Source organism: Hypericibacter sp., from assembly GCF_050729195.1.
Classification (GTDB): domain Bacteria; phylum Pseudomonadota; class Alphaproteobacteria; order Dongiales; family Dongiaceae; genus Hypericibacter.
On record NZ_JBOHKS010000065.1, the window covers coordinates 1 to 41,124 of the forward strand.

Consider the following 41,124-nt stretch of genomic DNA (forward strand, 5'->3'; position numbering starts at 1 on the left):
CAGCTATACCGACCGCTATATCAAGATGATCGAGCAGCTCTGGGACAGCGTGCCCGAGAAGGAAGCCTATTTCACCGTGACCGGCTTCCCGGTGGTGAACCAGGGCATCGGCTTCATGAGCTTCGTCGACTGGTCGAAGCGCACGCGCTCGGCTTTCGAGATCGTGCAGAGCCTGTCGGGCCCGATGTTCGCCAATCCGGGCCTGCTCGCCTTCCCGATCATGTTCCCGCCGCTGGGCCAGGAGTTCGACCAGACGCCGGTGCAATTCGTGGTGCAGACCACCGGCACCTATGAAGAGCTGCAGAGCCTGGTCAACAAGATCATGGCCGAAGCCGCCAAGAATCCGGGCCTCGCCAATCTCGACTCCGATCTCAAGCTCAACAAGCCCGAGCTGCGGATCGATGTCGATCGCGACAAGGCGGCCGACCTGGGCGTCTCGGTCGAGGCGCTGGGCCGCACGCTCGAGACCCTGCTGGGCAGCCGGCAGATCACGCGCTTCAAGCTCGAGGGCGAGCAATATGACGTGATCCTGCGCATGGAGGAGACCGAGCGGAGCCGGCCGGGCGACATCGCCGCGATCTATGTGCGCGGCAAATCGGGCGAGATGATCCCGCTCGCCAACCTGGTCAAACTCGACGAAACCGTGGCCCCGCGCGAGCTCAACCATTTCAACAAGCTGCGTGCCGCGCGCATCACCGCCTCGATCGCGCCCGGTTACAGCCTGGGCCAGGCGCTCCAGTTCCTGCGCCAGACAGTGAGCCAGGTCGCGACCACGCCGGTCTCGATCGACTATGCCGGCCAGTCGCGCGAGTTCCTGCAGGCCTCGAGCAGCCTCTATGTCGTCTTTGCGCTGGCCCTGGTTTTCATCTTCCTGGTGCTGGCGGCGCAGTTCGAAAGCTTCCGCGACCCGCTCATCATCATGCTGACCGTGCCGATCGCCATGACCGGCGCGCTGGTGGCGCTGCATTTCAGCCATGGCACGCTCAATGTCTACAGCCAGATCGGCCTGGTCACGCTGGTGGGGCTGATCACCAAGCATGGCATCCTGATCGTCGAGTTCGCGAACCAACTGCGCGCGCAGGGGCGCGACAAGATCCAGGCCGTGATCGAGGCCGCGACCTTGCGGCTGCGGCCGATCCTCATGACGACCGGCGCGATGGTGCTGGGCGCCATTCCGCTGGCGCTGGCGACCGGGGCCGGTGCGGAAAGCCGCCAGCAGATCGGCTGGGTCATCGTCGGCGGCATGTCGCTCGGCACCTTGCTGACGCTCTTCGTCGTGCCGGTCGCCTATTCGCTGCTGGCGCCGAAGACGCTGCCCGACGCGATCCTCGAATCGGCACGCGAGCATGCCGCGATCGAGGCCCGCGAGGATGAGGCACGACGGCTGCGCAGCGAAGCGCCGGCGGAATAGCCGAGGCTCAGCGCCCGCTGCATTTCCCGTCGCTCTGCAGCAGGCCCCAGCCGAAATCGGGGTCATGCCCGGCTGGCCCCAGATCGCGCGCGGTGGCCGCGATGGCGCGATGCATCGCGGCGGCATCGGCGGGACCGCCTTCGGCGATCCTGGCCGCGACCCAGGCGGTGACGAAGGGCGCCGCGAAAGAGGTGCCCGTCTCCGGCCCTGCTGCCGGCGAGACCACGCGCACGCCGGGTGCCGCCACATCGACATAGTCGCCGCGATTGGCCTGCTCGTAGCGGCGGCCATCGACATCGACCGCCGTCACCGCGATCACGCCGTCGAGGGCCGCCGGAAAAGCGGGCGGCGCATCGGGTCCGCCATTGCCGGCGGCAGCGACCAGCACGGCGCCGCGCTCGGCCGCGCGCGCGACCGCGAGATCGATCAGGAGATTCTCGTCGCCGGCGAGACTGACATTGATCGCCTGGATGCCGGCGCCGACCATCCAGTCGAGCGCCCGGGCGAATCCCACCGCCGTGGCCCGGGCCTCGCCCTTGCCGTCGAGCGCGAAGATCGAGGCCACATAGAGCTCGGCCTGCGGCATCAGGCCCTCGGGCTGCGATGCCGCTGCTGAGGCGCTGTCGAGACTGATGATCCCGGATGACGACCCGCCGCCCACCAGGATGCTGGCGACCGCCGTACCGTGATCGCGGGGCGCCGGATCCTCGCCGGCATCGATGAAGCTCTGCTGGCGGATCCGATGGCCGCCGAAGCCGGGCGCTTGCGGATCGACGCCGGTGTCGATCATGCCGAGCCGCAGGCCCGCGCCACAGCCCGAGGCGGGGCTGGGCCAGCCGATGAGCCGCGCCGGATCGCCGGGTGCGGGCAACGTCAGGCTCGCCATCGGCGCATAGAGCGCGTTCACATCGATCTGCAGGGCCGGCAGGCGCGCCTTCAGCAGCGCTTCTCCCGTCGCCAGCGACATCTGCGGCGGCAGGCCGATGCGCACCGCCGTCAGATCGAGCGCCGTGAAGGGCGTTTCCTCGATGACGCGCATGCCGAGCTGCGCCAGCGTGCCTCTCAGACCCTCGGTCGGACCGACCGCCACCAGCTCATGGGCGACCGCACGGCCGGCATGGTCGCTGCTCTTGCCCGTGCCGCCGCCATCGTCGCTGCCGCCATCGTCGCCGCCTTCGCCGCCACCATCGTCACTGCCTTCGCTGCCCGAGCTGCCGGAGCCGCTGGAACTGCCGGAGCCGCCGCCCTCACCACCGCCGCCGCCCTCGCCACCACCGCCACCCCCGCCGTCATCGGCAAGCGCCGCCTGCATTCCAAGATCGAGATCGAGAGAAGAGACGACGCGCAAGCTCGGCGCCGCGCTAATGACCAAGGCCATCAGCAAGGGACCGGCGATGCGATAGCGCAGATGGGTCCGGCGCGAAGCCGCTGGCGCGCGCGTTGGAAACAGAGAGTGACGATCGGGTCTCATCGCAACCATGAATTCGGTTCGAAGCGCCGGGCCTCAGCCACCGACGGCGGCCGGCATGGAGAAGACTTCCCACCCGCCGCCAATCCGCCGGCAGGCGAAACCGGATTCCGCCGAGGGCGCACCGCCGCTCACGGTGCGGTCATGGCGGAACTCGCGACAGGCGAAGCCGCCATGGGCAACGAAATCGCCCAGGAGCGTGACCCGTCCGGCGATGCCGTGAGCGGCATCGGCATAGGTCTCGCTCTCGCCCGTCGCGCCCTGATCCAGCAGCTTGGTGAGGCTCGTCTCATAGAGCGCCGCGGCCGGATCGTTGGCGGCGCCCGCGAGCTTGAGACCGGCGTTCAGGCTCATTTCTTTCCAGGCCATGCCGCCGACAAAGCCCAAACCCAGCAGCAGCAGGCTGGCCGCGAGCGGCATCAGCCGCCAGCCGGTCTTTCGGCGCGCGGGCGGCGCGGGATGGCGGCGCAGGCTGGCGAGCTTCTCGCGCGAGGACTGGCGCCCGTCTTCGCCATCGCCGCCGCGAAGGAGGGCCGCCAGCCCTGCGGGCAGGGGCTCCTGGATCGCCGCGTCATAGGCCGTTTTGACCGCCTCGGCGCTCCGGCGCATCAGCGCCACCTTGTTGCGGGCCTCCGCGTCCTGCGCCAGCAGCGCCTCGACGCGGCGCGAGCCGGCCGCGTCGAGCTCGCCATCGACATAGGCGACCAGCGTGGCTTCGTCCCAGAAACGGCTGCCGCCGGTCCCTTCGCCCGAGGCCGCACCCTCTCGGCCGGAACCCCGATCCCCCGAACCCCGATCCATCGTCATGATCTCGCCCTCGTGGCATCGCTGGAAGCCGGGCTTTCTGCCGACAGAGCCTGGCCCAAAGTCAATCGCGCGCGCGACAAGCGGCTCATCACCGTGCCGATCGGAATCTCCAGGATCTCGGCGGCCTCCTTGTAGGAGGCGCCTTCGACCGAGACCAGCAGCAGCACGGCGCGCTGCTCGGCCGGCAGCTTGGCGACCTCGCGCCGCGCCTCGGCGAGGCCGAGCTTCGCCTCCATCTCGCGCGCCTGGTCGCCACCGGGAAAGCTCGCCATCACATCCTCATCGACCGCGATCTCGCGCCGCCGTCGCGACCGGATCTGGTCGATCCACAGATTCTGCAGAATCCGATAGACCCAGCTGTCGAGGCGCGTGCCGGGCCGCCATTGATCCGCCCGGTCGAGGGCCCGCAGGCAGGCGCTCTGCAGCAGATCGTCGCCGTCCGCCATATTGCCGGCGAGGCCATAGGCGAACCGCCGCAGCCGCGGCAGCAGCGTCACCAGTTCCTCGCGCATCGTCTGGTTCACGCCGTCAGATCCGCCTTCCTCGGGCTCTCATTGCCACGACAACGGCCAGCCCCGGGATTTATTCCCGGGGCTCTCGGCAGACACCGGAAAAAACCCGTGGGAAGGCTCCCTCCGATCGCGAGCTCATCCTACCATGACCGGCACCCGGGGATGCCTATTGGGCCCGACCCGTCGCTCTGGCCCGATGCGGCGCGGTCCGGCTAAACTCCGGAACCCGAGTGACATTCGCCGAACCGTAAAACCCCGAGGTTCGATGCAGGCAATCAGGCAGTACGCAACCGGGATGGCGGCCCTGCTGGCGATCCTGGCGCTCACTGTCGGTGCCCCGATGCAGCCTGCCCGTGCTGGCATGGACGAGGCCGCCGAGGCCCTCGCCCACGGCGATTGGGCAATCGCCTTCCGCGAGATGAAACCGCTGGCGGAGGCGGGCAATCCCGACGCCCAGTACAAGCTTGGATGGATGTACCACCGCGGCGACGGCATTCCGGTGGATTACTCGTCGGCGCGATTCTGGTTTGAAAAGGCGGCAGCCCAGGGTCAGCCCGATGCGGAGCTGGAGCTGGGCGATCTCTATGCGCATGGCCAGGGTGTGATGAAGAACCTCACCACGGCTGCCGACTGGTATGGCAAGGCGGCGGCGCACGGCAATGCCGAGGCGATGAACAATCTGGGAGCGATGGCTGCCGGCGGCGAAGGCCGGCCGGCCGATCCGGGCGAAGCCCTGCGCTGGTTCACAGGCGCCGCGAACAAGGGCTTTGCCGGCGCGCAATATAATCTGGGGCTGATCTATGCGCGCGGCGAAGGCGTGCCGGTCGATATGAAAGCCGCCTATATGTGGTTCCGCCTCGCGGCCGATGATGGCAACGAGGATGCGCCGCAAGCGCTCCAGGCCGTCGCCCCGACCTTGACGAAACAAGAGATCGAGGCCGCCGAGACGGCGGCCGATAACTGGCAAGCCCAGCCCTGACGGCGGAATGAATCTCCGGGGCTCACGCAGACGTCGAATCGCGAGGGGAAGGATGGTGCCGCAGGAGGGAATTGAACCCCCGACCCACGCATTACGAATGCGTTGCTCTACCCCTGAGCTACTGCGGCAACCGGGGTATCCATAAGGCGGCGCACGCTAGAGCAGGCGCCCCGGTTCCGTCAACCATGGTAAATTGCACCCAAGCGCCTGGGAAACAAGGCCAGGAGCCCCACGGAACCGCCCTCAAACCTAGGCCGAAATGGTCAATAGAGCCTTAGGAGAGCCGGTTTGGCGGTCTCGCCTGAGACGCGGGGAAGCTGCGGCATTCGATCCCCGCGGCCCAATTTGACGCCATTGCAACCGCTCCGTCACACGCCCGCCCCGGATGACCCTTAGGGTCCGCCCTGAGGCCCAGCGATCCAACCGACTTGGGAGAGCCACGGATGCGCGCCAAACGGACCCGACCCGCCACCCCTTCGACCCCCACCGACTCGCTCTGGCCTGCCTTCTCGCGCCGCTGGCTGCTGCGCACCGGCTCGGCCGGCCTCGGCGCCGCCCTCCTGTCGGGCGGCACCTCGCTCCTGATGCCGCGCCCGGCCCTGGCGACAGCCAGCCGGCCCCTGATCACCCATGGGCTCCAGAGCGGCGACGTCGCCAGCGACGGCGCCATCGTCTGGGCACGCACCGACCGCCCGGCCCGCATGATCGTCGATTACTCGCTGAGCGACAGCTTCACCGAGTCGAGTCGCGCGATCGGCCCGGCCGCGCTCGAGGAAGGCGATTTCACCGCCCGGCTTCAGCTGACGGGCCTGCCCGCCGGCCAGGATGTGTTCTATCGCGTGAGCTTCGAGGATCTGAGCGATCTCACCTCGCTGAGCGAGCCGCTGACCGGTCATTTCCGGACCGCCCCCGCCGACAAGCGCGATGTCAATTTCGTTTGGGGCGGCGACGTGGTGGGCCAGGGCTGGGGCATCAATTCCGATCTCGGCGGCATGACGATCTTCAAGGCCATGGCGGGATTGACGCCGGACTTCTTCATCCATTCCGGCGATTCGATCTATGCCGACGGACCGCTCAAGGCCGAGGCCGATCTGCCGGACGGCTCCAAATGGAAGAATGTGGTGATCGAGGAGAAGTCCAAAGTCGCCGAGACGCTGGCCGAGTATCGCGGCAACTACAAATACAATCTGATGGACGAGAATCTGCGCGCCTTCAACGCCGGCGTGCCGATCCTCGCGCAATGGGACGATCACGAGACGCGCAACAACTGGTATCCGCGCCAGATCATCGGCAATGACGACCGCTATCAGGTGAAGAGCCTGGCGCTGCTTTCCGCCTATGCCGGCCGCGCCTTCCACGACTACATGCCGATGCGCATCGACCCGCAGAACCGCGACCGCGTGAACCGGGTGATCCATTACGGACCGCTGCTCGACGTGTTCATGCTCGATATGCGCAATTATCGCGGCGACAATTCCAAGAATCTCCAGCCGGTCGCCGGGCCCGACACCGCGTTCCTCGGTGTCGAGCAGGTGAACTGGCTGAAGCAGGAAATGAAGGCGAGCAAGGCCGTGTGGAAGGCGATCGCGGCCGACATGCCGATCGGCCTGGTCGTCCCCGACGGCGACAATTTCGAGGCCATCGCCAACAAGAATGACGGTCCGCCCCTGGGCCGCGAGCTCGAGATCGCCGATCTCCTGCGCTTCATCAAGCAGAGCGGCATCACCAACACGGTCTGGTTCACCGCCGACGTGCATTACACGGCGGCGCATTTCTACGACCCGAACCAGGCGAAGTTTCAGGATTTCGAGCCGTTCTGGGAGTTCGTCTCGGGGCCGCTCAATGCCGGCACTTTCGGGCCCAACCAGCTCGACCCGACCTTCGGACCGCAGCTCAAATACATCAAGGCGCCCGAGACCGGGCAATCCAACCTGGCTCCCAGCGCCGGCTATCAGTTCTTCGGCCATGTCCATATCGACGGCGCCAGCACCGCCATGACCGTCACGCTCAAGGACATGAAGAACCAGGATCTCTATCGAGTCGAGCTGACGCCGGCCGTTTGAACTTTCTTGGCTTTCCTCTCCCCCGCCACGCGGGCGGAGAGGAAAGATCTTTCCTGCTTCGACTCGACTCGGCGGCGTGTGCGTCCCCTCTTTTGCGAAGTCTCCCAGCGTTCTAGATTGGCGTTCGTGTCGGCGTCACCGGGGCGCTTGGCGATCGGCCTTCCCTCGGAAGGCCGATTGGAGAGAAGGGAGTTTCGACAATGGGCATTCTTTCGTGGATCCTGCTCGGCCTCGTGGCCGGCGCCTTGGCAAAATTCATCATGCCCGGCAACGATCCGGGCGGCATCATCGTCACCATCATCATCGGCATCGTGGGCGCCGTGATCGGCGGCTTCATCGGAACCCAGCTCGGCTTCGGCGATGTGAGCGGCTTCAATCTCCACAGCCTGCTCGTCGCCATCCTGGGATCGCTGATCCTGCTGGTCGGCTTCCGGATGATCCGGCGCGCCTCCTGAAACGCCTTTCCGAATCATGGGACGACGGCCGGCGGAGTTCACGCCGGCCGTTTTCTTTTGGACCGCCGGAACGTCTCAGGTGATGAGGCGCGCGGCGTCGATCGGCGCGGCGCCGGTCTCCGCCTTGGGACCGCCGGCGGCAGCCGGCGCCGGCGCGACCGGCGTCGGGCTCGCCGGCAGATAGCGCGCCTCGTTGCTGCGCGTATCGGCGGCAGCGCCGCCCAAGGCCAGCACCACGCGGGCTCCTTCCTTCCAGGCAAGGCTGTCGAACTCACCGCAATGGCCGCAGCGCGCGGTCCAGTCGCCGGCCGTGGCGCCGCAATGATTGCAGACCCAGGCGGGATCGGGCGGCGCATCGGCCGCGGCCATCAGCCAGCGCCGCGCCGCGGCCAGATCGCCATGCTCACCCTCTTCCAACCGGGCCATCAGGCGGCAGAGCCGCAATGAAGGCGACGACCGCTCGGCCGCGGCCACCGCCTCGAGATTGCGGCGCGCCGGTCCCCAGAGCCCCGCGGCGATCGCGGTTTCGGCCAGCGTCAGCCGGCTCTCGGTCGCGTCGGGGCGTCCATGGGTCAGCTTCTCGAACCGCCGCGCCCGGTCGAGCGCGCTTTCATTGGGCCTTATGGCGGCATAGGCGCTGGCAATGGTCGGATGGCCGAGCCCGCGGTTCCAGGCCTTCTCCAGGATCTTCTCGGCCTCGCGCTCACGGCCGGCGCGCGCCAGCAGGCGCGCCTCGATCGCCAGCGCCGGCACGAAATCCGGCAGCAGCCGCACCGCATCGCGCGCCAGCGCCGTGGCCCGCACCGATTCGGCCTCGAGCCGGGCCTGCTCGAGATAGGAGATGCCTTCGATGCGGCGATGGCGCTCGCGATCGATGACCTTGAGCTTCTCGGCGGCCTTGGCCGTCCGGCGCGCGGAGATCCATTCGCCCTGCTTCAATTCGAGATCGAGCAGCGCCTTCGCGGCCCAGCCGGCCTGCGGCCGTTCCTCATGCGCCTTGGCCGCGAGCTTCAAGGCTTCGCCGGTGTCGCCCTTGGCCAGCGCCTGGTTGAGCAGGCCGCGCATGCCGAGAAAGGCCGTCTCCGGCCGCTCCAGCATGGCGGTGAAATAGCGCCGCGCCGCCGTCTCGTCGCCGGAGAGCTGCGCCGCCTGGGCCGCCAGCAGCAGCGTCAGCGGCGGTTCCTTCAACAGCCCATGTGCGATGCGCGCCTGGCGCTTGGCTTCCTCCGCATCGCCGGCCGCGACCGCGACCATGCCTTGCGTCAGGGCGCGATAGCCCTTGAGCCGCTGGCGTTCGCCGCGACGCTCCGAAAGGCGCCGCGGGCCCCGCACGATCACATGCCAGAGCCGATAGAGCACGGCCGCGAGCGCCATCATCAGCAGCAGGGCTGCCAGCAGCACACCGACGCTGGTATCGACGCGCCAGCCGAGCCAGTCGAAGCTGACATGGCCGGGCCGGTCCGCGATCCAGATCGCCGCCGCGATCAGGATCGCAAGCTTGAGGAGAAACCAGAGCGTGCTGCGCATGGGCCTTGCGCGTCCTCCTGCTCTCAGCCGCCGCCGGTCGCAGGCGGCGCCGCCACGCGCGCCAATGCGGCCTGCTCGAGCCCATCGAGCGCGGAATCGGCCGCGAGACGGGCCGCGGCGTTCTCGCGCCAGCTCTTGACGACATCGGCCGCAGGTCCGGTCAGTCCGTCCAGCGCCGCGTTGGTGGCCGCGAGATCGCCGGCCGCTGCGGCACCTTCGGCGCGCGCCAGCCGGTCGGAGTTGCTGTCGCCGGTCGCAGCGCCATCGCTGGGCCTGACCTTGACCAGCTTCGAGAGGCCGGACAGCAGCCGGTCGAGCCAGCCCTTGCCGGAGGAAGTCTCGGCCAGGGCACCGCCGGAAGCCTCCAGCGCCATGTCCACCAGACCCGGCACCTGCTGCAGCAGCGCCGAGGCGGTCGGCAATCCTTGCGGCGCAAAGTTCCCCAGCGTCAGATGCGCCTTGGTCAGCACATCGGCCAACCCGTCATCGCCGGCCGCGAGCCCGTCGACCGCCTGCAGCTCGGCATTGAAGGGACGGCCCGCCGCGATGGCGCTCTTGAGCTGCGCCGTCGCCAGCAGCAGCGCCGCATTCCTGGCCTCGCCCTTGGCAGGATCAGGACGCGCCTCGAGCGCCATCAGGCGCTGCGCGGTCTGGTCCAGCGTCGCCTTCAGCGCCGCATTTTCCTGCTGCAGCTGATCGAGCGCACTCAAGCGCTGTGTCGCCTGGTCGAGCGTCGATTTGAGCGACGCGTTCTCGTTCGACAATTGATCGAGCGAAGCCTGCAGATTGGCCAGGGCCGCACTGTCGGCACCGCTGTCGCTGGATGCCGGGGCTGGAGCCGGCGTCGCGGCGGCAGTCGCGGCGAGGCTCTCGAGCTTGGCGCGCAAGTCCGCGACCTCGCCCGGCAGGGCCGCGATATCGTCGGGCAACGCCGGCGCCGCACCCGTCGCCGCCGAGGCCTGTTGCCCGATCTTGTCCTGCAGCTCGGCCTGCGCCTTGACCAGCGCCTCGAGCTTCGGGGTGAGCTCGCCCACCTGTTTCTCGAGCGCGCCGATGCGCTCCCATTGCGCCTGACGCTCGGTCGCCGCGCGTTCCATCGCGGCCTGCATCAGCGCGAGATCGCTTTCGAGCTGGGCCGCCTCCGCCTTCACGGCCGCGAGGTTCGTATCGGTCGAAACAGCGCTGCCCGTTGCTGTCGAAGCCGTGCCGGTCGAGCCGGGCACCACCGTTTCCGAGGTCGCCGTCAAGCGATCGAGGAAAGGCTGCCAGAGCGGCCGCGAGGCCACGACCGCCACCACCAGGATCAGAAGCGCGGCCACCAGCGCGAAGCGCCGCGCCGGCGGGGGACGGCGCGCCATGCGTTTCAAGGCGGCCTCGATATCGGCCGGCGCCGGCGTATCGGCAGCGCTCGCGGTGTCGCGCGTGGCGGCACTGCTGGCGGCCGGTCGCGCGGCTTCGGCCGCCTGATCGACCAGCCGCAGCATCGAAGGCAGATCGGCTTTCTCCGCCGTCAGGAGCGAGCGCCAGGGCAGGCCCTGCGCCGCCTTCTCGACCGCCGGGCTGAGGCAGAGCGCGGTCGCCTGCTCGATCCCATGCAATGCCGCATCGCCCGCGTCATGCACCAGCGAGACGAAGGTCTCGGCCGTGCGCGGCGAAAACAACAGCACCAGACCGATCTCGCCGCGTTCCAGACGCGCCTTGGCATCGTCGGTCAGGGCCGCCGCCTGATCGGCGGAATAAAGCATGACGCGCCGGAGCTCGAAGCCTTTTTCGCTCAACAGGCTCGCGAGATCGCCGGCAACCGCCGAGCCCGCCGCGTGGAACAAGGCGCCGCGCTTGGGATCGAGACGGCGCGCGACCAGCCGCGCCAGATCGTCGACCGCACCGGCCGCGCTCTCGACATTGTCGAAGCCCGTCGCCCGCGCCGTGCGCGCGGTGTTGTCGCCGACCGCAAAGACCGGCAGGTCGCGGCGCCGGGAAAGATTGGCGAAGGCGCGCACGCCGTTGGCACTGGTGAAGAGCAGCGCCTGCACGCCCTCGAGATCGACCACGGCATCGGCGACGGGTTTGACCGCGAGCAGAGGCTCGCGCACCGCCGTGATGCCGCGCGCGATCAGCGCGGCGGCCAACGGTTCGGCATCGTCATCGGGTCGGGTGATGAGAGCGGTCAGCGCCATGGTGGTTTCCCTGGGTTCGCCTCTCAGGCTCCTTGCAGCCGGGCGAAGAATCCGGCACCGGCCTTGCTGCGCAGCGCCTCGCCGGCCTTGCGTCCCAATTGCGCGGCTTGCGCGACGGGTCCTTCGACGGTTTCGCGGTGATGCTGGCTGCCATCGGGCAACGCGATCAAGGCCCGCAAGGAAAGCCGGTCGTTCGTGATTTCGGCCAGGGCCGCGATCGGCGTGCGGCAGGAACCGTCGAGCGTGGCCAGCAAGGCGCGTTCCGCCGTGACGGCGATATGGGTCGCGGCATGATCGAGCGGCGCCAGCCAGCGCCTCGCCTCGTCATCGTCGGACCGGATCTCGATGCCGATGGCGCCCTGGCCGGGCGCCGGCAGCATCTCGTCGGTCGAGAGCAGCGCCGTCACCTTGTCTTCCATCCCCAGCCGCCGCAGACCCGCGAGCGCCAGCAGCGTGGCATCGATCTTTCCGTCGGCGAGCTTCTGCAGCCGCGTTCCGACATTGCCGCGCAGATTGACCACGGGCAGGTCGGGACGATGCAGCAGGATCTGCGCCTTGCGTCGCAAGGAGGCGGAGCCGACCACCGTGCCCTTCGGCAGGCTGGCGAGGCTGTTGCCTGCGCGCGCGATCAGGGCATCGCGCGGATCCTCGCGCTCCAGCAGAGTGGGGATTTCGAGACCTTCCGGCAGATGCGTCTCCACATCCTTCATCGAATGAACCGCCATGTCGATCTGCCGATCGATCAGCGCCTCCTCGATCTCTTTGGTGAAAAGCCCCTTGCCCCCGATCTCGGTCAAGGGCCGATCCTGAATCTTGTCGCCGGTGGTCTTGATGATTCGAATCTCGATCGCATCGGCGGCGCGCAACGCATCATGCGCGGCCCTGAGCCGGTCGCGCAACTCATGCGCCTGGGCCAGTGCCAGAGGGCTGCCGCGGGTGCCGATTCGGACGCGTGCGCCTGTCATTGCCTGCGACTCGATTTCATCGGCCGTCCTGGGCGAAATGCTTGTTGGAGCCCAGCTTTAGGGCTTTGGCCGGCCTCTGGCAAGCGGCCGCGCCGAGGCGGTTTTTGGGCCGCCAATGTCATTTTGCGGGCTGAATCAAGGCGTCCATCGGCCGCGACTCGCATGGCTGGCGGCGACACCGCGTCGCGATTAGGATCGCGCCCGCCATTGCCGTTCTCCTTCTCCGTGATTTCCGCCGAATTGTGGCAGACCCGTTCCGATTCGCCCGCCCTTCCCTCCGCCCCCGAGTCGCGTCATGCGTGTTCTAGGTATCGAATCCAGTTGCGACGAGACCGCGGTCGCGATCGTGAGCGAAAAGCGCGAACGGATCGTCGAGCTCGTGCTGTCGCAGCTGAAAGAGCATCGGCCCTTCGGCGGAGTCGTGCCCGAGATCGCCGCGCGCAGCCACCTGACCCAGCTCGACCGGATGATCGGCCAGGCGCTCGAGCAATCGGGCATCGCGGCCCGGGATATCGACGCCATCGCCGCCACCGCGGGGCCCGGCCTCATCGGCAGCGTGCTGGTCGGCGTGACGATGGGCAAGGCCATGGCGCTGGCGCTCGATCGCCCCTTCCTCGCCATCAATCATCTCGAAGGCCATGCGCTCTCCGCGCGGCTCGATCCCGGCGTCGAGTTTCCGTTCCTGCTGCTGCTGGTCTCGGGCGGCCATTGCCAATTGCTGCGGGTCGAGGGCGTCGGGCGCTATCGGCGCCTCGGCACCACGGTCGACGATGCGGCCGGCGAGGCCTTCGACAAGGGCGCGAAGCTGCTGGGGCTGGGCTATCCGGGCGGGCCCGCGATCGAGCAGGCGGCGCGGCGCGCAACCGAAGCCGGCCTCGATCCCAAGCGCTACGGTTTGCCGCGCCCGATGCTGGGCCGGCCCGGCTGCGATTTCTCCTTCTCCGGTCTCAAGACCGCCTTGCGCCAGCGCGCCGAGGAGCTCGCGGTCGGCGGCCGCCTGCCCGAGCGGGAGCGCGACGGGCTGGCGCTGGCACTGCAGGAGGCGATCGCAGCCGTGCTGGCGGATCGCACCGCCAACGCGCTCGATATTTGCAGCGCTATCGGCGGCGGGCTGACGGCCCTGGTCGTCGCCGGCGGCGTCGCCGCCAATGGTCGCATCCGCCAGGCGCTGGATCGGGTCGCGCGGGCGAAGGGCCTGACGCTGGTGGCACCCCCTCTCGCGCTTTGCACCGACAATGCCGCGATGATCGCCTGGGCCGGAATCGAACGGCTCCAGGGCGGGCCTGCTCTTGCCCAGGGCGACGGGCTCGATTTCGCCGCGCGGCCGCGCTGGCCGCTCGATCCGAGCGCGCCGCGCGCGGCCGGAGCCGGCGTCAAGGCATGACGATGACCCTGCAGCGATGGGGCATCCTCGGCGCCGGGGCCTGGGGCACGGCCCTGGTGGTCGCGGCACAGCGCGCCGGCCGCGAGGCCCGGCTCTGGACCCATCGCCCCGAGATCGCGGCCCTGATCGCGGCGCGTCGCGAGAACCCGGATTATCTTCCGGGCATCGCCCTCGATCCGCGCATCGGCGCCAGCGCCGATCTCGCCTCGATCCGCGATTGCGACGCGTTGCTGCTGGCCGTTCCCGCCCAGCATCTGCGCGAGGTCAGCGAAAGGCTCGCGCCGCTTTGGCCGCAAGGCCGGCCGGTGGTGATCTGCGCCAAGGGCATCGAGCAGAGCAGCGGGCTCACCATGACGGAACTTCTCGCCCAGACCCTGCCCGGCGCGCCGGCCGCGGTCCTGAGCGGGCCCACCTTTGCCGGCGAGGTCGCGGCCGATCTGCCGAGTGCTGCCACCGTCGCCGCGGCCGATGCGGCGCTGGGACAGGCGATCGTCGAGGCGCTGGCCACCCCGCGTTTCCGACTCTACTGGTCGGGCGATGTGACGGGCGTCGAGCTCGGCGGCGCCATCAAGAACGTGCTGGCCATCGCCTGCGGCATCGTGATCGGCCGCAGGCTCGGCGACAATGCGCGCGCCGCCCTGATCGCGCGCGGGCTGGCCGAGATGATGCGCTTCGCCGTGCCGCGCGGCGCCAAACCGGAAACGCTCATGGGCCTTTCGGGGCTGGGCGATCTGGTCCTCACCTGCAGCGGCCGCCAGTCGCGCAACCTCTCGCTCGGCATCGCGCTCGGCGAAGGCAAGAGCCTCGCCGAATATCAGGCGGGACGGCGCAGCGTGGCGGAAGGGATCTGGACCGCCTCGGCCTTGCGCGCCCAGGCGGAGGCCGCGGGCATCGACATGCCGATCGCGGCGGCGGTGGACGATATCTTGAACCGCAGTGCGGCCATCGATGCGGCGGTCGAGACGCTGCTCTCTCGCCCCTATCGCGCCGAGGATTAGAACTTCCCGCTCAAACTGAACCCGGAAGCGCTCCAGGTCGTTTACTCATAAATCGAGATCGGCGGGCAGTCGTTGGTCGATGTCGGATTTGGAGCTCTTAGCGGACAGAAGTCAGACGCAGCACCACTTCCGAGATGTGCCATGAGCTGACGTCAGCCCTGTGTGACAACGAACGGTTTTCGCGCACGGCCGGCCGACGCTTCGCAAGACTCTCATCCGCCGCGTGTCTCTTCCTTGCCATCGACCTGATCATCCCGGATCAAAGCCATACTTCAGGGAGGAGCATTTCACGGCGGCAGATCACTTTCGCTGCTGGCAGCGCAGTCCGTTCATATTTGTGATTGAAAGGCGATCCCCTGCCTGGATGCCGATCGTCGTAGGGAAGCCGGATCAGCTCACATGACAATGATCCGTGGCCTCGCCGCGCAATCGATCCACAAACAGCAAGAACGTGCAATCTTACCGGCTAGTCGGGTCGTAGTTGTCGTTCGGCGGCAGTTGACGGAAGGTTGCGAGCTAGCCGCATCTGGGAGAACGCCGACGCGGGTGCCAAGATCGAGCATCTCGCGAACGAGCCTAGACACGCCCCTGGTAAACGGAGCCGCAGCGCGGGCTTGCAGGGGTGGCTTCAAGCCGACAACTCCACAGTTGGATCATCAGTGTTGGCAGCCGCATGGACTCATGCGCTGCCAACCCGTCGTCTATGCCGCGACAAGAACAGTGCTAGCAGAAGCCAACGGCTGCCCCACGGCGACGGCAAAGGCCGACCCCTAAGTTCATCAGGAATTGATTGCGCGACCTGGTGCTCGCATCCCGAGACAAGTTCTAAGCTAATTTCTCATTCTGGAAGGATAAGTCTCATGGGCAAGAAAGTGCTGATTACAGGTGCAACGGGAGATACAGGCCGCGCCGCAGTCAAGGAATCGATCGCCCTTGGACTGGTTGTTCGGGCGATGGTGCACAGCAAGGACGCTCGCGCGGAAGCCTTGGAGAAGCTCGGTTCCGAAATCGTGGTTGGCGATCTCCTGGAAATCAACACCGTCCGCGCGGCGATGGAGGGTGTCGAGGCGGCCTACTTTGTATGGCCCGTCCAGCCCGGCCTTATCCATGCGACCGTGAATTTCGCACAAGCCGCGAAGGAGGCGGGTGTATCGACCGTTATCAACCTGTCGCAGCGTTCGGCAAACCGCCATTCCAATAGTAACTCGTGCCGGGACAGCTTCATCGCCGAGGAGGTGCTGAACTGGTCGGGGCTTCCTGTCATCCATCTCCGTCCGACCTACTTCCTCGAGTGGCTCCTTTACCCGTGGCAGCTGCCCTATCTGCAGAAGGGCGTCCTGCGCATGCCAGTCGGGAAGGGACGGCATTCGCCCATCGCTGCGGATGATCAGGGCCGTGCCATTGCAGCGCTTTTGAAAAACCCTGAAGGGCATATCGGAAAGACCATTCCTCTCTCCGGCCCGGTCGAGATGAACCATGAGCAGATGGCGGCGGAGCTGTCCGAGGCGCTCGGTCGCAAGATCGTCTTTCAGGACCTTCCGATCGACGAATACTGCGCGTCGATCAGTAAGATGGGCGTCCCCGCATACATCGTCCAACATCTGGGCGGTGCAATGGCGGACTATCAGAATGGCCGGATGTCCGGAGCGGACAACAATGTCGAGAAACTGACGGGACGCAGATCCATGACCGTTGGTGAATTTGCTCACGCCCATGCGGACGTCCTCAACGCCAAATGAGCTCGTCGGCAGCCAGCAAATCCGACACAAACATCCGGATCTGGCGCAGTTTGAAACCGACAATGAGATTGACGGCCGACGTCGCAATCGATGTTCCGAGGCGGCTATCCAGCGCCATCTCCCGATGGGGTTGAATTGATGAAGCCTCCATTCGTCCCGACCGACCGACTCTGTTTGCTGCTATCTCGGCCAACAAAAGCAATCCGCCTGCGGCAACGACCTAAGGCGACAGGAGATACAAATGTCTGAAGTAAAGAATCCACGCGTGCATGCTGAAATTCTGCCCGCACTCGCCGCCGTGGCCACCAAGACCAACAAGATCCTGGCCATTGGTTCGGTAACCGCCAAGGGCACGCCAGACGCGATCGCTCCCGTCCTGCCCTTCGAGGTGCGCGCTACGGTTCGCAACTATCTCGCCGGAAAAATCGACCAATGGTTCTTTCAGACCGAGGGTTACGGCATTGTCTTCATTATGAATGCGACAAGCCGTGCGGAAGCGCACGAGATATTGGAGAAGCTTCCGCTGGGCGTCGCCGGCATGATGGAATTCGAGCTGATCGCTCTCGGGCCCCTGGCGCCGCTCGCAATGCTCATCGGCGCTCAGGATAGGTCCTGAGACAAAAGAACGAATGGCGGGTTTCGAGCAGCTTCCCAACGTCGGGAATGTCTGGCTCGGGTCATCTGCGGTAGTGACAGAAATCCGCAACTGACGGCCGCTTAGAGACCGAAAGCGGACACAGGGTTAAGCATGCGAGCAGAACCCCTTGGTGCCAATAGTCGCGATCGGCGGGATCAGGCGGCCGAAACAAACGAAGCGCGATCGAATTTGAGAGGGTGGGCGTCGAAAAATGCTCTGGGGCGCCATAGGCAAGATCGAAGGCGCCGGCTCCTAACCGGCGGCCGCCTCGCGCGGCGGGTCGATCTGGCTGATGATGCGCTCGGGCGGAATGCGCAAGGTCACGGTGGTGCCGACATCGAGCGCGCTCTCGAGCAGCAGCTTGCCGCCATTGAGCTCGATCAGCGACTTGGCCAGGGGCAGCCCCAGCCCCGTCCCTTCATAGGTCCGCGAGAGCGAGCTGCTCACCTGCACGAAAGGCGTGAGGGCCGAAGGGATATCCTCGGGGTTCATGCCGATGCCGGTGTCCACGACCAGGAGGTCGAGCCAGCCATCGGCAGCAAGATCGGTGCGGATCGTGATGCTGCCGCCGCGCTTGTTGAACTTGATCGCGTTGGTCAGGAGGTTCAGCAGGGCCTGCTTGACCGAACGCATGTCGCAACGCACCGAGAGCGGCAGGCAGCGCAGATCGGTCACGATGCCGACCTCGCGCTCCTCGGCGCGCACGCTGACCATGCGCAGACAGGCGGAGATCAGCTCGCCGATATCGACCTCGAGGTCGGAGAGCTCCATGCGGCCGGCCTCGATGCGCGACAGGTCGAGGATGTCGTTGACGACGGCGAGCAGATGCTCGCCGCTCTGGCGGATGTCGCGCGCATAGTCGGCATAGGTCGCGACACCGAGCGGCCCGAACATCTCCTTCTCCAGGATCTCGGAGAAGCCGATGATGGCGTTGAGCGGCGTGCGCAGCTCATGGCTCATATTGGCGAGGAACTGCGATTTGGCGCGGTTGGCGGCGACCGCGTCCTCCTTGGCGAGGCGCAGGGTGCTGTCGGCCTCGCGCCGGGCGGAGATGTCGCGCAGCGTGCCGATCATCAATTGCCGGTCGCCCAGCCGCACCCGGCCCACCGCCAGCTCGACCGGGAACTGCGAGCCGTCCTTGCGACGCGCCGTCATCTCGTTGAGCTGGATGTTCTGAGGCTCGCCCTCGGGGCCGGCGAGACGGCGCAAGAGCTGCATGCCGCCGGCACCGCCGGGGCTGTCGGGCAACAGCATGGAGACGTCCGAGCCCGTGACCTCGGCCGCCGAATAGCCGAAGCCGCTCTCGGCTGCCGGATTGAAGGATTCGATCCGGCCCCAGCCATCGACCGTGATCACCATGTCGGCGACATTCTCGAGGATGCCGCGGATACGGGCGTCGGTTTCGCGCAAGGCCGATTCCGAATGAACCAGCTCGCGGGCGCGCGCCTCGGCGATGGCCGTGCGTTCGGCGACGCGGCGCTCGAGCGTCGTGTTCAGATCCTCGAGCGCGCCCATATGTTCGCGCAAGGAGCGCAGCATCGGCCGGAACACCAGGAGCGCGATCGCCAGCACCACGCCGGCGAACAGGATGAGCTCGAGGATCTGCATCCGGCCCAGCTCGCGATGGAGCCGTTCCTCGTAATGCTGCCAGGCTTGCGTCTCGGCATCGAGGGCCGCCAGCAGGCGCGGATAGCTGTCGGCGATGGCCTGCATCTCGATCCGGCCCGGCTTCAGCAGGGTCGGCGGCAGCATCGAGAGCGTATGCGCCTGGGTGATGAAGCGCTGCAGGGTGAATTCGAGCGCGACCTCGTCGGTATTGTAGAAGGCGACCAACTCCTGCGCGGCGGGCCCGAGGCTCTGCACGCGCTCGACCAGCCGCTGATGGATCTCGGAAAGCCGGTCGGCCGCGATCCGCATGCGGGCCTGGTCCTGGCTGTCGGCCTTGCGGGCGATGTCCTGCGCCAGGAGCGCGATCTGCAGCGCGAGCCGGCTCTGCTGGGCGCTGCCATTGACGGTGGCGATCTGCTCCTCCGCCTTGCGGCGCTGCAGCTCGGCCACGGTCGTGGCGGCCGCCGCCACGCCCAGAAGCAGGGCGAGCGCCAAGCCAAGAAGGAGGAACCAACGGCGGATGACGGGGTGCGAGGCAGACATGGATGCTTGCGGGCTCCGCTCCTCCCCCCGTGATGGTGGCCCCAGGAAAAAATTCGCGCCCGTTCCTGAGGGCCTCAGGACGGTCGGACGGGCGAAGGCAGGTCGCCCCGATTCATTCTCCCTTCCAATTCGTTAATAATTTGTCGCTTTTTCGCAGCAGGTTTATCGGCGGTTACCGGCCCCTGCCGGTCTTCCCTCCGGACATGGCCAGAGGCCTCGATCCGGGTTAGGCTCCCCGGCCATTCACCTGTTGTTTTCCGTGATTTGCAAGGAACCGCCATGCTTTACGTCGCCCACTGCCTGGACAAGCCCGGCCATGCCGCGGTTCGCGCGGAGAACCGGCCGGCCCATCTCGAATTCCTGAAGAAGCACACGGGCCAGATCGTCATCGCCGGGCCGCTCCTCAGCGACGATGGGCAGCAGATGGTCGGCAGCCTCTTCATCCTGGAGTTCGACAACCGGGCCGCCGTGGACGGGTTTCTCAAGAGCGACCCCTATGCCAAGGCCGGCCTGTTCGCTTCGGTCGATCTGCGCCCCTGGCGCAAGGTCATCGAGCGCGACTGATCATCGAAGGACAAGGAGACGGTCGATGGCCTATTGGCTGGTGAAGTCGGAGCCCTCGAGCTACGCGTGGGAGCGCCTGGTGAAGGAGGGCAAGGCCCATTGGGACGGTGTGCGAAATCATCAGGCCGCCGCTAATCTCAGGGCGATGAAGATCGGTGACCGGGCCTTCTTCTATCATTCCAACGAGGGCCTGGCGGTGGTGGGCATCGCCGAGATCGCCAAGGCGGCCTATCCCGACCCCTCGGACAAGACCGGCAAGTTCGTGATGGTCGATCTGAAGCCGGTCATGCCGATGAAAGAGCCCGTGACCTTGGCCGCCATCAAGGCCGAGCCGAAGCTCAAGGATATCGCGCTCGTCCGTCTGTCGCGGCTTTCGGTCCAGCCGGTCGATGCCGTCGCCTGGAAGCTCATCTGCAAGATGGGCGGCGTGAGGCCCGAGTGAATGATGGCCATCGCTTCCACGACCCCGGTCCGCCAGGCGACGACGCGGGATGCCGATCTGGTCGGCGATTTTGTGGCCGAGCTGTTCGAGGAGCTCTACGGGCCGGAGTTCGGCCTTGCGCGCCGGTCGATCTACCGGGCTGCGGCTGCGGAGCTGCTGCCGGCCCATGACATCTATGCGGCGTTCCTCGCGCAAGCGCCGACGGGTGAGTCGGTCGGTCTGCTGACCGTGTCGCAATGCGTCGCGGTCTATGCGGGCGGCCGCTTCGGCGAGATCAACGAGTTCTATGTGAAGCCCTCTGCCCGCAAGCTGGGCCTGGGACGTGCCTTGATCGCGGCCGCCACGGCCGAGGCCAAACGGCGCGGCTGGCCCGTGCTGGAAGTGGGCGCACCCGATATGCCCCGCTCTCAGCCGACCTATGATTTCTATCGAAGCTGCGGCTTCACCGAGGTCGGCCCGCGGCTCGAACTCTACATCGCCGCCAGACCGGCGTGACGCGAAGGAGCCTTCCATCCCTGCCGAATCCCCCCGCGACGGACTCCGAAGCCATGCGTCTGTGCCGGATCGATGAGATCCCGGACGGGACGGCGCGCGGATTCCTGATCGGCGAGGGCCCGGCGCGGCTCGATTTCTTCGTCTATCGCCGCGGCGATCGGGTCTTCGCCTATCGCAATGCCTGCCCGCATCAGGGCACGCCGCTCGAGCTGTTTCCCGATCGATTCCTGACCAGCGACCGCCAGCGCTTCCTCTGCAGCACCCATGGGGCGCAGTTCCGCACCGATGACGGTTATTGCGTCAGAGGTCCTTGCAAGGGCAAGTCGCTGCAGCCCTTCGCGGTCGCGACCGAGGCCGGCTGGCTGTTGCTGCCGGCCGATCCCGCCGCTGCGCGCTGAGACGGGACTCAGGCCGCGCGCACATCCTCGAGGAAGCGGCTGACCGCCTGCCCCAGCGCCTGGGCACGGCCGGCGAGCTGCTCGATCGAGCCCAACATCTGCTGCGCCGAATTGCCGGTCTGCTGCGCCGCGGCCGAGACCGCGCTGATATTGCCCGTCACCTGCTGCGTGCCATTGGCCGCCGCCTGGACATTGCGTGCGATCTCCTTGGTGGCGATCGTTTGCTGCTCCACCGCCGCGGAAATCTCGGTCGCGATCTCGGAGATCTTGCCGATGGTGGAACCGATGCCGCCGATGGCGGCCACGGCGTCGCCCGAGACCTTCTGGATGTCGGCGATCTGGGCGCCGATATCCTCGGTCGCCTTCGCCGTCTGGTTGGCAAGGTTCTTCACTTCGGACGCCACCACTGCGAAGCCCTTGCCGGCTTCGCCCGCGCGCGCCGCCTCGATCGTGGCGTTGAGCGCCAGCAGGTTGGTCTGCGAGGCGATGTCGTTGATGAGGTTCACGACCTCACCGATCTTCTGCGCCGCGGCGGCGAGGCCCTGGACGGTGCTGTTGGTATGGCCCGCTTCCTGCACCGCCTTATGCGCGATCTCGGTCGAGCGCTGCACCCGCGTGCCGATCTCGCCGACGGAAGCGGCAAGCTCCTCGGTGGCGCTGGCGACGGTGTTGACGTTGCTCGAGGCCGATTGCGCGGCTTCGGTCACGGTGCCCGACTTTGACGAGGTCTCGGTCGCGGCCTGCGTCATGGTGCGGGCCATCTCCTTCATGCCCGACATCGCCGCCTCGACTTCCTGCAGCAGGCTCGACACGCTCTGGTCGAACTGGCTGGAGAGCTGGTCGAGGCGTTTGGCGCGGGCCTCTTTCGCCTGCTGCTCCTGATGCGTCGCGTCGGCGAGCTCAGCCGCTTTGAGGGCGTTGTCCTTGAAGACCTGAACGGCAGCGGCCATGCGACCGATCTCGTCCTGGCGTTCGCGCGCCGGGATATCAACCGCCATGTCGCCCTGCGCGAGCTTGCTCATGGCGTTGGTCATGGCGACGGTCGGACGCACGATCGAGCGCACCAGGGCCGCCGCGCAGAACAACAGGATCAGCACGCCGGTCGCGGCCGCGATCAGGATCGAGATCGTGGCGACGCGCCCCATGGCATCCGCCTGGTCTTGCGCTTGGCCGACAGCGGCTTCGATCTTCTCGCTGACATCGCCCATCGCGATCTCGAGCGCCTTGAACTCCTCGATGAAGGTCGGGAAGTCGGCATTGGCCGTGGTCGGATTATCGAAGGCTTCCTTGGTGATCTTCTGCGCGCCGGCGATATAGGCTTCGAGCTTGGGCGCCAGCTCGGCCAGCGCGGATTTCACGTCGGCGCCCAGCGTCAGCTTCGAGTTGGCATCGAGGGCGTCGTGGAAGTTCGCCACATGCTCCTTGAGATCGCCCTCGACCTCCTGGCGCGCGGCGGCGGCGCCGTTCATGCCGTCGCGCAGGGCCGAAATCACATCGGCGCGCAGCGCGTCATGCATCATGTCGGCTTCCATGTGATTGCGAAGCGCGGTCGAGGTCACCACCACATCGGCGAGCTGGGCTTCCTGCTCGCCCGCGACCCACAGGCCGACGCCGGCCGTGACGGCGAGCAACAGCGCGCTCAAACCGCTCACGACATAGAAGCGAGTTCCGACGGAAAGCCGAATAGCCATTTGAGCCAGTCCCCTTGATCGAAAGATGTATGGCGTGATGTCGCGAAATTAGGGGGCGGCTGTTAACGGAGGCCTAACCAGCTCTGTATGCGGAAGTATAAAAGCCCCCGCCATCGGCCGGCCGCGACCTGGCGACGGGAAAACTCTCCGCTCCGGACAGGCGCTTGTTCGCGCCGGCCGCTTCCGTCAATATTCCTCTCCTTCAAGCCCTTGGCGGGGCACGGGAAACCGCCCCGCCGCCCGGCTGGAACGCGGGGATGATCCGACCCATCCCCGAGGCCAGGGCCGGGAGCCAAAGGGCAGGCTTTTCCAGGGAGTTGTCCGCCGTCATGACCAGCCCGACCTTGTTCCCCGTGACCGAAGAATTGGCCCGGACCGCCTGGATCGATGAGGCGAAGTACGAGAGCCTCTATCACCTTTCGATGATGGATCCGGAGGGCTTCTGGGGCGAGCAGGGGAAGCTCGTCGACTGGATCAAGCCCTTCACCAAGGTGAAGGATGTCGATTACACGGGCGAGGTCCGGATCCGCTGGTATTACGACGGCAGCCTCAATGTCTCGGCCAACTGCCTCGACCGCCATCTGCCCCAGCGCGCCGACCAGACGGCGATCCTGTGGGAAGGCGACGATCCCAAGGAGCAGAAGCATGTCACCTATGGCGAGATGCATGAGGGCGTCTGCCGGCTCGCCAATGTCCTGAAGAGCCACGGCATCAAGAAGGGCGACCGGGTCACGATCTACATGCCGATGATCCCGGAGGCGGCCTACGCGATGCTGGCCTGCGCGCGCATCGGCGCGATCCATTCGGTGGTGTTCGGCGGCTTCTCGCCCGAGAGCCTGGTGGGCCGCATCCAGGATTGCGATTCCAACTGCATCGTCACCGCCGACGAAGGCTTGCGCGGCGGCCGCAAGATCCCGCTCAAGGCCAATGTCGACGAGGCGCTCGCGCGCTGCCCGTCTGTGAAGACTTGTATCGTGGTGAAGCGCACCGGCGGCGCCATCACATGGGTCGAGGGCCGCGACCACTGGTATCACGACGAAATTGCGAAGGTCTCGGCCGACTGCGCGCCGGTCGAGATGGGGGCGGAGGATCCTCTCTTCATCCTCTACACCTCGGGCTCCACGGGTAAACCCAAGGGCGTGCTGCACACGACCGGCGGCTATCTCGTCTTTGCCGCCATGACCCATCGCTATGTGTTCGATTATCACGACGGCGATATCTATTGGTGCACGGCGGATGTGGGCTGGGTCACCGGCCACAGCTATATCGTCTATGGCCCGCTCGCCAACGGCGCCACCTCCCTGATGTTCGAGGGCGTGCCGAACTATCCCGACGCCTCGCGCTTCTGGCAGGTGATCGACAAGCATCAGGTCAACATCTTCTACACGGCCCCGACCGCGATCCGCGCGCTGATGCGCGAGGGCGAGGAGCCGGTGAAGACGACCAGCCGCAAATCGCTGCGGCTCCTGGGATCGGTCGGCGAGCCGATCAATCCCGAGGCCTGGCTCTGGTACCACCGCGTGGTGGGCGACGATCGCTGCCCGATCGTCGATACCTGGTGGCAGACCGAGACCGGCGGCATCCTGATCTCGCCGCTGCCCGGCGCCACGGCGCTCAAGCCCGGCTCGGCGACCAAGCCGCTCTTCGGCATCAAGCCCGAGATCGTCGATGCCAATGGCGCCGTGCTCGAGGGTGCGGTCGAGGGCAATCTCTGCATCGCCGATTCCTGGCCGGGTCAGGCGCGCACGCTCTATGGCGATCATGCGCGTTTCGCCGCGACCTATTTCTCCGCCTATAAGGGGAAATACTTCACCGGCGATGGTTGCCGGCGCGATGCCGACGGCTATTACTGGATCACGGGCCGCGTCGACGACGTGATCAATGTCTCGGGCCATCGCCTCGGCACGGCCGAGGTCGAGAGCGCGCTGGTCGCCTATCCGAAAGTTGCCGAGGCCGCGGTCGTGGGCTATCCGCACGACATCAAGGGCCAGGGCATCTACGCCTATGTCACGCTCAATCTCGGCGAGCAGCCGAGCGAGGCCTTGCGCAAGGAACTGATCGCCTGGGTGCGCAAGGAGATCGGTCCGATCGCGCAACCCGACCTGCTCCAATTCGCGCCGGGCCTGCCCAAGACGCGCTCGGGGAAAATCATGCGCCGCATCCTGCGCAAGATCGCCGAGAACGAGTATGGCAATCTCGGCGACATCTCGACCCTCGCCGATCCCGCGGTGGTGAAGGACCTGATCGACCACCGGATGAATCGGGGCTGACGCGCGGAAAGGCCTCAGGCGCGCAGCCCGGCCGCCAGCCTGATCACCGCGGGCTCGATCGCGTCTTCCGGCACGCCGGCATAGCCCATCAGCAATCCCTGGCGGCGGGGGTTGGTCATGTGGAAAGCCGAGAGCGGCGCCACGGTGATGCCTTGCGCCGCGGCGCGCGCGGTGGCGGCGCGGTCGTCCATGCGCGCGGCGAGCCCCGGCGCCAATCCTGCGAGCAGATGCATGCCGGCCGAGGCCGGCGCCAGATCGAGCAGGCCCTGCAGATGACGCTCGGCGGCGCTCAACAACGCCGCCTGGCGCGCCGCATAGAGCTTGCGGGTGCGCCGGATATGGGCCGCGAAATGTCCTTCGGCGATGAAGGCGGCGAGCGCCGGCTGGGCCGTCATGGCCGCGTGATCGTCGAGCGTCGAGCGTGCCGCCGTGAAGCTCTCGACCAGCGCCGGGGGCGCCACCAGATAGCCCAGCCGCAGCGACGAGAAGAGCACTTTCGAGAAGCTGCCGACATAGATGACGCGGCCATCCTCGTCGAGGCCCTGGAGCGCCGCGAGCGGCCGGCCCGCATAGCGGAACTCGCTGTCGTAATCGTCCTCGATGATCCAGGCACCCGCACGACGCGCCCAGGCCAGCAGCTCGAGCCGCCGGCCCAGCGTCATCACCGTGCCCAGCGGATATTGATGCGAGGGCGCCACGCAGACGAGCCGGGCGCCCGGCGCCTTCCTGGCACCCGTCTTCACGGAGAGGCCCTCGTCATCGATCGGCACCGGCACGAGCCGGGCGCCCGCCGCGCGCAGCACCTCGCGCACGCCGGCATAGCCGGGCTCCTCGATCCAGACAGGATCGCCAGCATCGAGCAGCAGCCGCACCGCGAGATCGACCGCCTGGCGAATGCCGGAGAGGACGATGACCTGCTCGGGCTCGCAGCGCACCGCGCGCACGCGGCGCAGATAATCGGCGATGGCGGCGCGCAAGGGGAGATGACCCGCGGCGTCGCGACCCGATGCCATGGCGAGGGTTGGTCGGCGCCAGCTCTTCGCCAGCAGCCGCGACCAGAGCTCGAAAGGAAAGACGTCGAGATCGGGGATGGCGGGTGCGAAGGCGCCGTCGCCGCGCGTGGCCCGCGCCGAGGTCGCGGCCGAGAGCGCCGTGCCGCGCATGGAAAGCCGCGCGCTGCCGACAGGCGCCGCTGTCTTGGCACCCGAAGAGACACGCCGCGACGCGGCGACGCGTGACGCCGTCAGGGGTAGCGGATCGGGCAACATCGCCGCGACCCGGCTGCCCGAGCCCTGCCGGGCCTCGAGATAGCCCTCGCTCGCCAATTGCTCGAACGCCGTGAGGATGGTGTTGCGCGAGAGGCCCAGCTCGAGCGCGAGCGCGCGGCTCGAGGGCAATCGGCCATGCGGCGGCAGACGCCCGGCCAGGATCGCCTTGCGCAAGCCTTCATAGAGCTGGCGGTGAAGCGGCGTCGGCGCGCCCTCGTCGATGTCGAGATCGAGCAAGGGCATGCGGTCGGCGCGGCGCGGCATGATCCGTTCCTCTTCGGCCCTAAGTGGTACCATAAGATATACGAAACCGGACCTTTTGAAGAGACCAGTTAGGGCGCATGAAAAGGCTTAGGATCGATGGAACTCAGCCTCAGGAGAAGTGAGCGATGACCAGCCCCGGCAGCTATGGCAGGAAGACCTCGGAACCGCCCGAGGGCAGCTTCGAGCCGACCGAAGTTTCGCGCGTGAAGCGGCTGCACAAGCGCGGCCATTACGACCGCGAGACGGTCTTCAAGGTGCTCGATGCCGGGCTCATCGCCCATATCGGCTATGTGATCGACGGCCAGCCTTTCGTGACGCCCACCGCCTATTGGCGCGAGGGCGACATGCTCTATTGGCACGGCTCGGCCGCGAGCCGGATGCTCGAGCATGTGGGCGAAGGCATTCCCTGCTCGGTGACAGTGACGCATCTCGACGGGCTGGTGCTGGCCCGCTCGGGCTTCCATCACTCGATCAATTACCGCTCGGTGATGGCCTTCGGCCGCGCTTTCTTCGTCGAGGATCCCGCCGGCAAGATGGCGGCCTTCGAGGCCTTCGTCGAACGCATCTTCCCCGGCCGCTGGGTCGAGCTGCGGCCGGCGACGAAACAGGAGGTCAAAGGCACCACAGTCATCGGCATGAAGATCGAGGAAGCCTCGGCCAAGATCCGCACCGGCGGCCCGGTCGATGACGACGAGGATTACGCGCTGCCGATCTGGGCGGGCGTGCTGCCGATCCGCACCGTGGTCGGCGCAGCCGTGCCGGACGAGAAGATGACGCCGGGAATCCACCAGCCGGCGCATCTCTCGATCTTCCAGCCGGAAACGGAGTTCGACGCGCTGATGACGCGGACAGCGGCGCTGCCGAAAGCGGCGGAGTGAATCGCTGATCCCGCTTTCCTCCCTCTCACGGAGTGAGGGGGAGGGTTGCGCAGGCTTAGCCTGCGGGCGAAAGCCCGCTGTTTCGTTTGATTGCCGATGAAGCCGGCGCGCGGAGCGGAGACTTAGCGGGAGCTGGGAGAGGGTGCGTGCGCAAGAAGAGGCCACCTCTCCCAGCTTCGGCTAAGGCTCGACCCTCGGTCTCACCTAAGCCTGCGCAACCCTCTCCTCCCGCTCCGCGGGCGGACAGGAAAGAAATCGACCCTTCCTCACTTATATCGCTTGAAGCAATCCTCGACGGCGCCAATCGCGGCACCCGTGCCGTGGAGCGTGTAGAAATGGTCATATTCCTCGAGGACCAGCTTCTCGCCCTTGCGCAGCGCGTTGACGGCCTTGCGGTCGTCGCCGAAATCGAGCTCGAGCTCGTCGGTCTCGTAGGAGAAGGCCGTGACCTTCCCCTTATAGAGCTTGTCGATGCTCACCAGGACTTCGAGATCGGCGTATTCCTCGAGCTTCAAGGTGTTGGGATCGGTGATCAGCAGATAGAAGCCGTACCTGTCCCAGCCGACCAGCAGCGAGGTGTTGCTGCCATAGTCGTCATAGAGCTCGCAATAAACCTCGCCGCTGGAATTGCGATAGGCGCCGCCGTCCCAGCCCTGCACCGATATCGGCTCGAACGGGCCGTTGGTGGGGGTGCTGCCGGTGCCCCCGCCTGACGAGCCGCTGCCGGACGAGGTGCCGGAGTCACCGGTTCCCGACGACGAGCTGCCCTGCCCGCCTTTTCCATCCGCATAGACGACGCCCGTGCCGCACAGCGCGACGACGACCGCGATGAGAATCGCGGCGACCTGAACCCGCATGACCCACCCCCTTCGCCAAACCCCCGCTCAATTATGGAACGGGAACGGGTCGGTTTGTCCATCGGAGAAAGGAGTTTTGTCCTGGCGGCTGGCCGGGGTTCAGAAGTCGCTGCAGCGGCCGCCGACTTCCCAGTCGCCATAGCGGGTGGGCTCGGGGCCCTTGGGGCCGCCGATCTCGCGGGTTTTGGGCGCCGCCGGCTTGGGTTTCTCGGCCGCCGGCATGGGCCCGACGGCAGGCTCGCCCGGAGCCTGGGTGGAGGACGTTTGGGTCATGGCCTCAAACCTAAGCAGCCAGGCCCGAAGCGGCAAGATCGGCCGCCATCGTCCGGGCCAGATGCTTGAATCGCGGGACATAATCCATAGTTGAAGAAGGGTCGGAAGGCTGGCAACCGCCAGCTTTGGCCGACACCCGAAACCGGAGTGACACCCAGCCTATGCCCTACTTCCGCACCGCCTTGCTTCTCGCCGTCATGACCGCGCTGTTCGTGGCCGTGGGCTGGGTGATCGGCGGCGCCCAGGGCATGGCGGTCGCCTTCCTCCTCGCGCTGGGCATGAATCTGTTCGCGCTCTGGAACAGCGACCGCATGGTGTTGAGCCTCTATCGCGCGCGCGAGGTCGATGAGCAGTCGGCGCCCGAATTCGTCGGCATCGTGCGCCAGCTGGCGGAGCGCGCCGGCCTGCCGATGCCGCGCACTTACATCGTCGAGAATGCGCAGCCCAACGCCTTCGCGACCGGCCGCAGCCCGAGCAAGGCCGCGGTCTGCGCCACCACCGGCCTGTTGCAGCTGCTCGACCGGCGCGAGCTCGCGGGCGTCATCGCCCATGAGCTCTCCCATGTCGAGCATCGCGACACCCTGATCATGACCGTGACCGCAACGCTCGCGGGCGCCATCGGCATGCTCGCCAACTTCGCCTTTTTCATGGGCCGCGGCCGCGACAATCCGCTGGGCATGCTGGGCACGATCGTGGTGATGGTCGTGGCGCCCCTGGCCGCCACGCTGGTCCAGCTCGGCATCAGCCGTTCGCGCGAATATGAGGCCGACCGGCGCGGCGCCGAGATCTGCGGCCAGCCGCTCTGGCTCGCGAGCGCCTTGGGCAAGCTGGGCATGGCGAGCGGGCGCATTCCCAATCCGGAAGCCGAAGCCCATCCGGCGACGGCGCCACTTTTCATCGTCAACCCGCTGCATATGAAGGCGGTGGACAATCTGTTCGCCACCCATCCGAGCCTGGAGAACCGCATCGCGCGCCTCCAGGAGATGGCGCAGCGCATGGGCAGCGGCGCAGCAGACATTGCTCCCTCGCTGCGCAACCCCGCCGGCCCCTGGTCTGCGCCCGCGGCGGCGACTGCCCCTGACGAGCCCCGCCGGAGCGGCCGCGGTTCCGTGCCCTCGGCCGGCTCGGTGCCGCCGGGCTCACGCGGGCCCTGGGGGTGAGCGCCCGGCCGATTTGTCGCGGGCGCTTTCGGCATTGCAGGGCTGACGTTCCGGTCAGCTTTGGGCATTCTAAAGGTTAATGCCCATACGCCCCCAATTCGCCAAGGACAGGCCGGCCGCAAAACCGCGGGCGGCCGCCGCGCGCGGCAGCGCCGCCCAGGTCCGGGCGCCGAACGTCTCCGCCCGGCGCGTGGCGCTCGATCTGCTCTACTCGGTCCTGCGCCGCCACCACCCCTTCGACGAAACCCTCGCCACTCATTCGACCTGGCCCGGCCTTTCCCCCCGCGATCGCGCCTTCGCCCGGCTGCTGGTGGCGACGACGCTCCGCCGCCTCGGCCAGATCGATGCGGTCCTGGCGCAATGTCTCGACAAGCCGCTGACGCCCAAGGCCGGCGCGGCCGAGGGCGCCCTGCGGCTCGGCGTCTGCCAGCTGCTGTTCCTGGAGACTCCGGCCCATGCGGCCGTGACCGAGACCATCGATGCCCTGCCGCGGACCGCGGCCGCCTATCGCGGCCTGGTCAATGCGGTGCTGCGCCGGGTGGCGCAGGAAGGACCCGTCCTCCTCAAGGACGCGCCCGAGATTCCGACCAACCTGCCGGACTGGCTCTGGCAGGGCTGGAACGGGGCCTATGGCGAGGAGACCGCGCGGGCCGTCGCCGCCCAGCATCTGCGCGAACCGCCGCTGGACCTGACCGTGAAGGACCCGGCCGAGCAGTCGCTCTGGGCCGAGCGGCTGGGCGCCCTGCTCCTGCCGAGTGGCAGTCTGCGATTGCAGGACGCCGGCGCCGTCGAGAATCTGCCGGGCTTCGCCGAGGGTGCCTGGTGGGTCCAGGACGCGGCGGCGGCCCTGCCGGCCCGCCTCCTGCGCGGCATCGCCGGCATGAAGGTGCTCGATCTCTGCGCCGCTCCCGGCGGCAAGACCCTGCAGCTGGCGGCGGCTGGCGCGCAGGTGACGGCCGTCGACCGTTCCGCCGACCGGCTCGCCCGCGTCACACAGAACCTGGCGCGCACCGGGCTGACGGCGACCTGCATCGCGGCCGATGCCTTCAATTGGCGCCCGCCCGAGCCGGTCGATGCCGTGCTGCTCGACGCACCCTGCTCCGCCACCGGCACGATCCGTCGCCATCCCGATCTGCCCTGGATCAAGCGGCCGGCCGAGATGGCCGAGCTGCCCCTGCTGCAGCGCCGCCTGTTGAACGCGGCGATCCAGATGACGCGTCAGGGCGGGGTTATCGTCTATGCGGTCTGCTCGCTCGAGCCCGCCGAGGGCGAAGATCTGATCGCCCAGGCGATCGAGGATGCGGCCCCGATCGAGCGGATCCGAATCGGCGAAGGGGCCGACGAGCTGGCCGAGCTCGGCGCGCCGCCCGAATCGATCACGCGGGGCGGGGCGTTGCGCACCCTGCCCTGCCATTGGTCGGATCGGGGCGGCATGGACGGATTCTATGCGGTGCGGTTGCGGCGGCGCTGAGCGAAAGCGCGCGGCCCGATCGTAGTCGCCTCCCTCTTCTCGAAGACTCCGGTCGCGCGGCCTTCCCAAGGCCGTCTGCGCCTGCTAGTTGAGAATGGTCTCAGAGGGTCCCATGCGCCAGCCCACACGCATCGCTCCATCCATCCTGTCTGCGGATTTCGCCCGACTCGGCGAGGAAGTGCGCGCGGTCGACGCGGCCGGCGCGGATTATATTCATGTCGATGTGATGGATGGGCATTTCGTGCCCAATCTCACCATCGGACCCCTCGTGGTGAAGGCGCTGCGGCCGCACAGCAAGAAGCCCTTCGACGTGCATCTGATGATCGCGCCGGTCGATCCCTTTATTCCCGAATTCGCTGCGGCCGGTGCGGACATCCTCACCGTCCATCCGGAATCGGGCCCGCATCTCCACCGCACCATCCAGCTCATCAAGTCGCTGGGCAAGCGCGCCGGCGTCGCGCTCAACCCCGCGACTTCGGTGGCGATGGTGGAGCCGGTGCTGGCCGATCTCGACCTGGTGCTGGTGATGTCGGTCAATCCCGGCTTCGGCGGCCAGCAATTCATCCGCAGCCAGCTCGAGAAGATCGCGACCTTGCGCCATATGATCGACGCGGTCGTGGCCTCCACGCCCGGCCGGAAGATCGACCTCGAGGTCGATGGCGGCATCAACGATCTGACCGCGGCGGATGTCATTCGTGCCGGCGCCGATGTGCTGGTGGCCGGGACCGCGACCTTCACCGGCGGTGCCGGCGCCTATGCCGAGAATATCCGCCGGCTGCGGCAAGCGGCCTGAGACCTCGGGGGACCCTCGATGGCCCCTGGAATCGATTCCCTTCGGCGTGCGTTCGTTTCCCGCCTCGGCGGCTCGCGTCCGGCGACACTGACATCGGTCTTGCGAGCCATGGCCATGCCCGAGGGCTGGCTCGCCGGGCGCTGGCGCTATGAGCTGCTGAGCCGGCTGCCGGCACCCAAGCCCCGCAACCCGAAGCCCGCGGCGTTGACGGCGGTCGGCCCCGGGATCTGGCCCGGCATGCCGGAGCGCGGAACGGCGATCCTGCGCGGCGAGATCGAGCTGCTCGGCCGCCGCCTGCCGCTGCTGCAGCCCTTCTGGACGCTCGAGCCCGACAGTGCGCGTCTCGTCGCCGAGCTCCATGGCTTCGCCTGGCTCGCCGATCTGCTCTCGGCCGGCAATGCCGGCATCGTGCTGGCGCGCCAGCTGATCGACCAATGGCTGCAGCTGCCGCAAAGCCGGAGCCGCTCCCTGCGCCATCCGGGGATCGCCGGCCGGCGGCTCGCCGCCTGGCTGCAATCGGGGGACCGGCTGCTGGTCGGCGGCGATTCCAGTTTCGATCAGCGCTTCCGCGAACGCATCGCCGAAGAAAGCGCCAGCCTGGCGCGATTGCTCCCCGGCGGCTTGTGCGGCTCAGCACTGATCGAGGCGCTCAAGGGCCTGCTGCTGGCAAGCCTGGCGCTGCCGGACGTGCAAAGCTGGGAACGGCAGGCCTTGCGTTCGCTCGAGGCCGAGCTGGTTCGCCAGATCCTGCCCGATGGCGGCCATGCCGAACGCAACCCGTCGCGCCAGCTGCGCGTCATCCGCGATCTGGCGGAAGTCGACACGGCGCTGATGCGCGCGGGCCGTTCCTCGTCATCCGCGATCGGTGCCGCGTTGCGCGCCTTGGCGCCCGTGCTCCGTCTGCTGCAGCATGGGGATGGCGGGCTCGCGCTCTTCAACGGCGCCAATGAGGAGACGGCGGGACTGATCGAGACGGTGCTGACGGCCGCGGGCGAGACGCCGCAGGCGATGACCAAGGCACCCCATGTCGGATTCCAGCGCCTCGCGGCCGGCCGCATGATCGCGCTGGTCGAGGCCGGACGCCCGGCGGCACCGGGCTTCGATCAGGGCGCTCATGCCGGGAGCTTCGCCATCGAGGTCAGCATCGGCGCCGAGCGGCTCATCACCGGCTGCGGCGCCCATCCCGCCGATCCCAACTGGGACGAGGCGCTGCGCGCGACCGCCGCGCATTCCACGCTCGCGGTAAGCGGGCAGGATTCGAGTCTGCTTTTGCCCGGCGACGGGCTTGCCAGCCGGCCGGGCTTCGTCAGCTGCAAACGCGAGGAGGAAGCCGGTGCCGTCTGGCTCGACCTGGCGCATGACGGTTATGCCAGCCGCTTCGGCATCCGCCATCGCCGGCGGCTCTATATCGCGGCCAATGGCGAGGAGCTGCGCGGCGAGGATCGCCTCAACGCGATCGGCGCGCCGGTCGCCGGACTTCCGGTCACGGTGCGATTCCATCTTCATCCCGAGGTGCAGGCGACGCTGGCGCAGAACGGCCATACCGTCCTGCTGCGCCTGGCGTCGGGCGCGGGCTGGCGGCTGCGGATCGACGGCGCCGCGGTCAGCCTCGCCGAAAGCGTCTATGCCGGCCGCCGCGGGCGGGTGCGCCGCAGCCAGCAGGTCCTGGTCGAGACCACGCATGAGGGAGAAGAAAGCTGGCTGCGCTGGGCGCTGACGCGCGAACTGCGCGCGCCGGAGCCGGTGGGTCACGCGGACGAAGACCCGCCGCCCGATCTGAAATAGGCCGTCGAGGTGGGGATTCTTTTCACCGAAAGGAGGAAGCACCCGCCATCCGGGTAAGGGATCGGTCAGAAACATCTCCCTTCGGCCGTGAACAAAAGGCGCCGGATTCGCCGAAAGAGAACATTGCGAATCTTTCACATTACAAATTTCGCCCGGTAATTCCTCGTTCAGTACATCGATCCTTTCATCGCCGCCTGAACTTTCATTTTGAAAGTCTCTTTCTCGGGGCAAGGTGGACGATCATGGCTCAAGCGGGTTCATTGCGATTTTCCAATCTGAAGATCGGCACCAGACTGGCGCTCGGCACCAGTGTCATTCTCGGGCTGCTGTCGATCGTGGGTGTTGTCAGCTTCGTGGCGCTGGGCAACGCCAACGGCAAGTTCGCCGAATATCAGTCCGCCGCGCATCAGACGGTGGCCGCCTGCGCGATCGAGACCGATCTCCTGCGCACCAATCTCGCGGTCACCAACTTCATCGGCAATGACGACGCCCAGGAGCTGGAGGCCGCGCGCAAGGCCAGCGACGAGACCTTGAAGGCGATCGAGACCTCGGTCGCGATCTTCAACGATACCGACACGGAACGTCAGAACATCGGCTCGATCGAATCCGACATGAAGGATTACATGCAGGATTTCGAGCAGGTCGTGAGCCTGAGCAAGCAGTCCGACGATCTGATGAACCGCCTCAACGATGCCGAGGGCAAGGTTGACGCCGACCTGACCAGCGTCATGAACGCAGCCGCGAGCGGCGGCGAAGCGGACGCCACCGACAAGGCCGCCGAGGCGATCAATCATCTCCTGGTCGCCCGGCTCGACGTCGCGAAATATCTCGCCAGCAACGATCCGGCCATCGCCAAATCGGCCAAGACCGAGCTCGAGGAAGTGACGAGCCGCGCCCAGGAGCTTCACGGCCTGCTGCATGACGTGAAGCTGCAAGCCGATGCCGACGAGGTCGCGGCCGGGGTCAAGGCCTTCGCCGACGCCTTCGATGCCGAGCAGGCCGATATCAACGCGCGCAACGACATCGTCAACGGCAAGCTCGAGAAGATCGCGCCCGATATGCGCCATCGCCTCGACGAGACCATCACCGAGAACCAGACGATCGAGGAGGAGCTCGGGCCCGAGACGACCGCCGAGATGAGCGACACACGCTGGACCGCGGTCATCCTCTCGATCTTCGCCGTCGTGATCGGGCTTCTGATCGCCTTCTTCACCAGCCGCGGCATCTCGCGCCCCGTGGTCGGCATGACCCGGGCGATGGAATCGCTCGCCGGCGGCAACAAGACCATCGAGATCCCCGGGCAGCAGCGCGGCGACGAGGTGGGGCTCATGGCCAAGACCGTGCAGGTCTTCAAGGAGAGCATGATCCGCGCCGACCAGCTCGCCGAAGAGCAGGAGGAGCTGAAGCGCAAGGCCGAAGCCGACAAGAAGGTGATGCTCAACAAGATGGCCGACGCGTTCGAAGCCTCGGTCAAGGGCGTGGTGCAGTCGGTATCCTCGGCGGCCACGCAGCTCCAGTCCTCGGCCCAGAGCATGAGCTCGACCGCCGAGGAGACCAATCGCCAGTCCTCCGCCGTCGCGGCCGCGTCCGAAGAAGCCTCGACCAATGTGCAGACGGTGGCTTCCGCCTCCGAGGAACTGTCGGCTTCGATCCGCGAGATCAGCCAGCAGATGGCGAATTCCTCGAAGATCACCCGCGAAGCGGTCGATAATGTCGAGCGGACCAACAACACGGTGAAGGGTCTCGCCGACGCGGCCGAGAAGATCGGCCAGGTGGTGGGGCTCATCAACGAGATCGCGAGCCAGACCAACCTGCTGGCGCTCAATGCCACGATCGAGGCGGCGCGCGCGGGCGAGGCGGGCAAGGGCTTCGCCGTGGTGGCGTCGGAGGTGAAGAGCCTCGCGACCCAGACGGCGAAGGCGACCGAGGACATCTCGGCGCAGATCTCCGCGATCCAGTCGGCGACCGGCGAATCGGTCAGCGCCATGGCCAGCATCGCCGAGGTGATCCAGCGCATCAACGCCGTGACCACGACCGTGGCCTCGGCCGTCGAGGAGCAGGGCGCGGCGACGCAGGAGATCTCGCGCAACGTCCAGCAGGCTTCCCAGGGCACGTCCGAGGTGTCGAACAACATCGTGGGCGTGACCCGCGCCGCCGGCGAAACCGGCAGCGCCGCCACCCAGGTGCTGGGCGCCGCCGAGGAGCTGGGCAAGCAGTCGGTCGAGCTGCAGAGCCAGGTCGACAGATTCATCGCGACCATCCGCGCTGCCTGATCCCTCCCGGATCGGACGACGCGACCAGGGGCGCCCTTTCGTTCCCCGTGAGGGCGCCCCTTACTTTTGCTGCAGCGATGAAGAGTTCAGAGCGACTGAAGAAAAATCTCGGCCCATCCCCTTGCGGGAGGGGGTAGGGGGAGGGGTGCAGCCGCGACGCGCATCGAGTGCCTGGTTCCGTTAAAGCTCCCACCGCCGCAACCCATCCGGCAACGCCCGTCCGCGCCACATCGCTTTGACATCGCAGACGAGGCCGCCGGGGCGGACCAGCGTGGCGAGCTCGGCGGCGCCCAGTGCCTTGTAGGCCTCGTGCGGAACGGCGCCGACCACACAATCAAATGGCGCCTCGCCCTTGGCCAGGCCCAGCTCCGTCCGCAGCGTCTCGCCATAGAGGAGCTTCGCCTCGGCCGGATCGGCGCGCGCGTCATGGACCTCGACCCGATGGCCGCGCGAGCGCAGGCCCTGGATCAGATCGACCACTTTCGAATTGCGCAGATCAGGCAGGTTCTCCTTGAAGGTGAGGCCCAGCACCAGCGTGCGCGGCAGCCCGTTGCCCTGGTCGCCTTGCGCGTAGCTGTCGACGATGCGCTCGGCGATATGGTCGCCCATGCCGTCATTGATGCGCCGCCCGGCGAGGATGACGTCGGCATGGTGGCCCAGCGCCTCGGCGCAATGGGCGAGATAGAAGGGATCGACGCCGATGCAATGGCCGCCGACGAGGCCGGGACGGAAATCGAGGAAGTTCCATTTGGTGCGCGCAGCCTCGAGCACGTCATAGACCGAGAGGCCGAGCCGGCCGAAGATCATCGTCACTTCGTTGATGAAGGCGATGTTGATGTCGCGCTGCGCGTTCTCGATCACCTTGGCGGCCTCGGCGGTGCGAATGTCGCGCGCGACGAAGATGCCGCCCGAGGTCACCTGGGCGTAGAGCCGCTCGAGACGCTGCGCGACCGCCGGCGTCTCGCCCGAGACCACCTTCATGATGCGATCGACGGTGCGGGTGCGATCGCCCGGATTGATGCGCTCGGGCGAATAGCCCATGAGGAATCCCTGGCCCGCCTCGCGACCCGAGACCCGCGCGATGATCGGCGCGCAGAAATCCTCGGTCACGCCGGGATAGACCGTGCTCTCGAACACCACGACCGGCAGTCCCTGCGGCAAGGGCTTCGAGGCCTTGAGCGCCGCGCCGACGATCTCGCAAGCGGTCTCGACCGCACTCAGATCGGGTTTGTTGCTCTCATCGACCGGCGTCGGCACGGTGACGATATAGATGTCCTTGTTCCGCAGCTCGGCGGGATCGGCGCTGTAATGGATCTTCGCTGCCCGCAGCGCGTCGCTCTCGACCTCGCCGGTGTGATCCCGGCCCTGGCGCAGCAGCTCGATGCGGCGCGGATTGATGTCGAAGCCGACGACCGAGCCCGCGCCGCCGGCCTGTTTTCGCTGGCCGCGATCGAGGGCCACCGCCAGCGGCAGGCCGACATAGCCGAGACCGATAATGGCCACGGCCTCGCCCGGCGAGGGCTCGCCGCTCCGGTTCGGCGCATGCGGCCGGGCACGGGGGCTCGTCGGCGAGGGATCGAGGCTCATGATATGGCGGCTCCCGGAATCAAAGCGGCCCCCTCTTTCCCTTAGGCCCTGGGGAAAGTCAATCGAGCGGGGACCCGCGCCGGGCAATAGCCACAACCGCTATCCGGTCGGGCCGCGCCCGGGCTATAAGGCGGCCAGCATGACCGTCACCACCATGGCCCTGCTCTTCGCCGGCAGTTTCCTCGCCAGCCTGCTTTTTTGCGGCTGGGCGCGGCTCTATCTGCTGCGCCGCCGGGTGCTGGACCGGCCGGTCGAACGCAGTGTCCATCTCGTGCCGACCCCGCGCGGTGCCGGTCTCGCGGTCGTGCCGATCCTCACCTTGCTCTGGCTGTTCCTGCCGGCCTTCGATCCCGGCGCCATGGCGCTCCCGCGGATGCTCGTGATCGGCACGATTCTCGTCTCGATCGTCTCCTGGATCGACGATCTCTTCGGTCTTCCGGCGCTCCCTCGATTGGGCGTGCAGGTCCTGGCCGTGGTCCTGGGGCTGGTGGCCCTGGCGCAATTGCCGCCGGTCTTCCAGGGCTGGCTGCCGCGGCCCTTGGATCTGGCGCTCAGCGGCCTGCTCTGGCTCTGGTTCGTCAATCTGTTCAATTTCATGGATGGCAGCGACACGGTCGCGGGCGGCCAGGCCCTTACCGTCGGACTCGGGCTCGCCGCCATCGCGATCGATCAGGGCTGGGTCACGGGGCTGACGGCGGCGCAGGGGCTGACGCTCGCCGGCGTCGCGCTTGGATTTCTCTTCTGGAACCGGCCGCCCGCGAAAATCTTCCTCGGCGATGTCGGCAGCATCCCGCTGGGCTATCTGATCGGCTGGCTGCTGCTCTGGGCCTCGAGCCAGGGCGCCTGGGCCGCGGCTCTCATTCTGCCGGCCTGGTTCTTCGCCGACACGACGATCACCTTGGTCAAGCGGGCCTGGCGGTGCGCGCCGCTGCTCGAAGCCCATGCCGAGCATTCGAATTCGGTGGCGATCAAGCTCGGCCACAGCCAGGCCCGGGTGGCCGGCCTCGCCCTCGTCGCCAATGGCGCGCTGGCCCTGCTGGCACTGGGCGCCGAGCGCGACCAGCAGGCCTTGGGGCTGCTCGGCGCCGCGGCCACGGTCTGGCTGCTGATGCGCAAGCTCAAGCATCCGCCCAAGCCGCCGCCGGTGCCGGTGGAATGAGGATCGCGCCCGCACCCCGCCCCGCAATAGGCCAGGGCGCCGTCCCCGCCCCGGCACCCGGTTTATGCTAAGACAGCATCATGGGAATGGGGCCGGACTGGGCATGGCGATAAGACTGCATCTGGGCGGACGCGCCGGTATCGCGCTGCTGCATGACACGATCATGGCCGCGATCTCCTTTCCGCTCGCGCTCTATCTGCGGCTGGGTGCCCAAGCCTTTCCCTGGCAGACCTCGGGCTATCTCTGGCTTGGCACCGCCATCTTCACCGTCGTCGCCGCGACCGTCTTCGTTGCCAGCGGATTCTATCGCGGCGTGTGGCGCTATGCCTCCCTGCGCGACATGATCGAGATCGGCCGCGCGGTCGCGATCATCATGCTGCTGTTCCTGCCCGCCCTCTTCCTGTTCAACCGGCTCGAAGGCCTGCCGCGCTCGACACTCGTCATCAATGCGTTCGTTCTGCTCTTCCTGCTGGGGGCGCCGCGTTTCGCCTATCGCATCTGGAAGGATGGCGGGCTCGATCACCTGCTCGAGCGCAGCCATGGCGGGCGCGCCAGCGTGCTGCTGATCGGCGCCGGCGACGCGGCGGAACTGTTCCTGCGCGACATGGCGCGCGGCACCACGGCGCCCTATCGCGTCGTGGGCCTGATCGATCCCTCGGGCCAGCGCGTCGGAAGGCGCATCCAGGGCGTGCCGGTCTCGGGCCCTCTCGAGGCGGCGGCAGCCGTGATCGATCGTCTCGTCGCGAAGGGCGATGCGCCGCAGCGGCTGATCGTGACGGATGACGGTCTCGACGGCGCCACCATCGCGCAGCTCCTTGATCTGGCCGAGAGCAAAGGCCTTACCCTGGCCCGGCTCCCGCGATTGACCGAGCTCAAGCCCGGCGCGCGCTCGGACCGCCTCGCGGTGCGTCCGATCGCGCTCGAGGATGTGCTGGGTCGTCCGCGCCATGTGCTGGACCGCACACCCGTCGAGCGCCTCGTCGCGGGCAGGCGCCTGCTGGTCACCGGCGCCGGCGGTTCCATCGGCGCCGAGCTCTGCCGCCAGATCGCGGCGCTGGCGCCGGCTCGCCTCACTTTGCTCGATCATTCGGAATCGCTGCTGCATGCGATCGCGACCGAGCTGGCCGCCAAGCATCCGAAGCTGGCCCTGGCGACCGAGCTCTGCGATCTGCGCGATCGCGGCCGGCTCGAGCGCGCTGTGGGATCCGCCCTGCCGGAGATCCTGTTCCATGCCGCGGCGCTCAAGCATGTGCCGGTCTGCGAACGGCATCCGGACGAAGCGGTGCTGACCAATGTCGTCGGCACGCGCCATCTGGCGGCGGCCGCGATCAAGTCGGGGGCCAGGGCCATGGTGGTGATCTCGACCGACAAGGCGGTGCAGCCGGAAAGCATCCTGGGTGCCACCAAGAAGCTGGCGGAGAGCTATTGCCAGGCGCTGGATCGCAGCGGCGGCCCGGGCGCCACGCGGTTCGTCGCGGTGCGCTTCGGCAATGTGCTGGGCTCCTCGGGCTCGGTCGTGCCGCTGTTCCAGGAACAGATTGCCGCGGGCGGGCCGGTCACCGTGACCGATGCCGCCATGACGCGTTTCTTCATGACCACCGAGGAAGCCGTCGAGCTGGTGCTGCAGGCCTCCGCGCCCGCGCTCGCGGGCGAGGCCCGCGGCAAGGTGCTGGTGCTGGAGATGGGCCGGCCGGTGCGGATCCTCGATCTGGCGCGCCAGATGATCCGGCTCTCGGGCCGCCAGCCCGACCGCGACATCGCCATCGCCTTCACCGGCCTCAGGCCCGGCGAGAAACTGACCGAGATGCTGTTCGCGCCGGACGAGAACCCCGCCCCGACCGCGGTCACGGGCGTATTGCAGGCCGAGCCCCGCGCCGCCTCGCTCCATGAGCTCGAGACCGGGATCGACCGGCTGGCCGCCGCCGCCCGAGAGGGACGGGCGGGGCTTCTGGTCGAGACCCTGACGGCGCTGGTGCCCGATTTCCGGCCGCAAGGGCCCTATGCGAGCCATCGGCTTCCGGGCCAGGCGGCGTCGTGATATGGCGCCCTGAGGGGCGAAGTGAGCAGCGGTAGACGGCTCAAATAACGAGGGAATGCGAAGCAGAAATGCCAGTCGTCGCGCTTGACGGCCTTGGACAAAACTCATTCACATGGCTACTATTTAATGTAGCAATTTTGTAAAACTCACAACTTTAAGGGGCTCCACAATGGCAATCGTAGTGT

Annotated in this window: 33 protein-coding genes and 1 tRNA gene; 21 read left to right on the forward strand and 13 right to left on the reverse strand. The window is 67.3% G+C overall.

All coding sequences use genetic code 11. The annotated features are described in order from the left end of the window. Positions 1-1,411 (forward strand): efflux RND transporter permease subunit (locus ACREE8_RS05310; RefSeq protein ID WP_431571939.1); only part of this gene is annotated, 1,411 nt, incomplete at its 5' end. Between the two features lie 7 nt (positions 1,412-1,418). Here ACREE8_RS05310 and ACREE8_RS05315 read toward each other — a convergent pair. The 3 genes from ACREE8_RS05315 to ACREE8_RS05325 form a co-directional block, all read right to left on the reverse strand. Beyond that, positions 1,419-2,789: a S8 family serine peptidase gene (locus ACREE8_RS05315; protein WP_431571940.1), complete on the reverse strand. Its 1,371-nt coding sequence runs from the start codon at positions 2,787-2,789 to the stop codon at positions 1,419-1,421. Between the two features lie 126 nt (positions 2,790-2,915). Continuing rightward, positions 2,916-3,686, reverse strand: coding sequence for an anti-sigma factor family protein (locus ACREE8_RS05320; RefSeq protein WP_431571941.1), 771 nt, complete (start codon positions 3,684-3,686; stop codon positions 2,916-2,918). Beyond that, complete coding sequence (locus tag ACREE8_RS05325) at positions 3,683-4,210, reverse strand: RNA polymerase sigma factor (RefSeq protein ID WP_431571942.1); 528 nt, start codon at positions 4,208-4,210, stop codon at positions 3,683-3,685. Before ACREE8_RS05325 ends, ACREE8_RS05320 begins: the two co-directional genes overlap by 4 nt. Before the next feature lie 253 nt (positions 4,211-4,463). Here ACREE8_RS05325 and ACREE8_RS05330 point away from each other — a divergent pair, with 253 nt between their 5' ends. Then, complete coding sequence (locus ACREE8_RS05330; RefSeq protein ID WP_431571943.1) at positions 4,464-5,177, forward strand: tetratricopeptide repeat protein; 714 nt, start codon at positions 4,464-4,466, stop codon at positions 5,175-5,177. 53 nt (positions 5,178-5,230) lie between these two features. On the opposite strand, the gene ACREE8_RS05335 is transcribed toward ACREE8_RS05330, so the two are convergent. Next, positions 5,231-5,305: transfer RNA gene (locus ACREE8_RS05335), tRNA-Thr, on the reverse strand. Positions 5,306-5,620: 315 nt separating this feature from the next. On the opposite strand from ACREE8_RS05335, the gene ACREE8_RS05340 reads away from it, so the two are divergent. Then, a complete protein-coding gene (locus ACREE8_RS05340; RefSeq protein WP_431571944.1) occupies positions 5,621-7,240 on the forward strand; it encodes an alkaline phosphatase D family protein in 1,620 nt (539 codons plus the stop codon). Between the two features lie 200 nt (positions 7,241-7,440). Continuing rightward, on the forward strand, positions 7,441-7,695 hold the full coding sequence (locus ACREE8_RS05345) for a GlsB/YeaQ/YmgE family stress response membrane protein (protein ID WP_431571945.1): 255 nt from the start codon (positions 7,441-7,443) through the stop codon (positions 7,693-7,695). A 75-nt stretch (positions 7,696-7,770) separates the two neighbouring features. Here ACREE8_RS05345 and ACREE8_RS05350 read toward each other — a convergent pair whose 3' ends face one another. The 3 genes from ACREE8_RS05350 to hemC are packed head-to-tail and all read right to left on the reverse strand — an operon-like array spanning position 7,771 to position 12,364. Beyond that, complete coding sequence (locus ACREE8_RS05350; protein WP_431571946.1) at positions 7,771-9,222, reverse strand: heme biosynthesis protein HemY; 1,452 nt, start codon at positions 9,220-9,222, stop codon at positions 7,771-7,773. Positions 9,223-9,245: 23 nt separating this feature from the next. Then, entirely contained in the window at positions 9,246-11,399 is a 2,154-nt protein-coding gene (locus ACREE8_RS05355) for a uroporphyrinogen-III synthase (RefSeq protein WP_431571947.1), read from the reverse strand. Positions 11,400-11,422: 23 nt separating this feature from the next. Continuing rightward, positions 11,423-12,364, reverse strand: a complete 942-nt coding sequence (hemC, locus tag ACREE8_RS05360; RefSeq protein ID WP_431571948.1) for a hydroxymethylbilane synthase — start codon at positions 12,362-12,364, stop codon at positions 11,423-11,425. Positions 12,365-12,659: 295 nt separating this feature from the next. On the opposite strand from hemC, the gene tsaD reads away from it, so the two are divergent. The 4 genes from tsaD (at position 12,660) to ACREE8_RS05380 (ending at position 17,101) form a co-directional block, all read left to right on the forward strand. Next, a complete protein-coding gene (gene tsaD, locus ACREE8_RS05365; protein ID WP_431571949.1) occupies positions 12,660-13,748 on the forward strand; it encodes a tRNA (adenosine(37)-N6)-threonylcarbamoyltransferase complex transferase subunit TsaD in 1,089 nt (362 codons plus the stop codon). Beyond that, positions 13,745-14,746: an NAD(P)H-dependent glycerol-3-phosphate dehydrogenase gene (locus ACREE8_RS05370; protein WP_431571950.1), complete on the forward strand. Its 1,002-nt coding sequence runs from the start codon at positions 13,745-13,747 to the stop codon at positions 14,744-14,746. Before tsaD ends, ACREE8_RS05370 begins: the two co-directional genes overlap by 4 nt. An 860-nt stretch (positions 14,747-15,606) precedes the next feature. Continuing rightward, positions 15,607-16,485 carry an NmrA family NAD(P)-binding protein gene (locus ACREE8_RS05375; protein ID WP_431571951.1) on the forward strand — a complete coding sequence of 293 codons (879 nt, stop codon included), beginning with the start codon at positions 15,607-15,609 and terminating at the stop codon, positions 16,483-16,485. 241 nt (positions 16,486-16,726) lie between these two features. Further along, positions 16,727-17,101 carry a hypothetical protein gene (locus ACREE8_RS05380; RefSeq protein ID WP_431571952.1) on the forward strand — a complete coding sequence of 125 codons (375 nt, stop codon included), beginning with the start codon at positions 16,727-16,729 and terminating at the stop codon, positions 17,099-17,101. Between the two features lie 273 nt (positions 17,102-17,374). Here the strand turns inward: ACREE8_RS05380 and ACREE8_RS05385 are convergent, their stop codons facing one another. Next, positions 17,375-19,273, reverse strand: a complete 1,899-nt coding sequence (locus ACREE8_RS05385; RefSeq protein WP_431571953.1) for a PAS domain-containing sensor histidine kinase — start codon at positions 19,271-19,273, stop codon at positions 17,375-17,377. A 279-nt stretch (positions 19,274-19,552) separates the two neighbouring features. Here ACREE8_RS05385 and ACREE8_RS05390 point away from each other — a divergent pair, with 279 nt between their 5' ends. The 4 genes from ACREE8_RS05390 to ACREE8_RS05405 are packed head-to-tail and all read left to right on the forward strand — an operon-like array spanning position 19,553 to position 21,172. After that, complete coding sequence (locus tag ACREE8_RS05390) at positions 19,553-19,837, forward strand: YciI family protein (protein WP_431571954.1); 285 nt, start codon at positions 19,553-19,555, stop codon at positions 19,835-19,837. 25 nt (positions 19,838-19,862) lie between these two features. Beyond that, a complete protein-coding gene (locus tag ACREE8_RS05395) occupies positions 19,863-20,279 on the forward strand; it encodes an EVE domain-containing protein (RefSeq protein WP_431571955.1) in 417 nt (138 codons plus the stop codon). Beyond that, complete coding sequence (locus tag ACREE8_RS05400) at positions 20,280-20,774, forward strand: GNAT family N-acetyltransferase (RefSeq protein WP_431571956.1); 495 nt, start codon at positions 20,280-20,282, stop codon at positions 20,772-20,774. 53 nt (positions 20,775-20,827) lie between these two features. Next, entirely contained in the window at positions 20,828-21,172 is a 345-nt protein-coding gene (locus ACREE8_RS05405) for a Rieske (2Fe-2S) protein (RefSeq protein WP_431571957.1), read from the forward strand. An 8-nt stretch (positions 21,173-21,180) separates the two neighbouring features. On the opposite strand, the gene ACREE8_RS05410 is transcribed toward ACREE8_RS05405, so the two are convergent. Further along, positions 21,181-22,863 (reverse strand): methyl-accepting chemotaxis protein, encoded by a 1,683-nt coding sequence (locus ACREE8_RS05410; RefSeq protein WP_431571958.1) that lies wholly within the window; start codon positions 22,861-22,863, stop codon positions 21,181-21,183. 329 nt (positions 22,864-23,192) lie between these two features. Between ACREE8_RS05410 and acs the strand changes: the two genes are divergently transcribed. Continuing rightward, positions 23,193-25,133 (forward strand): acetate--CoA ligase, encoded by a 1,941-nt coding sequence (acs, locus tag ACREE8_RS05415; RefSeq protein WP_431571959.1) that lies wholly within the window; start codon positions 23,193-23,195, stop codon positions 25,131-25,133. Between the two features lie 14 nt (positions 25,134-25,147). Here acs and ACREE8_RS05420 read toward each other — a convergent pair whose 3' ends face one another. Further along, positions 25,148-26,665, reverse strand: a complete 1,518-nt coding sequence (locus ACREE8_RS05420; protein ID WP_431571960.1) for a PLP-dependent aminotransferase family protein — start codon at positions 26,663-26,665, stop codon at positions 25,148-25,150. A gap of 125 nt (positions 26,666-26,790) precedes the next feature. On the opposite strand from ACREE8_RS05420, the gene ACREE8_RS05425 reads away from it, so the two are divergent. After that, positions 26,791-27,543 carry a pyridoxamine 5'-phosphate oxidase family protein gene (locus tag ACREE8_RS05425; protein WP_431571961.1) on the forward strand — a complete coding sequence of 251 codons (753 nt, stop codon included), beginning with the start codon at positions 26,791-26,793 and terminating at the stop codon, positions 27,541-27,543. Positions 27,544-27,809: 266 nt separating this feature from the next. Here the strand turns inward: ACREE8_RS05425 and ACREE8_RS05430 are convergent, their stop codons facing one another. Next, entirely contained in the window at positions 27,810-28,400 is a 591-nt protein-coding gene (locus tag ACREE8_RS05430) for a hypothetical protein (protein ID WP_431571962.1), read from the reverse strand. A 99-nt stretch (positions 28,401-28,499) separates the two neighbouring features. Beyond that, complete coding sequence (locus ACREE8_RS05435; RefSeq protein ID WP_431571963.1) at positions 28,500-28,673, reverse strand: succinate dehydrogenase assembly factor 4; 174 nt, start codon at positions 28,671-28,673, stop codon at positions 28,500-28,502. 161 nt (positions 28,674-28,834) lie between these two features. On the opposite strand from ACREE8_RS05435, the gene htpX reads away from it, so the two are divergent. The 5 genes from htpX to ACREE8_RS05460 all read left to right on the forward strand — a co-directional run bounded on the left by htpX (position 28,835) and on the right by ACREE8_RS05460 (position 36,155). Then, positions 28,835-29,833, forward strand: a complete 999-nt coding sequence (gene htpX / locus ACREE8_RS05440; protein WP_431571964.1) for a zinc metalloprotease HtpX — start codon at positions 28,835-28,837, stop codon at positions 29,831-29,833. Positions 29,834-29,912: 79 nt separating this feature from the next. After that, entirely contained in the window at positions 29,913-31,304 is a 1,392-nt protein-coding gene (locus ACREE8_RS05445) for an RsmB/NOP family class I SAM-dependent RNA methyltransferase (protein WP_431571965.1), read from the forward strand. 112 nt (positions 31,305-31,416) lie between these two features. After that, positions 31,417-32,097, forward strand: coding sequence for a ribulose-phosphate 3-epimerase (gene rpe / locus ACREE8_RS05450; RefSeq protein WP_431571966.1), 681 nt, complete (start codon positions 31,417-31,419; stop codon positions 32,095-32,097). Between the two features lie 114 nt (positions 32,098-32,211). Continuing rightward, a complete protein-coding gene (locus ACREE8_RS05455; RefSeq protein WP_431571967.1) occupies positions 32,212-33,882 on the forward strand; it encodes a heparinase II/III family protein in 1,671 nt (556 codons plus the stop codon). A 242-nt stretch (positions 33,883-34,124) separates the two neighbouring features. Further along, the gene (locus ACREE8_RS05460) at positions 34,125-36,155 is read left to right on the forward strand and encodes a HAMP domain-containing methyl-accepting chemotaxis protein (protein ID WP_431571968.1); all 2,031 of its coding nucleotides are present in this window, start codon (positions 34,125-34,127) and stop codon (positions 36,153-36,155) included. 180 nt (positions 36,156-36,335) lie between these two features. On the opposite strand, the gene ACREE8_RS05465 is transcribed toward ACREE8_RS05460, so the two are convergent. Continuing rightward, positions 36,336-37,742, reverse strand: coding sequence for a nucleotide sugar dehydrogenase (locus tag ACREE8_RS05465; protein ID WP_431571969.1), 1,407 nt, complete (start codon positions 37,740-37,742; stop codon positions 36,336-36,338). 139 nt (positions 37,743-37,881) lie between these two features. On the opposite strand from ACREE8_RS05465, the gene ACREE8_RS05470 reads away from it, so the two are divergent. Both ACREE8_RS05470 and ACREE8_RS05475 read left to right on the forward strand, forming a co-directional pair. Then, entirely contained in the window at positions 37,882-38,901 is a 1,020-nt protein-coding gene (locus ACREE8_RS05470; RefSeq protein WP_431571970.1) for an MraY family glycosyltransferase, read from the forward strand. A 103-nt stretch (positions 38,902-39,004) separates the two neighbouring features. Continuing rightward, on the forward strand, positions 39,005-40,939 hold the full coding sequence (locus ACREE8_RS05475; protein WP_431571971.1) for a polysaccharide biosynthesis protein: 1,935 nt from the start codon (positions 39,005-39,007) through the stop codon (positions 40,937-40,939). Positions 40,940-41,124 lie beyond the last annotated feature (185 nt).

Excerpts from the sequence above, each read along its gene's own strand:
- ACREE8_RS05315 (WP_431571940.1), bottom strand. The coding sequence starts at position 2,789 with ATGGCCTTGGTCATTAGCGCGGCGCCGAGCTTGCGCGTCGTCTCTTCT.
- ACREE8_RS05320 (WP_431571941.1), bottom strand. The coding sequence starts at position 3,686 with ATGACGATGGATCGGGGTTCGGGGGATCGGGGTTCCGGCCGAGAGGGT.
- ACREE8_RS05330 (WP_431571943.1), top strand. The coding sequence starts at position 4,464 with ATGCAGGCAATCAGGCAGTACGCAACCGGGATGGCGGCCCTGCTGGCG.
- ACREE8_RS05340 (WP_431571944.1), top strand. The coding sequence starts at position 5,621 with ATGCGCGCCAAACGGACCCGACCCGCCACCCCTTCGACCCCCACCGAC.
- ACREE8_RS05345 (WP_431571945.1), top strand. The coding sequence starts at position 7,441 with ATGGGCATTCTTTCGTGGATCCTGCTCGGCCTCGTGGCCGGCGCCTTG.
- ACREE8_RS05350 (WP_431571946.1), bottom strand. The coding sequence starts at position 9,222 with ATGCGCAGCACGCTCTGGTTTCTCCTCAAGCTTGCGATCCTGATCGCG.
- ACREE8_RS05355 (WP_431571947.1), bottom strand. The coding sequence starts at position 11,399 with ATGGCGCTGACCGCTCTCATCACCCGACCCGATGACGATGCCGAACCG.
- hemC (WP_431571948.1), bottom strand. The coding sequence starts at position 12,364 with ATGACAGGCGCACGCGTCCGAATCGGCACCCGCGGCAGCCCTCTGGCA.
- tsaD (WP_431571949.1), top strand. The coding sequence starts at position 12,660 with ATGCGTGTTCTAGGTATCGAATCCAGTTGCGACGAGACCGCGGTCGCG.
- ACREE8_RS05370 (WP_431571950.1), top strand. The coding sequence starts at position 13,745 with ATGACGATGACCCTGCAGCGATGGGGCATCCTCGGCGCCGGGGCCTGG.
- ACREE8_RS05375 (WP_431571951.1), top strand. The coding sequence starts at position 15,607 with ATGGGCAAGAAAGTGCTGATTACAGGTGCAACGGGAGATACAGGCCGC.
- ACREE8_RS05380 (WP_431571952.1), top strand. The coding sequence starts at position 16,727 with ATGTCTGAAGTAAAGAATCCACGCGTGCATGCTGAAATTCTGCCCGCA.
- ACREE8_RS05385 (WP_431571953.1), bottom strand. The coding sequence starts at position 19,273 with ATGTCTGCCTCGCACCCCGTCATCCGCCGTTGGTTCCTCCTTCTTGGC.
- ACREE8_RS05390 (WP_431571954.1), top strand. The coding sequence starts at position 19,553 with ATGCTTTACGTCGCCCACTGCCTGGACAAGCCCGGCCATGCCGCGGTT.
- ACREE8_RS05395 (WP_431571955.1), top strand. The coding sequence starts at position 19,863 with ATGGCCTATTGGCTGGTGAAGTCGGAGCCCTCGAGCTACGCGTGGGAG.
- ACREE8_RS05400 (WP_431571956.1), top strand. The coding sequence starts at position 20,280 with ATGATGGCCATCGCTTCCACGACCCCGGTCCGCCAGGCGACGACGCGG.
- ACREE8_RS05405 (WP_431571957.1), top strand. The coding sequence starts at position 20,828 with ATGCGTCTGTGCCGGATCGATGAGATCCCGGACGGGACGGCGCGCGGA.
- ACREE8_RS05410 (WP_431571958.1), bottom strand. The coding sequence starts at position 22,863 with ATGGCTATTCGGCTTTCCGTCGGAACTCGCTTCTATGTCGTGAGCGGT.
- acs (WP_431571959.1), top strand. The coding sequence starts at position 23,193 with ATGACCAGCCCGACCTTGTTCCCCGTGACCGAAGAATTGGCCCGGACC.
- ACREE8_RS05420 (WP_431571960.1), bottom strand. The coding sequence starts at position 26,665 with ATGCCGCGCCGCGCCGACCGCATGCCCTTGCTCGATCTCGACATCGAC.
- ACREE8_RS05425 (WP_431571961.1), top strand. The coding sequence starts at position 26,791 with ATGACCAGCCCCGGCAGCTATGGCAGGAAGACCTCGGAACCGCCCGAG.
- ACREE8_RS05430 (WP_431571962.1), bottom strand. The coding sequence starts at position 28,400 with ATGCGGGTTCAGGTCGCCGCGATTCTCATCGCGGTCGTCGTCGCGCTG.
- ACREE8_RS05435 (WP_431571963.1), bottom strand. The coding sequence starts at position 28,673 with ATGACCCAAACGTCCTCCACCCAGGCTCCGGGCGAGCCTGCCGTCGGG.
- htpX (WP_431571964.1), top strand. The coding sequence starts at position 28,835 with ATGCCCTACTTCCGCACCGCCTTGCTTCTCGCCGTCATGACCGCGCTG.
- ACREE8_RS05445 (WP_431571965.1), top strand. The coding sequence starts at position 29,913 with ATGCCCATACGCCCCCAATTCGCCAAGGACAGGCCGGCCGCAAAACCG.
- rpe (WP_431571966.1), top strand. The coding sequence starts at position 31,417 with ATGCGCCAGCCCACACGCATCGCTCCATCCATCCTGTCTGCGGATTTC.
- ACREE8_RS05455 (WP_431571967.1), top strand. The coding sequence starts at position 32,212 with ATGCCCGAGGGCTGGCTCGCCGGGCGCTGGCGCTATGAGCTGCTGAGC.
- ACREE8_RS05460 (WP_431571968.1), top strand. The coding sequence starts at position 34,125 with ATGGCTCAAGCGGGTTCATTGCGATTTTCCAATCTGAAGATCGGCACC.
- ACREE8_RS05465 (WP_431571969.1), bottom strand. The coding sequence starts at position 37,742 with ATGAGCCTCGATCCCTCGCCGACGAGCCCCCGTGCCCGGCCGCATGCG.
- ACREE8_RS05470 (WP_431571970.1), top strand. The coding sequence starts at position 37,882 with ATGACCGTCACCACCATGGCCCTGCTCTTCGCCGGCAGTTTCCTCGCC.
- ACREE8_RS05475 (WP_431571971.1), top strand. The coding sequence starts at position 39,005 with ATGGCGATAAGACTGCATCTGGGCGGACGCGCCGGTATCGCGCTGCTG.